Origin of the sequence: Acetobacter tropicalis, assembly GCF_030644465.1 — a bacterium.
Classification (GTDB): domain Bacteria; phylum Pseudomonadota; class Alphaproteobacteria; order Acetobacterales; family Acetobacteraceae; genus Acetobacter; species Acetobacter tropicalis.
Window position 1 is genome coordinate 1,665,290 of record NZ_JAUYUW010000001.1, and the last position, 56,372, is coordinate 1,721,661.

The window sequence follows — 56,372 nt, forward strand, 5'->3', positions numbered from 1 at the left end:
GTAACCAGCGCATAGCCTCGCGCAAGAACCGCCTTGGGGGAGACTGCTTCCAACTGCCCGCCTGAGCCTGCCAGCGCCACCCGCCGCTCCCGCACCAGTGCGGCAAGCGGAGCAGGGGAAAGCCGCACCCGGCCCAGCCGCGCTTCCTTACCCTGCAGACCGTGCCGCAACCCATTGAGAAGACCATTTCCCAACAGGGCCAATTGGGTCCGCCGGGCAGACAGCAATGTCTCTACCGAAGGCATATGTCGCTCAATCGCTACAAGCGCGGCCCGCTGTTTCTGCACAAACCCCGGCAACGCGACATCCAGCCTGCGCCCCCGATCATCAAGCTGCATGCGGGCTGTTTGCAGCAGGGCTGGGAGGTCGGGCAGCGCTGCCGCCGCACGGTCCAACCGCAACCGCGCCGTCTGCATTTGCCGAGAAAGAGCCCCCAACGCACGCGCACCACGGTGTTCAAGGTCTGCCAGTAGTTCGGTACGAACGGGCACAGCCATTTCGGCAGCGGCAGTGGGGGTGGGGGCCCGCCGGTCCGCCGCAAAATCAATCAGGGTGGTGTCCGTCTCATGCCCCACGGCGGAGATAAGTGGAATGGTGCAGGCCGCTGCCGCGCGCACCACGCCTTCATCATTGAAGGCCATCAGGTCTTCCAGCGAGCCACCACCACGCGCCACAATCAACACATCCGGGCGCGGCACCGGACCTGTACCATCCAACTGAGAAAAACCGTTTATGGCGGCTGTCACCTGCGCAGCGGCACCTTCACCCTGCACAGCCACCGGCCACACCAGCAACTGGCGCGGAAAACGGCGGGCCAATGTGGTCCGGATATCATGCAGCACCGCTCCCTGCGCGGAGGTCACAACCCCGATCACCTGCGGCAGAAGCGGAAAACGACGTTTGCGCTCAGCATCAAACAGCCCTTCTTCCGCCAGTTTCAGGCGCAGGCGTTCAATACGGGCCAGCAACGCGCCTTCACCCGCATATTCCATGCGTTCCACAACAAGCTGGTAGCTTGAGCGTTCGCCATAGGCGGAAATCTTGCCGGTTGCGATAATTTCCAGCCCGTTTTCCGGCACCAGCCCAAGGCGGGAGACAGACCCTCGCCAGACCACACCCGCAATCTTGCCGCGTTCATCCTTGAGAGAGAAATAGACATGGCCGGAGGGATAACGTTTGAACTCCGTTATCTCCCCACGTACCCGCACGCGGCCGAATGTGCCCTCAAGCGTGCGCCTGATGGCCCCCGAAATTTCTGAAACGGTATATTCCGGCACATTCCCTGCGGGTGCGCCTGCTGCAAAGCCTTCGTCCATAAGCGCAATCTATGCTACAGACGCTCGCCCTGAAAGAGCAGACCTTACATGCGGGAGAAAACAATGCGGGTATTACTGGTTGGATCAGGCGGACGGGAACATGCACTGGCCGCAACACTTGCCCGCTCACCGCACCTGACAGCCCTGTTCATTGCGCCCGGTAATCCCGGCACAGCCAAACATGGCGTGAATGTTGCCATTGGGGCAGAAAACGTGCCGGCGCTGATCACCTTTGCCAAGGAACAGGCCATTGACCTGATTGTGCCTGGCCCGGAAGCCCCGCTTGTGGCCGGTCTGGCAGATGCCTGCGCCAAGGCCGAAATCGCCTGCGCCGGTCCCACCCGCGCCGCTGCCCGACTGGAAGGCAGCAAAAGCTTCACCAAGGAAATCTGCTACGCTGCGGGTATTCCCACCGCACAGGGCGAACGCTTTACCAGCGTGGATGCCGCACTGACCTACATACAGGAGCGCGGTGCGCCCATCGTTGTCAAAGCGGATGGTCTGGCAGCAGGCAAGGGCGTTGTTGTGGCCCAGACACTTGCCGAAGCGGAAGACGCCGTGCGCGAGATGATGACACAGGGCAGCATGGGCGATGCCGGACGCAGCGTGGTGATTGAAGACTGCCTGGTGGGAGAAGAAGTCTCGCTGTTCGCGTTCTGCTCGGGAGAAACCGCAACCCTCATTGGCGCGGCGCAGGACCATAAGCGTATTGGCGATGGAGATACCGGCCCCAATACGGGCGGCATGGGGGCCGTTTCCCCTCCGCGTGGGTTTGACCGGGCGGCGCAGGAACAGGCGCTGGATGTCATGGTCCGCCCCATGCTGAAGGAAATGGTACGCCGGGGCACCCCTTTCCGGGGTGTGATTTTTGCCGGGCTGATGCTGACAGATGCAGGCCCGCAACTGATCGAATATAACGTGCGTTTTGGAGACCCCGAAGCTCAGGCCCTGTTGCTCCGCCTGACCTCCGATCTTCTGCCTGCCCTGAAAGCTCTGGCAGATGGCCAGCTTGATGCCACGCCCATCACTTTTTCCGATCAGGCGTCCATCAGCGTTGTAATGGCAGCGCAAGGCTATCCCGGCAAAGCCCTTACCGGGGCCGTTATCTCTGGCATCGCGGATGCCAATGCCCTGAAAGATGTAACGGTTTTTCAGGCTGGCACAGCAAAAAATGCGGCAGGAGAACTGGTTGTTGCCGGTGGGCGCGTTTTGTCCGTCTGTGCTGTCGGCAACACGGTGCAGGAAGCACGAGACAAAGCCTATGCAGGTGTCAAAGCCATTTCATGGGACGGCGCACAATGGCGCACAGATATTGGCGCTCGCGCACTCTGACCCCTTTTGACCGGCGCACAAAAGTTGCGCCGGGTTTTACAAAACTGACCCAGTTGCTCCCAGACCGGGATAACTGGTGTCTGCATGCATAAAGCTGAATCCGTCTTTCTGATCAGAGGTCATACTTGAGCCGCTTTACCGGCAAGCAATCATGAACAACGGCTCAGAAGAGACAACAGACCAATAACGATGACAAGACGCGTCCTCCTCTTTGTTGAAAAGAGAAGAGGCCGCATACACAACAGAAGTTCTGATCATCATGACACCGGGCACGATGCCGTCGTCACCATACGATCGAAAGAGCCTGCCCGGCGCAGGCTTCTTTGCATGCGCATCAAAACACGATTTCGATCTGCTCGGAATCTATCCCGGTGCTTCAGTCATCTAGGCGTTTAGACAGCACCAGCGCATCCGATCCGTCCGGATAATAAGACCGGCGCAGCCCTGCTTTTGCAAAACCCGCATTTTCGTACAATGTTTTTGCGCCTGCATTCAGAACCGAGACTTCCAGAAACATCTGCTCAACCTGATCTGTCTGCGCTGTCAACATAGCCCACGCCAGCAAGGCCTGTGCAACGCCCTGCCGCCGGAAGAAAGGCACCACGCACAGGGTCAGAATTTCAGCTTCTCCCGCAACACACCGGATCATGATGAAGCCAGCAGGTGTGCCATCCTTCACCCCGACTGCCGCAGCCACGCTGGACGAAGACAGCAGGCTCTGCATGGCATCTTCATCCCACTGATCAGCCGGAGGAAAACTGGCGGCATGCAGGGCCGCCAAAAGCCCGCCATGGGGTGCTGAAACCGGCAGGATCTCCAAAGAGGTTCCGTTGGCCGCGCTCGCGCCGACGCCGGGCATCAGACCGGAGCCGAGCGTAAACCCGCAGCAGGCAATTTAGCCTCCGGAGGGTCCACATAGAGGGGTAACGCCTCCCGAGGGCCAAGTTCCCCTTTCTGACGAGCCAACGTGGCAGCGGCAATCTGCTCTGCTGTGGGAGTTGCACTCTCGGACATTACCGTGCCTGCTGGCATAGGGAGGGACGTCGCTGCATCACCAGCCACCAGCCAGCGGCCTTCAGGCGGTTGCCAATCCGCCAACACCACGGCCTGCACGCCTGCCACAGTTTCCACAAACACGCGGCCTTTACGCGCAGCCGTTACCAGTAGCCAGCCTTGCAGGCCGTCAGCCTTCTTTACTTCCGTATCAAGAACAGACCGGAGAGCTTCGCCCCGCGTAACGCCAACAACAGGCACGCCAAGCCCCAACGCATATCCCGCCGCTGTGGCACAGGAAGCCCGCAACCCCGTAAAAGACCCGGGACCAACCACGACCGCTACCAGTTGTGGCTGCAAGGGTGCGCCAGCCTGCCAGCCTGCCTGTGCAAGAGCCTGCCCAGCCAGTAGCCCGATACCTTCCGCCGCCTGTTTGCCTGCCGCTTTCTGCTGGGCAATCAGGGCATACGCGCCCTCGCTCTCTACCGAGACACACGCTGCAAGACCGCATGCAGCATCCCCCGCCGCACTGCCATCCAGAACCAGAATACGTGAAATCATGCTCACAGCAGACGACAGGCTTCTTCAAACGCCAGACGTGGCGCGCGGGGGGGCAGGTTTTCCGTGTCCCCATACCCAAGACACAACAGGAAGTTAGCGCGCCATCCGGTATCCGCCAGAAAGGCGTCCTCCACCAAAGAGGCATCAAAACCGGAAACCGGCAGTACATCCAGCCCCAGCGCACGAGCCGCCATAATCATGTAGCCACCTTGCAAGGTGCCATTCCGGAAGGCTGTTTCTTCCGCCAGCCCCACATCCGCAGCAAACCAGGAGCGCAGTTCCTCGCTGGGACAAAGACGGGGAAGTTGATCAAAAAACAGGGGATCGTGCGCCACAATGGTAATCACGGGCGCACCCATGACGCGATTGACATTCCCGGAGGAAAGCGCGGGCCGCAGCTTTTCCCGTCCGTCAGACCCGGTAATGAACACAAAGCGGGCCGGACTACAGTTGCCGGATGTTGGCCCCAGACTGACCAGATCATAAAGGCGGCGCAGAACATCCGTCTCGACCGGCCGGGCCATCCACCGCCGAGGCGTACGCGCCTTTTGGAAAAGAATATCCAGCCCGCTTTCATCCAGCATCTCTGTTCCGTCTCCACATCCCTACCGATGCAGGGGTTTCAGTTTCTGCTCTCTTTTAGGTCAGAGGCGTGCAGACGGAAAGATGGAAGCGCTTTTCAGCCCTCCACCTGCTCTACGCCGACAACTTCCGGCACATAATGGCGCAGCATGTTTTCCACGCCGTGCTTCAATGTTGCACGAGAAGACGGACACCCGGAACAGGCCCCCTGCATGGTCAGACGCACCACGCCATCCCGGTATCCACGGAAGACAATATCACCACCATCTCCCGCCACAGCCGGGCGCACGCGCGTATCAAGCAGTTCCTTGATCTGTTCGACAATTTCCTTGTCTTCCGGGGCAATGGGTTCTTCCGTAATGCCCACGCCTTCCGCCACAACAGGGAAACCAGCTACAAAATGGTCCACCAGTGCTGCCAGCACCTTGGCACGCACATCAGACCAGTCCTCACTATCGGCCTTGGTGATGGACACAAAATCATTGCCCAGAAACACACGGGAGACGCCGGGGATAGCGAACAATGCATCCGCCAGAGGAGAGCGCCCGGCCACAGAGTCGGCATCAATGAAATCAATGGTGCCTGCATCGCCCATCACGGGGCGGCCTGGAAGAAATTTGAGCGTCGCGGGATTAGGAGTGTCTTCAGTTTCAATAAACATGGGAAGGGGTCCTGATTTCTCTGCTGAGTCCGTTTCTTCTCATCAGTTGGCACCAGAATGGGGACAGGACAAGTCCTGTATAAAAGAAAAAACCGCGTTCTGGCGTACCGTGTCACACTGCGGGGCCTTCACATGCCCCAAAAGCACCAGAAGAGCCTTCGCTAAAGACTGGACGCAGCCATGCACCCTCACCAAAGGCTCACCCCTCAGGCACCGAACTTTTTGTAGCACGGGAGGAAGCGTAGTCCCGTTCGGCCTGAATTTCCATCAGTTTGCGCCGCAGTGCGGGGTCATGCGCATAAATATATAGCCCATGCACGGCACGCGTCATAAGCACATTCATGGCATTAAGCATGATCCGTTCCTTCACGCTCTCCGGATCAGTCAGACCGTCCCGCCCCGCAAAAGCAGCCCCATCTTCATACTTGCTGATGTCAATACGGATGCCATCTGTGGCGGCATCATACAGAACGGACGGACCCAGAATGAGACCGACATAATTCAGATCAAACCCCTGAACCGTATAAACCGACCCCACTTCATCTATCGTGTCGGGCCGTTCAGCCCAGGGAAGTTTTTCATCCGGTTTGGAACGATCCCATCGAAGATAAAACCGACCTTCCTGAATAAAGTGATCCTGCCCATCCAGCCGGTAGGGGTAATCATATGTTGCGAGCATACGAGAAAGCCCATACTCCGCGTTCCTGCTGCACAGAAAATCGTACAGACTCTGGGCATCATCAAAAAACCTGAAATCGAAAGTCTGTTTCGCAGGCATAGGCTGAATGATTTTATGGCAGAAGGCGCTTATCCAGTCCTGAACGTCCGCATGTGCCTGCACCCGGAACTGCTGCGTCAGGTGGTAAGTCTGCACAGGGTAAGAACCAACCAGTTTTTGCAGTAGCTCACGGTTCCAACAACTTTTAAATTTCAGAACCTGTTTTTCATCAAAAACAATAACCGTAATACGGGAAAGCTGGATAAGTTCTTCCAGATGGTTATCCTGCTCAAAATGATTGTATTTATCACTCCGGGTCAACAGCAGATGAGCTTCATCAATAAACAGGATATCCGCGGTCTTTCCTGCCTTCCGCATTCTATTGATAAAAGTTGTTGGCCGCTCAAAATCTTTTTTCTTCAAATATGAAAACTGTTCAGATATATTCTTATAAAGTTTCATCATTTCAGGATGATTGACCACAAGATAATTCTGCATTCCGTAAAAAGGGCTCTTTTTTTCCTTCTGCCGGGATAGCAACTGAATTTCATTAAAAATAGAATTCAAAACAATACTTTTCCCAGTTCCTGCATCACCTTCTATTAAAAACATAGCATGCTCATCTTGCCGATGCGCGAGGCAGAAGGCTCGAATGGCCTGTTTCAGGTCATTCTGCTGGGGAGAGAGCACCTTGGTAGGGGAGAGCTTATCGATCGCCTCATTTTTCACGCTGTGAAATCCCTGTTCCATGGTGTGCTCTCCTTCAGTGTCTGAAGGGATACTGATATAACACATACCACTATCCCTTATTTTTTTATTCCTTATGGTCTGTTACGGATATTTTTCCACTCAAAGGGGAAAGAATAGCCCCAAGACCATCCATTTTTCCCTCCAGATGCGGATAGCGCAACCCACCATGATAGGTGATGGAAACGGTATGGAAGCTATCCCCATCCCGCAACAGCAGAGTAATGGGTGCGGCACTCTTGGCCTTGGCGGCTGTGATCGCGTCCTTCAGATCATCCGCATCATAGACCTCACCATTCACGGCAACAAGTTCCTGATCCCGGGTTATCCCGGCTTGCCAGGCAGGACTACCCCACAGAACCTCTGAGATGACTCCTTTCTTACCGACAGCAAAGCCCAGAGAGAACAGAAAATCCGTTACATGACGTAGTGTGGAATAAGATTCGATATAGTCCGACGGCTTTTCCGTAAATGTCAGACGTGCGCCCGTGCGGGAAAAACCATCGAGCGGCGCATGATCACGAATATCCTGCACACGCTGATGCAGGAACGTTGCCCAGTCATACGGTTGAACGGCATTGAGGGCTTTCACCACATCATCAAACTGATAGGTGCTGGTGACGAAACTTCCGTTATTAGTTGCAAAAAAAGTATCCGCAAAATCATTCAAAGATTTTTTATTGTCAGACAACTTGCGAATGAGCGTATCTGCATCCAACCAGATCAACTGCCCTTCAGAATAATAATCTTCACTGCGTGACCAGCTTCTCCAGGATTGCGGGGCACGCTGGGCAATAACCGGATCATTGGTGGTATCAATCAGCGGGCGCCACATGCGGCCCTGTCTGCCATCATACACGGCGGCAACCTCGGCCAGAGCATCCTCCACTTGTGGGGCCGTCATCAATCCGGCGCGCGCTGCCAGCACATATCCCCAATACTGGGTTTGCCCTTCATAAACCCAAAGTCCGCTTCCCCGCTGAGGGGTATTGAAATTGGCGGCCCATAAATCTGCCGGGCGGCGATATTTGCCGTTCCAGGAATGAGTAAATTCATGAGCTAGCAGATCACGCGCGGCAAATGTTTTATCCCACTTGGTAAAATACCCTCTGGGACCACTATTTTCACTGGATTGATGATGCTCCAACCCAATACCACCCAACTTGTCTGTCAGCGCCAGAAGGAAATCATAATGGTCATAATGATGCGAGCCAAACAGCAGATTGGCCTGATGCACCAATTCCCTGTGCGCCTTGATCTGGTCATCCGTTGCTGCCAGATCCTCCGGACGATCTGCCATGACATTTAATGTCACCGGCACTTTATCATCCTGTGTCAGATCAAATTTCTTGAAATATTTACCTGAAAAAATAGGAGAATCGACAAGAGTATTAAAGGAAACTGTTTTGAACGTAACAGTATGTCCGCTTTGGGCACCATCCGATCGTAGCGCCGTGCCATAAGACCAGCCAGCCGGAAACACCACTTGCGGTTTGAACTGGATCTGGCGCGTGAAGTAACCTGCCGGGTATAGAGAGACCGCAGACCATTGCACATTCACCATAGCGTCCGTCATCACCACGCGGCCCTCCTTGGGAGAAACCGGCGTCAACAACTGATAGGAGACATCAAGCTGGTGCGTGCCCTTGGGAACCTGAACATGAAATGCGCTAACGGTTACCGTATCGCGCACCCACGGAATCTGCTTCCCTCCAGCACTTATTTTCAACCCTGCAAGCTGGTCTAGCGTACCTGTGGGAGAATGGTCTCCGGGCAACCACATCGGATAAAGCAATATAAAATCACCACCTTTTTCCGACACATCAGGAGGAAGAGGTATGGTTTCCTGCATGGTCAGAATATGACGTTGCAGGTCCGTTGCATTCACATTCAGGGTAATTGTGCCACCATAAGACACATCCCGTGCTGTCGGCAGGGCTGGAGGGAGGGGCAGAGGTTGGGGCTGACCCGAAACCTCTGCCGCATGGGCTTTGGCTTGTAGAGGCCCAGAAGCGCCGATTATCCCTGCTGCCCCCATGAGTATGGCAGATGAAAGAAAATAAGATCTTAAAGACATGGAAAAACGTGTCTCCTTCTGATGCGGCCTTCTTGCGTTGGCCCAACAACAAAACGGCCGCATGTTTAACGTAAGAGTGTTGAAGCACTCACAGTGTCATCTGTCGAGATATCTCGGAGCCAAAACAAACACCCCTTTCAAGAAAATGTGCATTGGCAGTTTTCCTTGAACCGGTACGCTATTCACCTGCCTGCGTTTCTTGCTCTGATCTGGTTTTACACCGTCTGTTCCAGCCCTCTCTTTCAGGACACTCTCTCATGCCAACATCCAGTACACCAACACTCTTTCCGCTTTCTGTCCCCACACTCCCCATCCAAGGAGAAAACGCCCGTTTTCCCGTTCGGCGTATCTGGTGTGTCGGGCAAAACTACGCGGAACACAGCCGAGAAATGGGTAGCAACCCGGACCGTGATCCTCCTTTTTTCTTCTCAAAACCAGCTGATGCCGTGACACAGAATTCTGTCCTTCCGTTCCCGCCTCAAACCGATAACCTGCACCCTGAGGTGGAGCTTGTTGTGGCTATCGGCAGCGGGGGGACAGATATCTCTCCTGATACCGCACTCAGTCACATCTACGGATATGCCGTGGGGCTGGACATGACACGGCGTGATCTTCAAGCCACAGCCAAGAAAACAGGAAGACCCTGGAGCCTTGCTAAAGGATTTGATGCATCCTGTCCTGTTTCTGCAATCAAACCAGCCTCTCACACTCCCGCTCTGACCCATAGCGCAATCACCCTGACAGTGAATGGTGAGATCAGACAGTCTGGAAAAATTGACGATATGATATGGTCTATTCCAGAAATAATTTCCGCCCTTTCAAGGTCAGTACGGCTGGAATCTGGAGATCTGATCATGACGGGCACACCAGCGGGTGTAAGCCGTATTGTGAAAGGAGACAGACTTGACGCCAAATGTGAAAATATAGGAGAGTTATCCCTTACTTACATTTAATTATTTCTAATTATTGTGCGCTTTTTTTAAGCTGATCATTCTGATTCTAGATGGCTTTCTGGCATTTATCTTCCTCATAGTAGAGAAGGCGTCTCAGTTTTCTCTCATGTAGTCCAGAAAAGCCTGAATAATGTTATTTTTAGCGTGCTTTCTCCAGACAAAGTAAACATCTGTCGGCCCAATACCGTCCATTCTAAGAATATTCAGTTTTCTGCCATGCGTACGAAACTGAGCCACAACACTCTCTGGCATGCACGCCAACCCAATGCCTACATCCAGACAGGAAAGAATCAGATCATAGGATTCCATGGTCAGAACCGAGCGGGGTTGATATCCTTTCTGGTCCATCCATAATTCTGCACACCGTCTATAAAAACAATCCCTATTAAATAGGTAAATATCTGAACTTCTCATAATCTCCGGTGTTATTTTCTTGATATGCTGCGGCATAACCAAATACAGAGATTGATGGAACGCAAAGGATCCTTCCAGCAGTGTATTCTCAACAGGTCCATCCGTAATCGCGAGGTCAATTTCCTCCTCACTCAGCATTCTTTCCAAAACAAAGCTTGAATGCTGTAAAACGTTCAGTTCCACATCAGGATGATCCATTATAAACTGCGGTACATGTTTGGGAAGACACGTCAGAAACGCAACATCTAACGCGCCGACTTTCAGAATACCGCGTGATTTTGGCTTGGACCAAAGAGATGGCAACCGCTCAGCCCGACTGACAATTTCCCGCGCTTCCCGATAAAAAAGGCGGCCTGCTGGCGTAATAAGCAATTTTTTACGATCTCTTACAAAAAGATCCTGCCCAATATCCATTTCCAATTCTTGCAGGCGCATCGTAATATTAGAGGGAACACAGTTCATCTTGCGAGCGGCAGCTGCAATAGTGCCGCCTTCTACAATAGCACAAAAAAAACGGAGTTGAGACAGTTTGGGAACGTACATTCTCATCCTCACTTAAAATGATGTTTTTGCTCTTTTTAAATCACTTTCTTTTATACATGCCCTGTGAAAGCATGTCACTCAAGCGAGACATGAGTCCTCATAAAATCATGTCAGGAAAAATGATTTGAAAATCAAGGAACTGTTTGAAAACAAGAAAGATAGATAGCGGTATTTTATTCTGGATTGAGGCAGCACTTTACACCATAAGCCCTATTCCAGCCATACAGGCGGCACGTGCGCCGATGGTGAGATATCCAGCATCACGAATAAAAAGTACCATGCGCTCTATCTGACTAATTTTTTAAGCGTTTCTTAATCCTTTTCAAATCTTTTAAGAAGGATATTTAAATGACCAACACAGATCACAAAACGCACTATGGTTTGTTCATTAACGGCAAGTGGACAAAAGCATCTGGTGATAAGTTTACGGAAATCAAAAGTCCTGCCACTGGAAATGTGCTCGCACAGGTTTCTAATGGCAGTAAGAAGGACGTTGAACAGGCCGTAAATGCTGCCAACGCTGCTTTTTCTGCATGGAGCCGTAAAACGGCTGAAGAACGTGCGGATGTACTTTATGCATTCAAGGCCCTGCTTGAACGGGATGCTGACCGTTTGGCTCGCATTATTTCCAGTGAAATGGGCAAACCGCTGAAAGAAGCAAAGGTGGAAGTCGGTTTTGCCGCAGGCCTTTTGCGCTTTGCTGCCGAAAATACCCGACGCTTGGAAGGTGATATTGTTCCCGGCAGCCGCCCGGGTGAGAAAATTCTTCTGGAAAAAATACCACATGGGGTAGTTGGTGGAATTTCTGCATGGAACTTCCCTTTGGCCCTTTTCACCCGCAAGGTTGCTCCTGCACTGGCGGCAGGCAATACCATTGTGATCAAACCTCATGAACTGGCCCCGCTGGCAGCGCTGGAAGCAACACAGTTAGCTGAGGAAGCAGGCATCCCTGCCGGTGTGCTGAATGTGGTAACGGGTGATGGTAAAGATGTTGGTACACCCTTGGTAGAACATCCCGGGGTTAAACTGATTACCATGACCGGCAGCACCGCCACTGGCAAAAAGATCATGGCCGCTGCTGCCAACACTCTTAAAGAAGTGCGACTGGAACTGGGTGGCAAAGCACCTTTTATCGTCATGGAAGATGCTGATCTGGAAAAAGCAGCGGAAGCGGCTGTTCTTGCCCGTTTCACCAATGCGGGGCAGGTTTGTACCAGTAATGAACGCACCTACGTCCATTCTGCCATTTATGATAAATTTTCCGTATTGGTAAGAAAGAAAATTGATTCTCTGAAAGTCGGGAATCCGCTGGATCCATCCACAGACATGGGACCGAAAGTCAGCTTGCTGGAGCTGGAGAAAGTCCATGCCATGGTTGAAAAAGCCATATCACAAGGTGCGAAACTGGAAACCGGTGGCCAGCGCCTGAAAGGTGGGGTGTATGATCAAGGCTTCTTCTATGCTCCTACGCTGCTGACAGATGTGCGTGAAGACATGGATATTGTTAAAGATGAAGTATTCGGTCCGGTCATGCTGCTGACAAAAGTTTCAGATTATGATGATGCTTTACGCCAGGCAAATGATTGCCGTTATGGCCTATCAGCTTATGTATTCACCAATGACCTGAAACGTATCATGCGGATCAGTTCTGATCTTCACTTTGGGGAAGTATATGTGAACCGAGAAGGCGGGGAAGCACCACAAGGTTTCCATCATGGTTACAAGGATAGCGGCCTTGGTGGTGAAGACGGAAAATACGGCCTTGAAGCCTATGTGCAGACCAAGACCATTTATCTGAACGCCTGACAAGACAGACGGGAAAGGTGCTTTAAAAAGACTTTCTCCGAATTATCCATAAAAAACCCTTCCTGAATAAGGAAGGGTTTTTCCCATTCTCGCGAAACGTCTTGCCTAATTACCGAAGAATACCAGTATGCCCCACAGAGTAGCGACCTGGCTGCGGCCATACAGTCAAACCGTGAGGTTCAGCCCCCACGGGAATTTTCTGCATGGAACCATCTTCTGTGTTAATTTTATAAACAACATCATCAAAACGTCCTGACAGCCAAAGTGTTTTTCCATCTGCGCTGACATTCCCCATATCTGGGCTACCACCACCGGGAATTGGCCAGTTTGCAACAATTTTGTTGGTTGCAAAATCAATCACCGTCACGCCACCCGCCTTACTGCGCGGTTTGCCATGGATTTTATGAGACCCACGGTTAGCAACATACATTTTAGTGCCATCCCGGCTTGGGTAAAGTCCGTGCGTTCCAATTCCAGTTGGAATAAACCCGATCTCACGGAAAGTGTCGCCATCCACCAAGAACACACCATCTGCCATCATGTCAGCAATATAGAATGTCTTGCCATTAGGAGAGACAAGAATATCCTGAGGCATCCCCCCGCTTGAAAGCTTCAGGTATCCAAGAACCTTCCTGTTTACGGTATCAACTTTCACCAGATGACCGCCAAATTCACAGGTGAAAATAGCATAGCGCCCATCAATAGAGAAATCTGCATGGTTCACGCCTTTACAGTCCGGCGTTTCAACAGACTGCTGAAGCTCCATGGTATGCGGATCACGAAAATCCAGCCGTTTACGCGCCTCAGCCACCACAATGGCGGATTTGCCATCGGGTGTGAAATACATGTTGTAAGGGTCATCCACCGCTACATTGGGGCCGGGTTTGCCCGTATGCGCATCAATAGGTGTCAGGCTGCCATTGGTGGTGCCTTCTGCATTGTTTGTAACCCACAGGGTGCGCAGATCCCATGAGGGCACAACATGCTGCGGGCTTTTACCAACGGGAAAGCGGTCAACCACTTTGGATGTGGCAGGGTCAATCACATACACATCATTGGAGCGCAGATTGGGCACATAGACCCGGGCCGGATCCTGTGCAATTTGCGGAGCGATATGGCCTGCACCTGTTTCACTATACAGATTGTTCGGGTTGATAACGGGGGGCATGCCGGGAATGGTCTGCACAGCCGGAGCTGTAGCACCTGAAATAACAGGCTCACCCGCAGAGGAAGAAGAAGCCGGAACAGATACCGGTTGTGCAGAAGGAGGTGCCGCAGGAACGGGCTGCGACGGAATGGTAGCAGACGGGGGAGTCTGCACAGGGGACTGAGCGGCTTCCTGCGCCATGGCAACGCCGTATCCCGTGCCCAAAGCAACAAGAACAGCCGTTGCGGCTGCCAGATGTCTTTTTACTACCATAATATTACAGACCGTACCTTTTTTGTACTATTTTAGTGAACAACGTACTATTTAGCACATGCTTTTTTTTGCGTCTATTTCCACCTAAATCTGTAAAAACTTTCTTAAAGCCTATTTAAAACATCGTGCGTCAAGGACGTGTTAACCTTTTTTGAATCTGAAAAAAACCAATGACCACACGAAAGAGAACTACCTAAAAAACACATCATCTGGCTCCTAAAAACGAAACCAACCAAACAGGTTTTTCAAACAGCCTCTCCTTTACTGTGCGCTACCTCCCACGGGCCTGTTCAATAGCCTGCACGGCTGCATTCACTTGCATGGCAAGTCCAGCCTGACCCAATGCGGCCGATGCACGGCGTGGGTCTCCACCATATATACCTTCAGCCGTAGAGGGCACTCCGGAAGCCCGCAGAGCCTGCTCTCTTACCATCGAGGGATCAACTGCCAGCATGAGCGAGGTATCACTGATGTCTGCATGCATACCAACATCCTTGCCATATCCCTTCTGCTTCAGCCAATCTGAATATTGATGCGCCACGACGGTGTAATAGCCAGCAGCATACACTGCTTTTGCACCTGTTCCCTGCCATTTTCGCGTGAGTGTTTCTGCTGCTTTTTGCAGATCTTTCTGGTAGCCACCATGATCTCCAAGAAACACGATCAGTTTGAATCCCTGCACCTGAAAACTTTCTCCTGCGGAGATAAGAAGTTTTTCAAAAACATCAGGAGAAACTGTAATGGTGCCCGGAAAACGCATATGAGATGTTCGGGGGGAGGTGCTTCCTTCCGGAACATAAGCCACAACCGGCGCTACAAGAGTATGTCCCGATTTTTGTGCTATCTGCTGTGCAAGATACAGCGCCCGCGTATTATGTTTACCTACCGCAATATAGGGGCCACTTTGCTCCGTGCCCCCTACAGGTATGATTATTGTGGTAGTACCTGCTGCAATATCAGCCTGAATTTCTTTCCAGGTTTGCTGCTCAAACAGAACGGAAGAAGATGCCGCGCAGACCGGGAGCGTGCTCCCGATAATGCCCGCACTGCACAGCAAACACGCAGCCATGTGCCGCCACGTGTTTTTTCCAAATAAACGCCGCATTCTCATTTTTTCTTCTTAGTTGTTTTTTTAGCAGGTTTTTTAAGAAGTAAAGGAGCCAGAAACCGGCCTGTATGGCTTTCAGGACAGGCGGCTATCTCTTCAGGCGTGCCTTCAGCCACAACCTGACCACCACCATCCCCTCCTTCGGGGCCAACATCCACAATCCAGTCTGCGGTCTTGATCACTTCCAGATTATGTTCGATCACGACAACCGTGTTGCCTTGGTCAACCAGCGCATGCAGTACTTCCAGCAGTTTCCGCACATCTTCCGTATGCAGTCCTGTGGTTGGTTCATCCAGAATATAAAGCGTGCGGCCTGTCGCCCGACGAGCTAGTTCCTTGGAAAGTTTAACACGTTGGGCTTCACCACCCGAAAGAGTTGTGGCCTGTTGACCCAAGGCTACATACCCCAACCCCACTTTTTGCAGAATGCTTAACCGGTCCCGAATACGGGTCTGGGCGGAGAAGTAGGGTACGGCTTCATCAACACTCATGGCCAGAACATCCGCAATGGATTTTCCGCGGAACTTAATATCCAGCGTTTCCCGATTATACCGCTTTCCCTTGCAGGTATCGCATGTGACAAACACGTCAGGCAGGAAGTGCATCTCGATCTTGAGCACACCATCGCCCTGGCAGGCTTCACAACGACCGCCCTTGACGTTGAAGGAGAAACGGCCCGGCTTGTAGCCCCGCGCCTTACTTTCAGGCAGTTCGGCAAACCAGTCACGAATAGGGGTGAAAAGATCCGTATAGGTTGCCGGGTTGGAGCGCGGTGTACGCCCGATGGGCGACTGGTCGATATCAATAATTTTATCGAGCAGTTCTATCCCTTTTATCGCCTTGCAGGGTTCCGGTGTAGTTGAAGACCCCATCAGTTCCCGTGAGAGGGTTTTGTAAAGAGTATCAATCACCAGCGTGGATTTTCCGCTGCCAGATACACCAGTCACGCAGGTAAATGTTCCCAATGGAAAGCGTGCAGTTACGTTTTTAAGATTATGCCCGCTTGCACCTTCAACTGTCAGAATCCGTTTTTTATCAATCGGGCGCCTTGTTTCCGGAACAGGAATTTTCTTGCGGCCAGACAGATACGCACCAGTGAGGCTTTCCGGTGACTTTGCAACCTGTTCAGGCGTACCCGCAGCCACAACTGTACCGCCATTGACGCCCGCACCGGGCCCCATGTCAATCAGCCAGTCGGCACTGCGAATGGCGTCCTCATCATGTTCAACAACAATCAGAGTATTCCCCAGTTTTTTCAAACGGTCCAATGTACCAAGCAGGCGTTCATTATCACGCTGGTGCAAACCAATGGAGGGTTCATCCAGCACATACAGAACTCCGGTCAACCCGGACCCGATCTGGCTGGCGAGCCTGATACGCTGGCTTTCTCCACCAGAAAGGGTGGCAGAACTACGGGAGAGAGTCAGATATTCCAGCCCCACATCATCGAGAAATTTCAAACGTTCCAGAATTTCACGCAAGATACGACGAGCAATTTCTGCTCTTTGTGGTGTCAGGGTAGGGAGCACCGTATCAAACCAGTCCAACGCCTTGCCAATTGGCAGATCACTGGCTTCCGCAATGGTTTTCTGGGCCACCTTCACGCACAGCGCTTCCGGCCGCAACCGTGCGCCATTGCAGACATGGCAGGGCTTTTCAGACTGATAGCGTGAAAGTTCTTCACGCACCCACATACTATCCGTATTGGCCAATCGCCTGGAAAGACTGCCGAGCACCCCTTCAAACGGCTTGGTTACGCTATAGCTTTTCTTGCCGTCCTTATACGTGAACGTCACATCTTCCAGACTACCATCCAGAATACTGTTCTGCACACTTTCCGGCAGATCTTTCCACGGGGTTTCCATACTGGCGCCAAAATGCTCGGCCAGGCTTTGCAATGTCTGGTCCAGCAGAGGCGATTTTGCATCTTTCCAAGGCGCAATGGCGCCTTTTTTCAGGGAAAGAGACGGATTGGGCACAACCAGCGCAGGGTTGAAAAAGGTTTCCGTGCCAATCCCATCACAGGATGGACAGGCCCCCTGCGGCGCGTTGAAGGAAAACAGCCGGGGTTCAATTTCTTCCAGCGTGAACCCACTTTCGGGGCAGGAAAAACGGGAGGAAAATACCAGCCGTTCTGGCGTGGCATCACTGTCACGCAGCACTTCTTCCGTGTAGGCAATGCCATCTGACAGTTCCAGCGCGGCTTCAAAACTGTCCGCCAGCCGCGTTTCAAGACCGGGTTTGACCACAATACGGTCAATCACCACTTCCACCGTATGCCGCAACTTGCGGTTCAGGGAAGGAACATCACCAATTTCATACAGCGTGCCGTCCACCTTCACGCGGGTAAAACCCTTGCGTTGCAGTTCGGCCAGTTCCTTTCTGTATTCTCCTTTACGGTCCCGAATAACAGGCGAAAGCAGAAGCAGACGCGTGCCTTCCGGCAGAGCCATCACCCGGTCAACCATCTGGCTGACGGTCTGCGCCTCAATGGGCAGACCCGTCGCTGGGGAATACGGTACTCCGGCACGCGCCCACAGCAGACGCATGTAATCATAAATTTCTGTCACCGTGCCTACGGTAGAGCGCGGGTTCTTGGAGGTGGTTTTCTGTTCGATGGAAATGGCCGGAGAAAGCCCTTCAATCGAATCTACATCCGGCTTGCCCATCAGTTCCAGAAACTGGCGGGCATAGGCGGAGAGACTTTCCACATACCGGCGCTGGCCCTCGGCATAGATGGTGTCAAACGCCAGAGAAGATTTGCCGGAGCCAGAAAGGCCCGTCATCACGGTCAGGCTGTCCCGCGGGATATCAATATCCACATTCTTGAGGTTATGCACCCGCGCGCCACGAACGCGAATGGCCTGATGACCGGGCAGAGGGGTATTTTCCATCTTGGGTTCGCCGCCGTTCCTGTTTTGTCCTGTTGCTGTTGTAGCCCTTACCCATGCTGTATGGGAATGCTGCCCAACACACTTAATCTGCCCATATGGGCATGGATTGCCTGAATTCCCATTGCACCGGGACGATTGATTGACCATCTAGAACGATAAGCGCGGCGCATGCCGCAAAATGTGGAGCGCTTTTTGCATGCCTCCACCGCAGTTTTGAGCAAGGATAACACCAGATGGACCATATTATCGGCCAGTCCCGTCCCGGCGCGCAGAATGAAGGCGTGGGCGCTCAGGCTTCTGCCCCGCTTGTTTCTGATGGCTCTCAGGCCACCTTCATGCAGGATGTGATTGAAGCAAGCCGCACCGTGCCTGTGCTGGTGGATTTCTGGGCAGACTGGTGTGGCCCGTGCAAACAGCTTGCTCCTGTGCTGGAAAAAGTGGTGACGGCAGCCAAAGGCCGTTTGCGTCTGGTCAAAATTGATATTGAAGCCAATCGGGCGCTGACCGCCCAGCTGGCGCAGGTTGGTCTGCCGCTTCAGTCCATCCCACTGGTTGCCACCTTCTGGAAAGGGCAGATTCTGGATCTGTTCCAGGGGGCCCTGCCGGAAAGCGAGATCAAGAAATTTGTGGAAAACGTGCTGAAAGCCGCTGGTGGTGGCACGATGCCCGCAACCGAACTGCTTGAGCAGGCCAATGTGGCGCTGGAAACCAGCCGCCCTGAGCACGCTGCCGAGCTCTATTCCGCCGTAATTGGGGAAGAGCCTGAAAACCCCAAGGCATGGAGTGGCCTGATCCGCGCCATGCTGGCGCTTGATGATGAAGAAGCAGCCGCAGCCGCCTTGGCGGATGTGCCCGCCAAAATTGCGGAAGCCCCGGAAGTTGTAGGGGCCCGCGCGGCCCTTGAACTGAAAAAGGAAGGCCGCAAGGCCGCCGAGGAAATGGAAGAAGTGCGGGCACGTCTGGCCGCTAACCCCAACGATTATGATGCGCGCTGTGAACTGGCCACCGGGCTGAACGCCGCTGGCAAGCGGGAAGAAGCCGCAGATGAACTTCTGGCCGTGATCCGCGCTGACCGGAACTGGAAAGAAGGGGCTGCCCGCCTGCAACTGCTGCGCTTCTTTGAAGCCTGGGGACATGATGACCCTGCCACCCTTGCGGCCCGCCGCAAGCTCTCCTCCCTCCTTTTTTCCTGATATCCGGACCGTTGGCTTCTTATTTCCCTGATGACGAGGACATCGCGCGGGCCATTCCGCGGGTGTCTGACCTGACACTGGCTGATATTCCGGCCGAGATCGGGCTTTTTCCGCTCAGCGGTGTCTTGCTGCTGCCACGGGGAAAGCTGCCTCTGAACGTATTTGAGCCGCGCTATATTGCGCTGGTGGAAGATGCGCTGGCCTCCCACAGGCTGATTGGGTTGATTCAACCCGTCTGGAAGGAAGAAGATGCAGAAACAGATGACGCTCCGCCGCTTTACCATATTGGAAGCATTGGCCGGATAACCTCCTTTACGGAACGCTCTGATGGCACATACGCCATCACGCTGAGTGGCATTGCCCGGTTCCGGCTTCTGCGGGAGACCGGGCTGCATCGCGGTTACCGGCAGGCCCGGATTGATGCGTCTTCCTTTGCATCTGACCTCAGCGAACTTCCCTCCGCGCCTTTTGATCGTCAGAAACTGCTGGATTCCATGCGCCGGTATTTCCAGCAACGGGGGCTGGGCGCACGCTGGTCCGCCATTGAACAGATGGGAGATGATGTTCTGCTGGTCACCCTGCCCATGATCTGTCCTTTCCCTCCGGCTGAAAAACAGGCATTGCTTGATGCTGGCACGCTGACAGACCGTGTGCGTGTGCTACAGATGCTGCTTGATCTGGCTGGCCCGGAAGATGAGGGGCCGCCTTCATGATGATTTTGTATGGATGATACCTGATGTCTGGTGCTGAAACCCACGCCCCACTTGATCCGCGCCTGCTTTCCCTGCTGGTCTGCCCCGTTACCAAGGGGCCGCTGACCTATAACGCTGAAACCAACGAACTGGTCAGTCAGAAAGCCCATCTGGCTTTTCCCATCCGTGATGGCATTCCCGTCATGCTGCCTGAGGAAGCGCGTCACCTGGAAGGCTAACCTGCGGCAGGACACCATTCTTCCGTGATACATCGTTTTTCTCTGGCTCGGCCCAACCGGACAACCGGCATGCGGCCCCATTCTTCCGGTTTTCTGGTGGGGATAGGCCTTACACTCCTTTCCCTCCCGTTTCTGGGGGGCTGTCACAGAGAAATTGAAGGTGACAATATTGATCTTCCTTACGAGCGCCCCGGCCGTTTCATGCCTGAAGCGGCCCCAGCGGAAGCACGCCGTGCCAAGGAACAGGAAGAACGCGAAGACATAGCCCGCGCCAACGGCCAGTTGCCAGAAGAAAAGCCCCAGAAGCCTGAAGACCGGTATGAGGCCCTTACCCCTTCCAACGCGGCCAACGGACCGCTGGATCAGGGCGATGGCCATTCCGTTATTCCGGAAACAGAAGCGATCTACGGCAAGCCGCCACAGCAGACGCAGCAACCCCGTTAAAGGCAGTCAGAGGCCGGAAAAACGACTTAGCCTTTTCCAGCCTGAAGCACTCTCAGCGGTGTCTCTTTTGCCAACAGGGCAGCATGCTTCATACAAACAAAAAACAGGCTTCCGCAGCGTTACGGAAGCCTGTTCTGTTTGCAGTTTTTAATGCGCTGCGCGTTACCGCGGCACAAGTGGGCCATCCGCCCGCACGCCGCCGCGCCACACGGCGCTGATCTGATCAACCGCCGCGATATTCTGGACAGGGTCAGCTTCCAGCACCACAAAATCCGCCCGCTTGCCGGGGGCAATGACCCCACGGTCAGACAGATTGAGCAAAGCCGCAGCCTGACTGGTTGCCAGCCGGAGGGCCTGCAACGGTGTCAGTCCAGCCTCAACCAGCAGCCTGAGTTCCCGATGTTCGGCAAAGCCCGGAATACGGACAGGCGCAGCTCCGGAATCCGTGCCAAACCCGATTTTGACTCCCGCTTTATACAGGGCCAGCAAGTTCTGCTCATTCATGGCGACAGCTTTATGAGACGCCGCATCCAACGGTGACTTCACAATTTTGTCCCGCCATGCTGCATCGGAGAACTGGCGGGTCAGGTCTTCACTCAAGCCCGCCTTCAGAACGGGATCATTCAGCAGGGCCGGCTGTTCGGCAAACAGATAGGTTGCTTCATCCAAGCTGATTGTTGGCACATACCATACGTTATGGCTTTTCATCAGGGAGATGAGTTCATCATCCACGGGTTCATCACGCACACCATGGGCAATAATATCCGCGCCCGCAGAAACCAGCTTTTTGGCATAAGCCAGATCATGAATATGGACAGCCACCCGCACATTTTTGGCATGCGCTTCCGCCATCACGGCCTGCCAGACCTCCGGCTTCATGACGGGCAGGGGCTTGGCTGATTTTACACCGTTACGGAAATCATCCACCCACAGCTTCACCAGATCCGTGCCTTCGCTGACCATGGTATCCACAGCCTGGCGGGCTTCTTCCGCCGTTGATGGGCGAAAAATCTGGTCTTTTCCAACCTTGACCATCCCCTCCGGCGGCATGCCGCCCGGCACACCAATGCCCTGATCCACCCCGAACAGATCAGCGCCATCCGTGTTGGCATGCTGGGCTTTGCGAAGATCATCAAACAGAGGCGATTTGGTCAGGCCAAGTGCTGTTACGGTCGTCACGCCATAGCGCTCATACTGATCAAGTGCGGCCTTGATCACAGGAACTGTAAAGTTCTCCGCCCCCACTTTTGTTCCAGAGACCACCCCCACATGACTATGGTTGGTAATCAGCCCCGGAATAAGCGTTTTACCGGACAGATCGATCCGCTTGGTCCCTTTTGGCGCCTTGACCGTGCCACTATGGCCGACTGCCGCGATGGACTGCCCTTTCACCAGAACAGCCATATCCTCCTGCTCAGGAGAATCTGTGCCATCAAACAGCCTGACATGGTCAAGCAAAACGGGGGTCGTTGCAGTAGCTGCCTCGGCTGGCAGACCTGACATCATAAAAGAGCTGGCCCCCGCAAGCAGCAGGGCTGAGAAACAAGAGCAAAGCCTGCGTTGTTTCTTCTGGCTGGGCAAATGTGTCTGCTCGATCGCCTGCTGTTTCATGCCTCTTCCTTTTCAAGACACAATCAGGAAACCCTAGTCATCCTCCGTCCCGATGGCCGGAGCGCGACGGCGCATAAGATCAGCCGCCGCCATACCAAGGATTCCTGTCATCATGCCAATTGCTGTTGGTATAGCGCTACCGCCCGGCAGCATTCCCACCAATACACTACTCAGTGAACCGATACTGAACTGCATGGTTCCAAGCATGGCCGAGGCACTGCCCGCATGATGCCCATGATGATAAAAGGACATTACTGTGGCATTGGGTCCAATAAAGCCCAGAGCCCCTGTAATACTGGTAATAAGCGCACACGTAAGAATGGGATGATGTTCCCCGGCAATACCGGCAAGTGCTAGTACAACAAACAGCACACCGACCCCAAGCGCCCATAGAAGAGCTGCTTCCAGCAGGAAGGGCATGGCAAATTTATGCACCAGCCGACCATTTATCTGTGTCCCCAGAATAAAGGCAGCAGCATTGACGCCAAAGAACAGGCCGAATTGCCCAGCGGAGAAATGCAGCACCTGTTCAAAAAGCACTGGTGCACTGCCCAGGTAGGCAAACATGACAAAGGTGGAAAACGTGGCCAGCAACGCATTGGAGAAAAAAACGGGCTCTTTGAGGATCAGAATATAGCGGCTTGCAATTCTGACCGGCGAAAACGCAATCCGCCGTTCAGGGGCCAGCGTATCGGGCAGGGAGAGCAAAATACCAACAATGCCAGCAACCCCATAAAGCGCGCCAACCCAGAATATCCACCGCCAGTTGCCAAACTTGAGCACAATACTGCCAAGGCTGGGAGCAAGAACCGGCATGACGCCAAACACCAGCGTCAATTGCGACATGATGCGGGCGCCCTTTTTGCCTGTTGCCACATCCCGCACAATGGCACGGGGAATCACAGCACTGGCTGAACCGCCCACGGCCCCAAGAAAGCGACAAAGACAGAAGAGGTGATAATTCTGCACCATGGCGCAACCCGCAGACGCCACGGCAAAAATTGCCAGACCAATCACCAGCGGTGCGCGCCTGCCAAAGCGATCAGAAAGAGGCCCTTGGGAGAACTGACCTATCGCCAGCCCGAAGAACCACGCGCCCAGTGTAAACTGTGCGGACCCCGGACCACCGCCCAGATCACGCTCCACTTCCGGAAAAGCCGGAAGATACATATCTGTTGCAAGCGGACCAATGGCCGTTACCAACCCCAACAACACGATCAGCCAAGGGGTAAAACTACCGCTAGGCAATGTTTTTGGGGGAGAGAAGCGTGTCATGTATGAAATCAGACCCGAAAAAAGGAAGAAATTGTTCTTTTGTCTCTCAGTCCTGTTTTGTCCAGCCAGATCAGAACAAAGAGAGGCGCAGACCAGAACAGCAAAAAGCAGTTCCCTTAGCACACACCACTCTCCTCCCGCTGAACACCCCTAGACTGAAGAGATACGCTGCCCGCCAAGACTTCTGTGCGGTTCCTCTCTAAAGAACGACCGGAGGCCTCGTTTGCTTCTTTTATGAAGACATTTTTAACGGACAGAGGCGTTCTAAGTCTGAGGCGATGCTTCAAAAACAGCGCAAGATCATCTCAGGCGGCAGAAGAGCAGCTTCATTTATCAGACGCACATATTTTTGTGGCCAACAAGCAAAACAATTTTGCCTAAGATCACAGTCAACAAAAAATTTATTGGGAGGGAGAGAACTGGTGGAGCCAATCGGGATCGAACCGACGACCTCTTGAATGCCATTCAAGCGCTCTCCCAACTGAGCTATGGCCCCACACTGTTCCAAGCATACCATTTGGGGGTGGTATGTGTGTGCATGCCTAATACAAGGCGTTTTTCTGGGTGGCAAGCCCCTTTTTTCAGGAAATTATGACACCCATCTCACGCAGCGCACAGAGAAGCGGCAAAAGAGGCAGACCCAGAATAGCAGTGTGATCTCCCTCTATTCTATCAAACAGATGCAACCCAGGTCCTTCAACCCTATACCCCCCGACAGAGGCCAGACACCGCTCTCCTTCCTCTTCCAGATAGGTTTGCAAAAACGCATCAGAGAATAACCGCATGGTCAGGTGCGGTTCAGACACATGCTGCCACAGCACACGGCCATTACGGCACACCACAACTGCTGTATGCAGCGTATGTGTCTGCCCACGCAGGGACAGAAGCTGATCTTGGGCGACCTGTCTGTCCTCTGGTTTATCATAGAGAGCTCCCCGGCAAGACAGCATCTGATCTGCCCCGATGATAAAGGCATCTGGCATATCCACCGCCAGAGCTTTTGCTTCCGCCAGCCGGAGGGCCACCGTTGCGGGAGACCAGCCCTCCCGCAGCCCTGCTTCCTTCAATTCCGTTTCATCAACAGAGGAGGGTCTGATGGAAAAAGCCAATCCTGCATTGGCCAGTACTATTCGTCTGATAGCAGACGTACTGGCTAGTACTAGTTCGTGGCGTTTGTCCTGTAATGGAGTCGGCTTAAGTACTAAATCTGTCACGTGAGCGAGTCTCTTTCAGGTACTGAGCAAAAAATAGGGGTATGAGTACTATCCTGAGTACCGGGGTACATGTGGATTGTACGGCGATCATGACAAGCCCGTACCGAGTACCGTGCACAACCTGCAAGAGTCATGAACCGGTGAGTTGTACACAGCCTCATTGGGGTATTTTCTGGATAACTCGAAAAACCCCTGTTTTTCCAAGACTCTGTAATCTGTACACACTGTGGGGAAGATGGGGTACATTTTTGGAATAGTGGGTACCCCGTCATCCACAGTACCTCTTAACCCCTACAATCAATTCTATCTTCTTTTTTTATAGTTAAGAGGGCGTGGACAGGCTGGAAAAAGACGTGCAGGACTTCTGAGCATGAGCAGCAAGACAGAAATCCCCCCCTCCAAGCGCCTTCTCAAAACCCTGAATGGTGAGGCCATGTGGCCACCACCGCTTTGGATGATGAGACAGGCAGGACGCTTTCTTCCTGAATTCAGGGCTATGCGTGCGCAGGCTGATTTTCTGACGCGATGCATGACGCCAGATATCGCCACGGAACTGACATTGCAGCCCATCCGCCGTTTTGGAATGGATGGTGCCATCCTGTTTTCCGATATTCTGATCCTGCCTTGGGCATTGGGTCAGTCTTTAGAGTTTGTTGAAGGAAAAGGCCCTGTTCTGGGCGCTATCCGCAGCGAACAGGATTTTGCCAGACTGGACCGTAACCGCATTGCGGAGATTACCGCACCTGTTCTTGAAACATTAAGCCGCCTGCGCAAAGTTCTTGATGGTCCGGACGATATTGGTGTGGCGAAGGGCGGAGCAACAACCCTGATGGGGTTCACTGGAGCTCCCTTTACTGTGGCCTGTTACATGGTTGAAGGGGGTGGTTCGCGTGAATTTGCCATTACCCGGCAGATGGCGTTTGCCGAACCCGCGCTGTTTGATCGTATCATGGCTCTGCTGACAGAAACGACGGCAGATTACCTATGTGCCCAGATTGAAGCTGGGGCGGAAGCCGTCATGCTGTTTGATTCCTGGGCTGGTCTGCTTCCGCCCTCCGAATTCCGTAAGCACGTTATTGCGCCTACCCGGCAGATTGTTCAGGCTGTGAAAGCAAAACATCCTTCTGTGAAAATCATCGGTTTCCCGCGTCTGGGCGGCATGATGGTGCCGGAATATGCACGGGAAACAGGTGTAGATGTTGTGGCACTTGATACCAGTGCGGATCTGGCGCTGATGCGTACACAGGTGCCGGAGTCCATTGGTCTTCAGGGCAATCTGGACCCGATTGCCGTTCTGGCAGGTGGAGAGGCCATGCGACGGGAAGCGCTCGCAGTCAGAAATGCGGGTAAAGGCCGGGCTCATGTGTTCAACCTTGGTCATGGCGTGTTGCCGCAAACGCCTGTGGAACATGTTGCTGATCTGGTTAAAACAGTCAGGGAGACAGCATGATGGCTTCTCCTCTTGCTCTTTCCGCTGATGGCAGCCTGAAACTTGTCATTTTCGATTGTGACGGGGTTCTGGTGGACAGTGAGGAAACATGCTGCCGTATCAGTGCTCAGGAAGCGCGAGCAGCAGGTATGGACGTGCCAGATGATCTGGCCGTTGATACGTTTTCCGGCATGGCGCTGCCCAGTATTCAGGATGTTATTGAGCAGAAAACCGGAAAATCTCTTGGTGAGGATTGGGCTGCCAGAACGCAGGCTCGTTTTGTAGCCGCCATGAAGCAGGGCGTGGAGCCGATAGACGGTGTCTATGCCATGCTTGAAGATGTTACAAAACTTGGTCTGTCTGTCAGGGTTGGTTCCAATTCTTCTGTTGAGGAAATGGATGCCAAGTTCATTGCCACCAATCTGACACCGTATTTTGAAGGACGCATTCATTCTGCACGGGATATGGGAATACCCAAACCGCGGCCGGATGTTTACCTGCATGCGGCAAAGGAAGAACAGGTTGCTCCTGCAAACTGTGTTGTTCTGGAAGACAGTAACACAGGAGCACGGGCGGCAATTGATGCCGGGATGATGTGCGTTCTACTGCGCAAGGCAGGTGAAGAGGTGCCTGACTGGCCAAATCTGGTTGTTATTCATCATCTTTGTGAATTTGCACCCCTTCTGAAAGAAGCCTTGAAGGCGCAGGGACGTCTGGCATGACAATTGAAGCCTTCCTGCCCTGGACACGCTGGTTTCTGGCGTTTCACGTCATGTCTGTCATGGCGTGGATGGCGGGGATGTTCTATTTGCCTCGGTTGTTTGTGTATCATTGCCAGGTGCAGATTGGATCGGAAGAAAGTGCGCGGTTCAAGATCATGGAACGTAGACTTCTGCGGGCTATTATCAATCCTGCCATGATTTCAAGCCTGTTTTTTGGTGTTCTTCTTGTTCTGACTCCCGGAGCTGTCGATTGGCATGCTGGCTGGTGGCATTGCAAAATGGCTGCTTTATTAGGAATGTTTGCGTTTCACGGTTTTTGTGCGCGGTGGCGTAAGGATTTTGAAAAAGATCAGAACCAGCATCCTGAACGGTATTATCGCATTGCCAATGAAGTACCGACAGTGCTCATGATGATTATCGTAATCATGGTTATCGTCAGGCCGTTCTGAAACTCTGTTTTATGATAATATTTTTTCAATAAAAATTTTGTATCTTCCAGGTCATTATCCGATCTGGAAGATGTCTTTTAAAAACCACTTATATCAATTGAAGATCAAATAAGATTCTGAGCCCGAAGCATGCCGAAGGCGGCAAGGCTGACCATGCAAGTAATCTGGTTTTTACGGATCATTTCTTCAACCTCTTCCAGTAGAAGGGTGTGACATGTCATGTCCTGTTCCGTATCCTCCCTGTTTGTTGGGCCGGGTGTCAGATCCGTGGCTAGATAGACGTGCCCTTTCTGTGTGGAATATCCTGCGCCCTGATACACTTCTCCGGCGTGATGCATGGTGCGGGCAATCAGGCCTGTTTCTTCGCGTAGTTCTCCTGCGGCAACATCTGCGGGGGAGGCATCCGGGCGGGATTCCCACATCCCCATGGGGAGTTCCCACATTCGTTTGCCAATAGGGTAACGATACTGGTTAACCAGCGTAATTGTTGGTTTGCCATCGTCTGTGCGGCCCAACGGCAGGATCACAACAAATTGACCCCGTTCAACCACGCCATATAGCCCGTCTTTTCCATTGGGGCGGCGGATAATGTCTTCCCTTACGCGGGTCCATGGGTTTTCATAAGCAATGCGGGATGAGAGGACGAGGTATCCGCCTGCATCGGGGGATGACGTGGTCATGACGCGTAGTTCCATCTTCCGGTATCGGGAAGATCATATTTAACAGAATTCTTTCTCAAAAAGCACTTCTCCGCGTTCTGGCATAAGCCGGGGGAGTGTGTGAAGAGACAGCAAAAGCGGATTGTTCAAGGGTTTTATCATGTCTGTTACGCCAGTACGTTCGCCCTCCGTCCTGATGACTATTTTGGCGGTCGTGCTTTTTACGCTGCTTTGTTACACCGTTATTGGCCTGCAAATGGCTGTTGTGCCGTTGTTTGTGCGGGAGAAACTGGGTTTCAGTTCTGCCATGGCGGGTTTTGCTGTTTCTGTGCAGTATCTGGCCACGTTTGCCACACGCGCAGGAGCTGGCCGCAGGATTGATACCATTGGGCCCAAGAAAGTGGTGCAGGTTGGGCTTGCGGCGGGCGTAGTCTCAGGGGTGATGCTGGCCATATCAGGGGTTTTGACCTCTCTTCCGGCCCTGGCTCTGCTTCTTGTAATTGTAGGCCGTATCATTCTGGGGTTTGCGGAAAGCTGGGTGGCTACAGCGGCCATTGTCTGGAATATTCGGCGCGTGGGTGTGGCGCGCACAGCTCAGGTCATTTCCTGGAACGGCATCTGCTCCTATGGCGGCATTGCGTTAGGAGCACCGGTTGCGACCCTTCTTTATCATGCTCCTTCCTTATCCGTTTTTGGAGGATTTTGCGGGGTAGGGCTGCTTTCAGCAGCATTGATGGGGATAGGCTTACCGTTGGCGCATCGTCAGCCTGCCGTCACACCTTTGCCAGCAACCAAGCCGCATTCCTTTTTCCATATTCTCTCGCGTGTGATGCCCTATGGTCTGGCGCTTGCATCTGGGTCAATCGGCTTTGGTGCGATCTCCGCCTTGCTGGCACTTTATTTTGCAGATCAGAACTGGAGCGGAGCGGCAATAGGCCTCTCTCTGTTCGGTTCAGTTTTTGTGTTGACCCGTTTTGTCTTTACATCCCAGATTGCAAAGCGCGGTGGCATGGCTGTGGCTTTTGTCTCTCTGTTAGTGGAGGCGCTGGGGCTTTCCGTTCTGGCGTGGGGCAATTCCCCCCTCTGGGCCAATGTGGGTGCGGCTCTTTCCGGGGCCGGGTTCTCGCTTCTGTTTCCTGCGTTGGGAGTTGGGGCGGTCGAACAGATCGGGCCTGAAAACAGAGGGGCTGCCATTGGTGCATTTTCTGTTTTTCTGGATATTGCCATTGGCATTTCCGGCCCTCTTCTGGGGCTGATTATACCGCTATGGGGGTATGGTGTGCTGTTTCAGATAACTGCCCTTTGCTGCCTGTTGGGAATGATGCTGTGTGTGGTGGTGAAAGGCCGCCAGCAGCATCATACGGCTGGCGTTTCCTGAACAGGCGTGAGACAGTAACGCATCATCTTGCAAGAGGAGAAAAAGCCGATGCCTGTAATGCTGAGTGCTGTTGCCGTGTTTTGTGGATCCCGGTTTGGAAATAATCCGCTTTATCGGCAGGCAGCTCAGGAGGCCGGGCAGGTGTTGGCGGAGCAGGGCGTCAGGCTGATATATGGCGGTGGCGCACATGGCCTGATGGGCGTGGTGGCAGACGCAGCGCTGACAGCCGGGGGCACTGTAACAGGTGTTATTCCGGATTTTCTGGAAACCCGTGAAAAAATGCATGAGGGCGTGGCAGAACTGATTGTGGTGGACTCCATGCATGCGCGCAAACAGATCATGTTCTCGCGTGCGGATGCCTTCTGGATCCTGCCGGGTGGATTTGGCACCTTTGATGAGATGATGGAAATTCTGACATGGAAGCAGCTTGGCCAGCATGCAAAGCCGATTATTCTGGTGAATGTGGCGCATTGGGCTGATCATGTCATTGCCATGCTGGATGCTGCGGTGGCGCAGGGATTTGCCGAGCCGGTTTCCCGTGCCATGATTCAGACTGTGCCGGATATTGAGACCGCACTGGCTTTTTCTCAGCCGCAAGCAGCACAGCAGAAAGTACCCGCCGGGCAACTGTAAGACGCGATAAAGGGAGCAGAAATGCGTTTCCCTGCGTTTCTGCTCTTGCTAAAGTGGCACGAGAGCGGTATAGCCCCGTGCAGGTCATCGGAGTGTAGCTCAGCCTGGTAGAGCACTGTGTTCGGGACGCAGGGGCCGGAGGTTCGAATCCTCTCACTCCGACCAGACTTTTTCCCTGAAAAATAATAAATGCCGGTGCAGTCATTTGTAGGGGCATAGGCCGCAATAGTTTCGACATATTGCATGTCCATAGAATGCATTTGGATGTTCTGTGGGTTTTTTGTCAGCGGCTGTTTCGAGTGTCAGCGGTATTGAGAACTGATAGTCCTTTTTAATCCCGAATGCCTTTGCCGCCTTTGTCTTCTTACGTTTTAACGGCGTTTAAAAGGCAGGATCTTTGTGCTCCCAGAACACTGTAGCGTGATGGTAAGACCGCTTTTTCAGTCCTAAAATCTTTTGGCTTCCATCGGCTTCCAGTCATTTGAAAGAGCATTCAAAACGCTACCAGATCAGTCTGGTGAAGGGTTTGGCGGCTGGCTGAAGGTAGCTTTGTCATGCTGGTTCTGTATCGGTTTTCCCCCTGTCTTTGTGGCTTAAACCTCATGTTTTGGGCTGTTTCTTTCATGTTCTTATCTTTATACGCCATCAGATTGCCGTATAGCCGTAGGTAAGATGAACGTTTACTGCGGATAGCGTTATTATTCCATGCTGTAAGACTGGATGGGGATGGAAACGCAGCGTCAAAAGCCCCATCTTTTTATAAGGAACCACTGGCTCGGTTGGACAAACTGACGTCAGGTGGAATTGGATATCGACCCTGCGGGGGGAGGATCATGAAAAAACAAGCATCATTCAAATATAGCTTGGCGGTTTGCCTCTCTCTGGCAATCGGACTGGCTCCTGTGGCGCAGGCTCTGGCGCATCCGGGTGGTGGGCCGGGAGGCGGCGGTTTTCATGGTGGCGGCCCCGGCGGGGGTGGATTCCGCGGCGGCGGGGGAGGCTTTCGTGGTGGTGGTATGGGGCCAGGCGGTGGCTTTAGAGGCGGCGGGTTTGGCGGTGGCGGCTTTCGCCCCGGTGGTCCCGGCTTTGGCGGGCCGGGGGGGAGAGGCTTTAGGCCTGGAGGCCCGGGTTTTGGAGGCCCCGGAGGAAGAGGATTCTACCGGGGTGGTATGGGGTGGCGTGGTGGCCGCGGTGGCTGGGGCGGCGGTTGGGGCAGAGGTCCTGGCTGGGGTTACGGCGGATGGGGATATCCCTATTACAGTTGGGGGTGGGGTGGATATCCAGGTTGGGGCTGGGGAGCTGGCCCCTATGGCGGCTGGGGATGGGGTTGGGGCGCTCCGTTCGTCTTCGGTTCCGTTCTTGGCTTGGCTGTAGGAAGTGCCGTAGCGTCTTCTTATGATGGATACGAAAACCAGAATATCTACGCCCCTCAAAGCTATTACTATGGAGGCGCGTCTTCTCAGCCGGTGGGAGATCCAGCGTATTCATCCTATCAGCAGCCTGTTTATTCCGGTGCTGCGCCCCAGACTGTCTCTCAGCCTTCTGATGTCGTGCGTTGTAGTGCTGGGCGTTTCTTTAATTCCCTGACGGAAAGCTGCGATAAACGCTGACTTCTTCATCAGGTTTCTGGTTTCAAGATATTACAGCAGCAAGGAAGGAGGAAAGGGGCAGCCCTTTTCTCCTTTCTGTATTTATGGGCTGTAAAAAACTGGGTTAGGGTTAGGGCTTGATAAGAAAAAGCTGATTTTCAGAAAGGGGATAAGTGTGGCGGTGTTCAGGTTTTTACGGGATTATCTGGCCTCCTGTGGCGGTATTGGATACCAGCGGCTCAGCCTTTCAAGCGGCCTTCTGGCTGTCGCCCTTCCCATTGGGGCCGCTCACGCAGCGGAACCGGATGCTCGTGAGATCTTCGCACCTTTGGCCTACCCACAGCCCGTAAACGTCTATCATTCCAGCAGCGGTACGCCAGGACCTCAAGCCTGGAAAAACCGCGCTGATTACGACATTCATGTCCAGATTGATCCTGCCACACATGTGCTCTCTGGCAGTGAAACACTCACCTATACCAATAACAGTCCGGATGCGTTGTCCTCTCTGTGGGTGCAACTTGACCAGAATTTGTATGCTCTGGGGGCACGGGCCTCCTTTGCCACGCCACGGTGGCTGCGTCAGCATACAGATGGGGTGGTGATTGATACGGTGGTTGTGCAGGATAATGGGCAGGAAACTCCGGTTTCACCCCTTGTCTCTGATACCCGTATGCAGGTGCCTCTGGCACGGGATCTCACTGCAAATGGGGGGAAACTCACCCTTAAAATTTCGTGGCATTATCCTATCCCTGCTGAATGGGGTGGCCGTACGGCGTACAGTCAGGACCGGGACGGGGAGGTTTACGAGATTGCCCAGTTCTATCCCCGGATGGCTGTTTATGATGATGTCAGAGGTTGGGATACGGCCCCTTATCTGGGGCAGGAATTCTATCTGGAGTACGGTGATATTGATTACAGTGTTACCGTGCCCAAGGGGTTTCTGGTGGTTGGCAGCGGTGCCCTGACAAATCCGGAGGATGTACTGACAGCACAGGAACGCAGCCGTCTGGCTGATGCCGCCAAAAGTGAAACACGTGTGTTGATCCGCACGGAAGCGGATGTAAAGGCACTGGTTGAGCAGGTGCAGCAGGGGACGCAAACATGGCGCTTCCACATGGGCAACACACGGGACGTGGCGTTTGTGGCCTCTCCAGCCCTCTTATGGGATGCCGCAAAGCTGGATCTACCACCGTTGGAAGGGGCTGATACCAAGAACTCGCTTCCACGTTTGGCAATGTCCGTCTATCCGGCAGAAGCCGCTGGAGAGAAGAAGTGGGATCGGTCCACAGACTACGTCAAACACGCGATCGAGTATTTTTCAGGAAAGTGGTACCCTTATCCATGGCCTAATGCTGTGAATGTGGGTGGGCATGGTGCGGCCATGGAATATCCCGGCATTGTCTTTGATGGAAAAGAGGATGCAGGCGCACAACTGTTCTGGGTGACCACCCATGAACTCGGGCATGGGTGGTTTCCCATGATTGTGGGCTCCAATGAACGTCGTCACGCCTTTATGGATGAAGGATTCAACACGTTTATTGATATGTATGCGTCAGAACATTTTAATCATGGGGAGTTTGCCCCCAAACATGATGTGGAATTTGCCCCACAGACTGGCCAGCCGGCGGACGATATCGTCCCAGTGCTGAAAGATGAAGGTGCGCCGGCACTGATGACTGCGGCAGACCTTGTGCCAGAAAAATATAGGCATCCGGTAACATATTTTAAGGGTGCTTACGGACTGCAATTGTTGAGAGAAGAAATATTAGGGCCCCAGCGTTTTGACCGCGCTTTCAGGCGTTACATTGCTCTCTGGGCGTTCAGACATCCCACACCGTCAGATTTTTTCCGGATGATGGAAAGTGAAGGAGGAGAAGACCTCTCCTGGTTCTGGCGCGGATGGTATTTTAAAAACTGGGGGCCTGATTATGCACTGCGGTCGGTGTCTTATGTGAATGGTAACCCCTCTCAAGGGGCATTGGTGCATGTAAAAAACAAGGGATGGCTACCTCTGCCCGTCGTGCTTGCTGTTACCTGGATGGATGGAAGCTCAGCGCGAGTGCTGATTCCAACGGAAACATGGTACCAGAAGAACGATGTTACGCTGCAAATTCCCGGCAAGCAGGCAATCCGTTCAGCCGTGCTAGACCCTGACCATAAAATTCCCGATCTCGATCGGGGTGATAATGCGTTTGTTGTCAAAACAGATGTTTTTCACAAAGATACAGCATCCAATACGACTACGCGTATAACATCACCCTAAGGTGCAGCACTGAGGCTTGTATTTCGGTAAAAGAAGGCCGCAGCGCTGTTTTCGGGCGCTCCGGCCTTTTTTGTTTGGGGACTGCGTTAAAGGGCTTCTTCCAAGTTTAGAAGCCAGCGTTTGTCATCCAGTCCCCCATCTCCAGAATAACCACCCAGCCCCCGTTGGGCGACAACACGATGGCATGGGATCAGGATGGGAATAGGGTTACGCCCTACAGCCTGACCAACGGAGCGCGGGCTACCGCCCACCTGTTTAGCCAGAGCCTGATAAGTAGTGACCTTACCCACGGGAATAGCGCACAAGGCAGCCCATATTTTCTTTTGATAAGGGGTACCAAAAGGATCTAGTGGGAAGGGGAAAGTTCCCATGGTTTTGGGTTCATCAAACCATTTGTCCAGCCAGTCTCGCGCTTCACATAGTAAAGGCGTTTCTGTTTGGTCCCGACCCCAGCCCCAGTCCAGGGAGATAATTTTTCCGTCTTCTTCTGAAAGAGTAAGCGGACCAAGCGGAGAGTGCAGAGAAAGCTGAGGCATAAAAGGAACCTTCATAGGGTAGGGCTTCAGAACAGAATGAACTCATTATACAGACACATGACGGTGTGGTCTTTAAAAGTACATATCCTCTTGAAGCGGCTTTATGCCGGTAGATTTTCTTAGATACCTACCCCTTTGAATGACCCAAGAAGCTCCTGAATAAGGAGGATTTTCTCATATGAGAGCATCGGGCGCATTTGCTAAAGGGGCTTTTCTGTTTTCTCCATTCTTTTTCCGTTTTTGGGGCGTCTTTGCAGGACATGGGTTTTTGAGGCTTCTCTTTGGGATATGAGAGCCTCATGTTTTAGGGGTGGTTTTCTATTTGGGGCTACGCGGGAACAGGAAACTGTTTTAGAAAGCCTCAACCAACAAACAGATACACGTTTTTTCTTCATTAGAGCACAAAGGAGACGTTCTGTTTGGTGTCGGCTCATTGCCTTCTATCATGAGCCGGAAAGAGACGCTTCAGAGAGTATGGAACAAGAAAAGGAGCAGGCCGCCGTGGGCTATCAGAATGAAGAGACTATTTTTGCGCTCTCAACTGGTCTGGGGCGAGCAGCCATTGCGGTTATGCGTGTAAGTGGCCCAGAGAGTGCGGGGTTGCTAGGCCGCTTGTGCGGCACGCTCCCGCCGTCGCGTAAGGCCGTTTTGCGGCGCCTATGGCATGATGCCAGCCTGCGGGATAATCTATTAGACGAAGCGCTGGTGCTCTGGTTTCCCGGTCCTAACAGCTATACCGGTGAAGACGGCTTTGAACTGCATTTGCATGCTGGACCGGCCGTTATCAAAGCAGTTGCGCAGGCGCTGGTGGCCGGTGGTGCACGCCCGGCGGAACCGGGTGAATTTACCCGGAGAGCCTTCACAAATGGCCGTATGGACCTGGTGGAAGCAGAGGGGGTTGCTGACCTTGTGGATGCAGAGACAGAAAGCCAAAGGAAGTTGGCGCTGGCTCAATCTGATGGCGCTCTCAGCCGATTGTATGGAGAGTGGGCGGAGCGCCTTAAACGCATTCTGGCCCATCAGGAAGCCCTGATTGATTTTCCGGATGAAGATCTACCGGAAGAGGTTGAACAGGGCCTGCTGAACGAAATTCATGCGCTTATTGCCGCCATGCAGCAGCACATTCAGGACGGAAAGCGAGGGGAACGAATTCGGCGTGGTGTGGTGTTTGCCATTGCCGGGCCACCTAATGCAGGTAAATCGAGCCTGCTGAACTGGCTTGCTGATCGTGACGCTGCCATCGTTTCTCCTGTGGCAGGTACCACGCGAGATGCCATAGAAGTTAATGGCAGTCTGGCCGGGGTTCGGGTGACGTTTGTTGATACGGCAGGCATGCGGGAAACTGAGGATGCCATTGAAGCCGAGGGTGTCAAACGGGCACTGTTTCACGTGAAACAGGCGGATTGTGTGCTGCAAATGTTCGCGGGTGATATGTTGCCCGATAACGTCTTTCCTGGCGCTTTGCTGATAGGCAACAAAACAGACCTTGGGCCTGTGCCCGCGAAGGTGTTAGATGTGCCTGTACTTCCTGTCAGCTTGCAGACGGGTGAGGGGCTAAATGAGCTTCGCGCGGTGCTGGAGCAGAAGGTGGAAACGTTGACGGCGCAAGCGGCTTCTGGCGCGCCGTTATTGACCCGCGCACGGCATGAAGCGGGTGTAAAGGAAGCATGTGCGTGCCTGCAGCAGGCATTGGAACAGGAATGGCCCGAAATGCGGGGTGAGGAATTGCGTCTGGCAATGCGGGCATTGGGCCGTTTGACAGGCCATGTGGGCGTGGAAGATCTGCTGGATGCTGTGTTCGGGCAGTTCTGTATTGGGAAATAGGTTTGCAAAAGGCGGCGGAATAATGGACCGTTTTTACGATGTGATTGTTGTTGGAGGCGGGCATGCAGGGTGTGAAGCCGCTGCTGCCGCTGCGCGCTGCGGTGCCCGAACACTCTTGTTGACGCATCACAAAAATACGGTGGGGGCTATGTCCTGCAATCCGGCTATCGGCGGGATTGGCAAAGGGCATCTGGTGCGTGAGATTGACGCACTGGACGGTATTATGGGCCGGGCTGCCGATCGTGCTGGAATTCACTTCAAACTCCTTAATCGGTCTAAAGGGCCAGCGGTGCAGGGGCCGCGCGCGCAGGCTGACCGGATGCTTTACAGGCAGGCCGTTCAGGAACTGCTGGCTGAAACGCCTCTTTTGGACTGTGCCGAGGGGGCTGCCGGTGATCTTCTCTGTTCGGAAGATGGCAGCGTGCAGGGAGTCGTGTGCGAGGACGGGACGACCTATCGGGCAGGTGCTGTGGTTTTGACCACAGGAACTTTCCTGGATGGAATTATTCACATTGGGCATAAATCAAAACCAGCCGGGCGCGTGGGAGAACAACCTGCGGTTGCATTAGCCAAGCGCTTGAGAAATCTGGGTTTGACCATGGGGCGTTTGAAAACAGGCACCCCAGCACGACTTATGAAGGAGAGTATTGATTGGTCTTCTTTGGCGGAAGATAAAGGGGATGCACAGCCTGAACCCTTCAGCCGCTTGACCCAGACTATTACCAACCCACAACTGGTTTGCGGCATAACGGCAACAAACCAGAAAACACATGATATTATAAAGAAGTATATTCATCTATCTGCTGTTTACGGAGGCGCTATTTCAGGCCGTGGACCGCGTTACTGTCCCTCGATAGAAGACAAGGTGGTGCGGTTTGCAGAGAAAGCCAGCCACCAGATTTTTCTTGAGCCAGAAGCACTCCCTGAGCATGAAGGGGGGCATCTTATCTATCCTAACGGCATTTCAACCAGCCTTCCGGCAGAGGTGCAGGAAGAGATGATTCACTCCATTCCGGGGCTGGAGCGCGCTGTTATCGCGCAGCCAGGTTATGCGGTTGAATATGATTATGTTGACCCACGAGAACTGACGTCCTCTCTGGAACTCAAAAAGTGTCCTAATCTTTTTTTGGCAGGCCAGATCAACGGGACGACAGGGTATGAAGAAGCTGGCGCCCAGGGGTTGCTGGCAGGCGTTAATGCAGCGCGACGGGCAGGAGGGCAAGAGGCTGTCAGCCTGGATAGAGGCAAGGCCTATATTGGCGTTATGGTGGATGATCTGACAACACAGGGAGTTAGTGAGCCGTATCGCATGTTTACATCCCGTGCGGAGTATCGCCTTACCTTGCGGGCGGATAATGCGGATATGCGCCTTACCCAACTCGGTATTGACTGGGGCTGTGTCGGCGCGGAACGAAAATCTGTTTTTGAAAAAGATTGCAAAGAAATAAAGCAGGTTTCAGAAAAAGCGGAGCAGGAAAGTTGGGCTCCTAACGCGCTGGTTCAGGCCGGTGTTAAAGTGGCCCTTGATGGTCGGCGCAGAACACTGTTGGAAATTCTAGGGTATGGCATAACAGAGGAGGCTATTGCCACGCTGGCTCCGTGGTATCTTTCTGCCTCTGAAAGAGCTCGCCATTTTGTAACAACGGAAGCCCGCTATAAAGGCTACCTTGTGCGGCAGAAGCGGGAGATCAAGCAACTGGAAGCGGAAAGTGAAATCCGGTTTCCCGCCAGTATCAATTTCAGCGAAATTGGCGGATTAAGTGCTGAAATGAAGGAAAGGCTGGAACGCTCCCGACCAGAAAACTTTAGCGCAGCACAGAAAATTCCAGGTATTACGCCTTCTGCTCTGGTGGCCATTCTTGCGCATGTGCGGCAGAGGGTGGCCTGATGACCCTTGTTGTCCCCGGAATGAGTGTTTCACGTGAAACGCAGGAGCGGCTGGATGCCTTTGTGGCTCTGCTGGGAAAGTGGAACCCGCGCATCAATCTGGTTTCCAGCCGGGATATGGCGTTTGTATGGGAACGTCATGTCCGTGATAGCCTGCAAATTGCCCCACTGGTGCAAGGGGCTTCCAGCTTTATTGATCTGGGGTCAGGCGGTGGGTTTCCGGGTGTGATTACTGCTATTGCGGCTAACGTGCCCGGAACCCTGATTGAATCAGATCAGCGGAAAGCCGCATTCCTGCGTGAGGCTGCGCGTGTTACGTTAGCACCCATAAAGGTGCTGGCTCAACGGATTGAACAGGCTGAACCTGAGCCGGCGCCCGTTGTAACGGCCCGTGCGTTAGCCGCCTTGCCCCGGTTGTTGGAGTGGACAGCCCCATTTCTGGCAAAAGGGGGAAAGGCCGTGTTTTTGAAAGGCCAGCAGGCCGAAGATGAGTTGACCGAGGCGAGACGAAGCTGGCACATGGATGTGTGTATCCACCCCAGTGTGACAAGCCATGATGGTGTGATTCTTGAAGTGAGCAATCTTGAACGTGTCTAAGACCGATAAAAAAGCAAAGAAATGTTTCATTCTGGCGGTAGCAAACCAGAAGGGCGGCGTAGGAAAAACAACTACAGCCATTAATGTTGCCTCAGCCCTGGCGGAAGATGGTGCTCGCGTAGTTCTGCTGGATATGGACCCTCAGGGTAACGCCTCAACAGGGCTTGGTGTTGGGTATGATGCGCGGCAGGGTGGGGCTTATGCCTTGCTGATGCAGGAAAAACCTGCCGAGGAACTGCTCCAGCCCACAGAGATTGAAGGTCTTTCCGTTATTGCGGCGAACACAGAGCTTGTCGGGGCGGAAATAGAACTGGTTGATGAAGAGGGGCGTGAAGATCGGTTACGCACGGCTCTGGCTCCTCTGACCAAAACCGTTGATTATGTGATAATTGATTGCCCCCCCAGTTTGAGCCTTCTTACGCTGAATGCGCTGGTTGCTGCGGATGGCGTATTGGCGCCGTTGCAGTGCGAATTTTTTGCGCTTGAAGGGCTGGGCCATCTGGTGAAGACCATTGAGCGTGTTCGCAAGAAACTGAACCCGCGGCTGAAGATAACGGGCATTGCGCTGACCATGTATGATCGGCGGAACAATCTTTCAGAACTGGTTGCGGCAGATGCCCGCAGTTTCTTTGGTGATGATGTTCTGGAAACTCTGATACCCCGCAATATCCGTATTTCTGAGGCTCAGAGCCATGGTCAGCCAGTTATGGTGTATGACCCCAAGGCCAGTGGTGCTGCGTCCTACCGAGCGCTGGCTGAGGAAATCAAGAGGAGAACATCGTAAGCATGGCTCGTAAACCTGCTGCTCGCCCCAAACTGGGCCGTGGTCTTGCCGCGCTACTGGGAGATACGGCTCCCGTAACGGCAGAGAAGGCTTCTTCCTCATCAGGTAAAGGGGAGCAGGCGGTCGCGCCAGCAAGCACGCTGCCTGTTGAGGCTCTTGTTCCTGGCCCTTTCCAGCCCCGGCAGGACATGGAACCTGCGGCACTGCAGGAACTGGCGGATTCCATTCGGGCGCGGGGTATCCTGCAACCCATTCTTGTGCGGCCTGACCCGGATAAAAAAGACCAGTATCAGATTATTGCCGGGGAGCGGCGCTGGCGTGCGGCGCAACTGGCGCAGTGTCATACCGTGCCGGTTCTGGTGCGTGATCTGGATGAAGTAGACGCCATGGCGGCGGCCCTGGTGGAAAACCTCCAGCGTGCGGATCTGAACCCGATAGAAGAAGCTGAAGGGTTCAGCAGGCTGATGGAAGATTACAGCCTGACGCAGGATGAACTAGCCAAAGCCATTGGCAAATCCCGCCCGCATGTTGCCAATACCCTGCGCCTTTTACGTCTGCCTGATTCCGTGCGGAAAGCGGTAGGGAGCGGCGCATTATCCGCCGGACATGCAAGAGCCCTGCTTGCGCACCCAGACCCCATTGCTGCTGCTCATGATGTGCTGACCAAAGGTCTTTCTGTCAGGCAGACGGAAGCTTTGGTGCAGGCGGCGATTGAAAACAAGACCAAACCCCAGAAGCCAGAGCAGACCAAAAAGGCACGTGATCCTGAGATTGCAGCGCTGGAACGGGATCTTGCAACGCGTCTTGGTTTGCGCGTGAAGGTGAATTTTGATGGCCGCAAAGGTGGCTCTCTCGAAATTCATTACAACAGCCTGGACCAACTGGATGACGTTCTCTCTCGTCTGAAATCTTGAAATTCAGACTTGTGCTTTGAAGGGGAGGGTGATACAAAGCCCTCACTTCAGTCCACAAGACTGTAAGGGCGCATAGCTCAGTTGGTAGAGCAGCTGACTCTTAATCAGCGGGTCCAAGGTTCGAGCCCTTGTGCGCCCACCAATCTTTCCAAAGACTTAGGTGGTTTTTAGGCTTAGGGGTGCTTCACCCCGCCAGTCTTCCGGAGTCAATCCGGAGTCATTTGAAACGCCGGTTTTGCTGGCAGGGCAGGGGTTTTTCCCGGCTTATTCTGAACAGGCAGCCGTTTTGCCTGCTCGCCCTCCGCCCTCACTCCACTCCGGTAACTTTTCTCCTCAATTTCGCGGGTATGAAAATTTGCCCTTGGCGCGGTCCCGGCGCTCATGGTCGCTAGAGATTTTAGGCCGCCCCCACCCTATCCATGTGTTTTGGCCGGTTTTCGGTGGTTTTTCGGCCTTTTTGCCTGTTGCTCCGCTCAATCTGGCCCGCCAATTTGAAAAACTTGATTGTTTTCAAAAATCACCAAGAAAATCTGCGCGTGAGCCTGACGCGGTTGGAGTGCCCATGCCGGTCTAAAGATTGAACCCGCCCCCCTTAGGTATCCATTTCCAAGCTATGCGCAAAGCGCATGAGCCTGCGGGCATTGGCCTCTAGGCTCTTACCCTGCCCCTTACCAAAACGAGGTGTATAAGGTGTATTGGGTGTATAGAGGCGATTAACAATATGATTTATATACAGAAATCATGAACGCCCGTGTTGATACACCTTCTGCAAAAAGGTGTATGAGGTGTATAGGCTACAAAAACGAAACGGCTGTTTTCTGCTCTTTTTCAGCCTATTCCACGTTTTAAAGGTGTTTTTTCTTTGTTTTTAGACATGAAAAATGGGCCGTTGGGGGCCTGTTCAGTCATGAAGTGACTGCATAACTCAAAGTAATTTTATTTCGTTTTACCCTGAAAAGCCAAAAATCGCGGGAAAGAAACCCGCGCGCTGCCCGCGCACACCACCGCCCACGACAAAACCAGACTCAGGGAGCCACAGCATCCGCCAAGCAGCGATAAACAGAGGTGCGGCCCATGCCCAGACGCTTGGCTATCTCCGTGGCACTCACACCCTCAGCAGCCAGAGCCTGCACCTGCTCTGCCTGACTACGGGCTGTAGGCTTACGCCCTTTGTAGCGGCCCTCTGCTTTGGCCTTGGCTATGCCCTCACGTTGACGCTCTTTCATGATGTCACGCTCAAACTCGGCGACGGCAGCCAGCATGGTCAGCATCATCTTGCTGGTGGGGCTGGTGGTATCCAGCGTCATGCCGTTCATACTGAGCACAATAAGGCCGCACCCTTTTGCCTTGACCTCTTCCACTAGCCGCAGCAGATCAGCCGTTGACCGCGCCAACCGATCGGGCTTGGTCACTACCAGCACATCACCGGCCCGCATGTGATCGAACGCCGCACTCAACTGAGGCCGGTCTGTGCTGCTACCGCTCACCTGTTCACGGAAGATACGTTCACACCCATTGGCTGACAGGTCACGGGCTTGCGCTTCAAGTCCTGCCACCTGATCGGTGGTGCTGGTTCGTGCGTATCCGATTTTCATCTGAAAGGTGTCCCCAAAACTGTTCCAAAAGGTCTAGACCCTAGACCTATATCGTCCCAAAATACGAAAAACAATCCTATTGGAACAGAAAACAGGGGCAAAAGTGTTCCATACCATTTGTTCCAATAGGGCATGGTCTATTGGAACACGGCAAGCCATGTACAAAACGCATAGCGACGAAAATAGGACCCGAAGAGAGAAGTAATATCCCTCCGGTGTGTCCTATCTCACTTGTCCCCCGTAGCTACAGAAAAGATATGTGCAGAAATGACGTAAACGCGGGTATTCTTTGCGTATCCCGGTGGTGCCATTAAATCCGAGTTTTTCCCGCCTTTGCCCGGAATAAGCAGACCACGTTCCACCAGAATTTTCTTGGCTTCTATCTGGTTCAGGCCCGTAAGAGCTTCTCGCATCCCCGCAGGGTTGAGGATAGGGCACCATATGTAGCGGCCATCTGGCCCTTTTGCCCAACGCCGCCAACCTGCCTGCTTCTGCGTGCGGTAGCGTTCTGGTGGCGGCTTACCTTCTCCCCATTCTACCGGCATTTCATCTGCATCCTTGTCTATCCATGGTTCCAAGCGGGCGGAAAGGTTTTGTGTGATGAAATCCCGCAACTGCTGTATGGCCTGCTCATCTTCTCTGCGGCCTGAGGTGCCACGAGCACGAAGCCAATCGCCAAAGCACATGCCGACCAGAACGTCAGGCGTATCATGGTCCCAGCCGGTTAAGCCGAACTCGGTAGCCAGTTCGCCAGCAAGAGCAATCATGGCAAAACGCCGAGAGACAGAGCGCACTTGTCCGGATGCATTAGGCCAGTGCGAGAGGTAGCCTGTGGAGATTGCTTCCATTCGTGCCAGCAGGCTCTCACGGAATATTCTGATGCCTTCCGCCTCCATACGCTGGGTGAGGGTGTCCAAGAAGGCTCGGAGGGGTGCGCCGTAATACTGCCCGCAGGCATTACCCAGATAATCCGAAAACTCTCCGGGGCTATCGCAATGGTGTATGTTTTCAAACATGCCCATGTTGTGCCCAGCATCGGCAGGCACATCACAGAAACGCACTTCCTGACCTGCTTTGGTGGGACGCCCCGCCAATTTGTTCATATCGTCGAGAGTGTTTTCTCCCGTACTAAGAAACAAAGAGCGCCAACGAGCCGTAGCACGAGCGCCACCTGTTCGGCTGGCTCTTACCTTGCCTTGTCCGTTTGCCAGCATGTAGGCCACGTCACCAATTTCTTTGGGGTCTAGCTGTCCTACTTCATCCATTGGGAGAAGGGCGTCACACGAACTCAGAGCAACGCTTTCCATGCCGTTAGAGGTTGAGCGCCAAGACCGGGCATAACCCTTGGCTCCGGACTCCGGTGTGCCTCCGCATACGCTACATGCCAACAGGAGGGCTGTAGATTTACCAGCGCGGGATGGACCAACAAACGAAACGCCGCCTCCTTCTAGGCCCAAGACACCCAAGAGAGGGGCTGCAAAGCCTGTGCAAACGGCCATGACAAGGCGGGAGTTACCTTTGCAGAACTGGCCTATATGTTGCTTCCAGTCTTCTACCGTGCCGGAGACGCCAAAAAGGTTTGGCTCTTGCTCGGTTGTTTGCAGCACTACCCGCTCTTTTAGGTTGCCGTAGGTAGTATCTGGCAGCACATACACCATCCCTCCGCTGAGGGTGTGCCAGCCTATGCGGTTGACTGAAAGCGCCCTGTCAGTGCTGGAAATTGAAGAGAGCCAGTCAGCAAAGGCCGCTTTGGCTGCTGGACCAGATTGAAGAGTAAGGCCACCATCCGCCAACTGGCTCCGCAGTTCGGCACAGTCGCCGGCAAACATCGCACGTGGAAACGCCTGTTCATGTTGCTGTCCGTCTCGGTCAGTCCAAGCCAGTAATATGCCCCAGCCTTTCCCATCTGCTCCGCGCGTTTCTGCGACTATCCAGATAGGGCCAGAGAGCTTCATATCTGTCTTATTGCTGTCTGCTGCCTTACGGAACAGCCCGTGTGCGTCACAGAAAAACCGCCCGCACGGAGACTCTATGCGCTGGCTTACGCTTTTCTTTTTACTTTGTGTGCCAGGCATCGGTACCACCTTGGCGGAGGTCAGACCGGCCCGCACAGTATTACGACCGTTCTGGCCCTTTGAGTCCGTCATGTTCTGTCAGGACGTTATTCCAGTCCTGCCCCTGTATCTCTGGCATGGCGAGCCGAACTGTGCGGCCCTGCTGTGCGAATTGTGAGAGAGCAGCATCCAGCGCCTTCCGTGCGGAAGCATTGCCGGTATCATTATCTGCTGCGACAATAATTTCTGTGATGGTGTCAGGCAGTTTCATGGCGGCCATGTTGCTGAGGCTAACAGCAGCCAGCACACGGTATTCCGGGCAGGCAATAGCGCAGGAGAGGGCGGTTTCTATGCCCTCCGCAACAATCGCCACGTCACCTTCCGGCGCTATACCAAGGGCAAGCGCAGAGGCACCACGCCAAAGGCGGATGCACCCGCCAGCAAAACCACCAAGCACCTTCTTTGGATTTTTGAGGTCAGCTTTACACCATATACCGGAGGGAGATTGCGCCAGCCATGTACGATGCACGGCCACCAACTTGCCACTAGGCGAACAGATAGCGGCCAGCATAGCAGGTAGGGAACGGCGGACTTCCTGACACCAGACCGCAGGCGCAAAGCGCAATGCACCCGGAGCACGACCCAATGCTCGCAAGTCTATGCCCCGCCCTTGTAGATATGACTCAACTGGCGTGCCTGCTATCCCTGCGGGCGTGTCATGCCACAAACGCCGGGCCTTGGCTCTCCGTTGCTGGGCTTCTTTGTCCAATTCCTGAGAAGTATTCAGTTTTTCTTGAATAGGGCGTCGCTGCAAGGGGGCGGAGGTGCCTGTGTTGCTTAGGCAAAGCCAGTTTTCTGACCATTGCATGGCGTCCTTACGGCTTCCACCAAACAGGACGGCAGCCACAAGGTCCAGCGCATCGCCACGCTCCCCGGAACTGAAATCCGCCCACACGCCCCGCCGTGCGCCAGATAGACGCACAGCAAGGGACTGGCCCGGCTCCCCGGCCAGACTACCCACACGCCATTCTACACCGTCCTTTTGGCCATGTGGCAGCAGTTCAGGTGCAAGGCGCGTGATGTGCTCCGCCAGAAGCCGGGCCAGTTCGGAGGCACTATGCCGCCGCATGACTGGACCAATTTGATGGAAGCACGGCAATGCCGCCCTCCGCCCCACAAAAGGCACGGCCTGCTATCAGTTCACGGGCTGCATGATCCCGCTGATCCGCAAGGGCAAGTAAATCATCCCAGCCAATACGACCCAACCAATACCATAACCCCAAGGCGCGCGGTTCTTTGTGTATCGCCCGCCGCAACAATTCCAGCGTTGCCCGCATAGACAGAAACTTTAGAGCAGCATCAAGCGGCCTGTTCTCATCATCCATCAAGGCACAAAAAGAGCTTTCCGCTTCTAGGATGTTTGTAATGCTCCCCCACATAACAGCCAGTCCAACAATGGCTTCTTGAGAAGGGACGTGATCAAAGTCCGTCCGTCCATAATGGCGTAAGACTTCATTCATTTCCGGGCGAAAGAGGCTTTCTTTCAAGTATTCGTCCATGCCGCAGCAGAGGGTTATGAAACGATTGAGCAGGTTAGGGCCCTTGTGCGTGTAGTCGTTCCAAAGCCACTGACAGGGTGCCATCTCGTAACGGGCTGAGGCGGCTCTCATTTGAGCAGGAGACAGCATGGAAAGGCCAGTAATGTAGGGCATATGCGTATTCATGCTGCACCCCCTTCAAGCATGGCGCTTTCAAAACGTGTCAGCACAACCCTCAGTTTGGCTATACCGCGGTCAGTCACAACAACCTGAGAGCGTTCTTTCAGGTGTCCATCACTGTCTCTGGTTTCATGATACTTATGCGTTAGGAAACCAGCTTTTATCTTGTCCGCTTTGCCTTGCCAGCGGCCAGAACCACCGGGGCGGTATATCCAGCCAACGGCTTCCAGCGTGCTGAGAAAACGATTACGGGGCATCTCGCACAACTTTGCCGCATCTGTCAGAGTGTGCAGGCCGTCCATGCAGGACAACTGATGATAGGCTTGCGCTTTAGGGGTGAGAACCTTCACCGCGTTCTGGCTGGCATGGATAGCGGCCTCTGCTACGCTTAACACACGGCCAAAATCTGGTGATGCACCAACGCTGTATGTGCCTGTGCGCCGGAGAGTTGGCAACACCTCCGCCGTAATCCATTTCTTGAACCGTTTGGCAGCAGCCTTACGGCTGGTTAGGATCAGGGAATACAGGCCGGATTCATTGATGATAGTGCGTTCTGCGTTGAGAGTTCCACTATCATTAATAATGATAGTGGCCTTTTCATCTTCATCAAGTCGGGTAGCAGCCTGCGGGGCATTGGCAATCCCGAGCACCTTGCACACATCCGTCATGACCCACCATGTAGCCCCGTCATGATTAATGGTGCGGACTGCATGGCCTTCAAAATCAAAGGCCAAAGGCATTACAGCGGTATTCATGCTGCACCTTCCATTTTCACAGAGGCTTCTGCCGTGCTCTTGACTGACTGCGCTGCAACCCATGCTCGGAGGGCTTCCAAGCTGTAACCAATGCGCCTCCGGGTAAGCTGCACAAAGGCTGGGCCCGTGCCATCTAGCCGCTTTGCCTGCAAGGTGCGCGGGGCAAGATTTACCAGTGCGGCGGCCTTGGCTTCTGACAGAACCAGAGGTGCTATAGTTTCCTTGTGTTCAGGTGCCGGAAAATGAGCAATGCCGCCCATCAGACCTGACGTGTTATTCTGAGTTGGTGCCATAGAAGGCATGTAAAATTCTCCCTGTTTCACAAGCACCAGACTGCATATTTGTGCAGGTTCAGTGCCGTGAGGGCATGGAAGCAAAGACCCAAATAGGAGGGGAATAGTGGGCAAATAGGAGGAATGAAGTTGGCCCCCTATTATTTGATAAACCTTTGTTTTATATGGCCTTGCCCACGTAAATGGACATTTTCCCGCTTCGCCCTCTCTCTTATTTGGGGCATGAGTTTGGTTCTCAAATGGTTTTCAGACAGCTTGGGTCGGTATTTCTGTAGGAAAAGCAGGCGTTCCCTCATATCAAGCAAATCTTCCCCGTTTTCCGCGCGCCTTTTGTCTTCATCCACAGCGAACTGAATAAGGCTGTCATCCGACGCCTGAAAAACGGGCTTGCCAGATGGTTCAAGGGCAGGGGCAGGTAAAGCCGGTTTTTGTGATGGTGCGGATACGGGCCGCCATTCCAGAAGGTCTGGGTGCTTACGAACGGCCAGCGGAGACAACACACGAAACTCCTGCCATGTACCATCCGCATCACGGATGGCTGATGCCTCCATATTTACTTGCGGGCTTTTCCACGCTCCGGCTTCTATCGGATGCTGGCCTTGTGCAGTGATTGCCCGAAGATGACCTTCATGAAGAAGGGCGAAGATATCCTGCTGTAAGGTGAGGAGGGCTTCATCAAAACGTAATTGGTATTTTTCCTTTTCTTTCCCACGCATAAAAATACGCGATAACCCGAGGTAGTTTCTTACCTGCTGCTGTTGCCCATAGGCGAGCATGGCACAATGTATGGGTAGCCCAGAATGGCTTGCTATGCGGACGTCATAAAAAGGGAGTTTACCAATCGTAAGGCGGCGTTCACGAAATTTAATTTCCGAGCCGGGTCCGAATAACGAGAGCTCGATTATAGAAAAGGGGCCATCCGCAGTCTTTTTGCGCCCACAAGCTTCAAGTTCTCCTAAAGAAAGAAGGTCTAGAATTTCCTTCCGCATCCAGTGCCACGGTCCACAAAACTCTCTAAAAATATAACAAAGTTTTTCGTTTTCGTCCGAGATATTAGAAAATCGCGTATTCATGGCCTTGTAGATTTTAGGCCACCATTTTTCTGGATTATCTATCCAGTCACTGGGCACATGCTTTTCATAACACAAATGGAATTTTTCGGAAAAAGTATCGTCGTACCCGGATAACGTTCGGTTAAATCGTCCGAAAACGTCGATAGCAGCAGAAAGCTGGATACCATATTTCAGTCTGTCAGCCACAAATGGCGAGAGAAGAAAAGACACTAAAGCCACCGCCCCATATCGGTTAGCCCCATGAACCTTGGAAGGGAGCGCGGCGGGCCTGTCATGGGGTTCAGGCGTTCGGTGGCCATACCTAGCCGCGCTTGGTCCCATAATTGAGAACAAAACAGGAATAGGCAATAGAGAACCTGCGGAGGGCGGTTGCATGGTAATCATGCCGCACCTCCGGCCACATCACGCGCCAGACTGAGTGCTAATCGGATTTCCGGGTCATCCAGTCCGGCATCAGAAAAGTGCAGCCGAGGAGGCAGGCAACGCTCAAGAATTGTGGCCTTGGCTTGCCAGCCCTCCGTAGTTACGGCGCGAATACCGGACAACTGGACGATGGCCCGATCACGGTCTGCTATCCGGGCGTCAAACTGCGCTTCCCATGCCGGATACTCCGGGGCCGTTACGGGTGGCTCCGTCCTGGCCTCCATCGCCAGAATGGCGCGTTCAGCCTGCCAATAGCGGCGCAGCACATCCAGCAAGGCGGTATCCTGCCCTCCGACTGGGCTGGACGAAGCGACAACAGGCACGGCAGCAGCCGTAGCGGCTAAAGATACGCTCAATATGCCACGGCGGGAAACGGCGGGCTTGTTCATAGCTTAGCCTCGCCAGCTACATCTTGCAGGAGGCTCATGACCAACTGAATTTCGTTACTCTCAAATGTCAGATCGAAAGCATCAAAGGCGGAAGGCAGAATAGCGAGCAGGATAGAAGCCTTTGCCTGCTGGCTACGTTGTGACGCAGCCGGTGTATCGACTAGCTGCTCCATAGCCTCCCATTCACGGCGGCATGCTTCTTCCAATGCGGCTTCATGTCGCTTCTGGTGTGGTGAGCCAAAGGTATATGCCGGAGCCTCATCAAGAGTTTTGATATGGTTTTGCAACTGCCAGAACTCCGCACAGAGCGCCAGCAGGGTAGCATCCTCACTGGAGGGGGTAGCAGCAGAGGCCATGACGGGCAGAGCGGCGGCTGTAGCGGCCAGCACGGAGGCGAGAGCACCACGGCGTGACAGGCCGGGGCTGTGTGATAGGGCGTGGCTCATCGCGCAACCTCCGCACCATGGGTCACAGAAGCCACCAGCACTGCATGAGGGCTGTTATGGTGGCGTATATGGCCTGCCATCCCTCCGGATGGGCTGTGTAGGTGTTCTGGGTGCAGGAAGCCAGCCAGAGCCAGCAGAGAAAGGCCAGCCGTAGCAAAGGCGGCCAGAGCATCGCCATGAAGGCGAACAAGAGTGAGCACTGCCCAGCATGTGCCGGGCATGGTATAGGCGCGGTCAGCCATTACCGTCTCCTAGTGCGAGCGGTTGTGGTTAGGCAGGACATAGAGGGTGGTAGCTCTATGTTTTGCCGCCTTGGCTTTATGCCCCAAGGTCGCTACACTGTCACCATGAATGGCGGAAACGTCAAGCAAAAAGTCGATACAGTGTAGCGAAGTTATATGACGCCAGAACAATGCAAAATGGCCCGTGCTGGACTAGGCCTAGGTGTGAGAGAACTTGCTGCTCTGGCAGAAGTATCCACAAATACCATTACCCGCCTTGAGCGCGGAGAAACTTTATACCCGCGTACAGTGGAAGCCATCCGCTCCGCCCTAGAAACCGCAGGCGTCCAGTTCATCCCAGAAAACGGCGGAGGAGCTGGGGTAAGGCTGCTCACTATTCCCCAGAATTCCAAAAAAGAATTTTAGAGAGGACTTTAAAAATGGCAAAGCCACGAGTTTTTGTGAGTTCTACTTACTACGATCTTAAATTTTTACGATCCTCCCTAGATGTATTTATTAATTCTTTAGGATTCGAAACAGTATTATCTGAAAAAGGTGATATTCCTTATTCTCCTTTCATACCGCTCGATGAATCATGTTACGATGAAGCACTGAGTTGTGACATCTTCGTTCTCATTATTGGAGGAAGGTATGGCTCAAAAACAAGCGACACCAAAGAAAACCAGATTTACGAATCATACAAAAGCATAACAAAAAAAGAATTTGAAACAGCAAATTCAAAAGGAATCCCTTGCTTTATACTGATAGAAAATGGAGTTTATTCAGAATTTCAAACTTACAGAAAGAATAAAGAGTTAAAAATTAATTATGCTCATGTTGATTCTATAAATGTTTTTAAATTTATTGATGAAATATTTCAACTCAAGAAAAATAATCCTGTGTTTCCCTTTAGTGGTCCACAAGAAGTTTATGCATGGTTACGCGATCAATGGAGCGGAATCTTTCGAGATCTACTACAGAAAAAAGTTAAAAACTCAGAAATGATTGAACTGCAATACGAGGTTGAAAATTTAAGAACTATAACAGACTCTTTAAAAAATTACTTAGAAGTAATAGTATCAAAAATGGAACAAGGAGACAGTATAATCCAAAAAGAAAATGAAAAAATTAAGAAAGAAAATATAATTAATTCTCTTATGAAAAATTCATTATTCAAGGTTTTAGTCGATAAGTTCTCTACAGATGACGAAAATGAAAAAAATCATAATGAAATTTTAGATGAGGTAATTGATGACATTAAAAACATACAATCAAAACAAGAATTTAGAATTTTCATGGAAGAAGTTTTTACCAATATGGATAAAGAGAAATTTAAAACACTGTTCGATTATTTTATAAACGACCTAAATGAATGCAGGAGAATTTTATCACTTCCGAATATAATTTAATTGATATGAGAGGCTATTACGCCCGCCACCACCAGACCAACATACGGGCCCGCTCTAGAATATCCGGCTGCTGGTTCCATGCCTTCATGCCGATAACCACCACCGCCCCTGTATCCCGTATGGCAGCCACTTCATGACGTCGCCTGGACATAGCCTTGTCAGCAGTTATCAGGACTACCTTGCTGATAGGATTGGCAAGAGTATGGAGCAGATCCACGTCCTTTGTGCCAGCCAGACCAAGGTGCCGCACTGAAACCGCCTCATGCCCATCCATGGCAGCAAGTGGCTCCACTACCCGCGCCAGAACAGGCGGGTGGTTTTCATCCAGGATAAACTTCAAGCCGCCAGTCGCTTGTGCATCCGGAGCTCAAACTCCGCTGCCTGTTCCACAGCTTCCGCCGGCACTTCCCACAGCGCAGCCACACGCTCCACGTTGCCGCCCTCAGCTCGGAGGGCATCCGCCAGGATCTCGGTAGGCACGCCGGTCTCATCATCAATCGGCCGACCAAACCGGCGCTGAGGATCCAGAACAACACGCGGCTGGTCAGCACTCGGCCGCCACAGATTCGCAATGCCCTCCGCCCCATCAAAGGTGACAGATTTACGGAAGCTCCGCTCAAGAACCTGAAGCATCGCTCCGTTACCGTCTGTCAGATCCACAAGCCGTCGGTCTCCGGTTGCCTCCGCCGTTTCCATCCAGATTGCCTTGCCGTCCGTATGGAAACGCCGCACCGCAAAAGGATGATCCGTATTGAGAACACGGCGAGCCGTATCTTGCATGCTCCGGATGGATTGCAGACTCACGCCTTGGCCCCGAAGCTATAACAGGAACAGGACTTCAATCAGGTTAATGAAGCTGAGCGCGTCCTGCCCATCCTCGGCCGCAAGCTCCGGTATGAGCACCGGCTCAGACCCGTTCCCATACACCCAGGAACGCAGACGTGCAGAAGGTACCTTCAGCAGCCGCGCTGCTTCAGGGACGGTATAAACGCCTCGGCCTAAAATGTTGCTTCCGTCTGGCATGGTATCCTTTGCGGAGGCCGCAGGGGAGCTCAAAAAGCCCTATCTAACCGCCTAACCAACAGTGGGTATGGGTTTGTATAGATCATGGACCGATTGGCCCTGGCAAGAAAAACGAATCCAGATTGCACGCAATTTACCGTCGCAATGGCACCACGTTACTGACAGGAGGTTCGATTCCTGCTTTTTCCGCCACCTTGAGCACGTAAGCCGCCCAACCATCCAACGCCGCCGCGCGTTCCGCTAGGTAATCATGGCGCTGATAGATGGCGGCCACGCCTTTGATGGCACCCTCTACATGGTTCAGCACCTTATCCGCTATATGGTGCCCAACGCCCAGCCGCGCCATGACGGTAGTACCCGTGCGCCCTGGATCGTGAAGGAGTATAATTTCCCTGCCAGATGCTATGACCATAATGGCGTAAGGCCTCGGCCTGATACGATTATGTGAACATAGGGGAAATAGCACCTCATGCAGTTCTGGTGGGTAAACCATAAGCAGACATATAAACAGGAGGTCGGAAACGGGTATATCTGGTCTCCCAAAACGCTTTCAAACGGTCGCAAGAACCATTTTTATGAAACCATGCGGAGGGTGCTGCCGGGCGATATCGTGTTCTCCTACGCCTCCGGCCAAATTCGCCAGGTAGGCGTTATCACCCGCCCTGCAGCAAGCAGCCCGCGGCCGGTCGAGTTTGGCACTACAGGCCAGCAATGGGATGATAATGGATGGATGGTGCCGGTTGATTGGCACACTCTGCCTACCCCTTTCGTACCCAAAGATAATCTGGCCGCGTTAACGCCACTTCTTCCAGAAAAGTACTCCCCCTTTTCGGCCGAAACTGGCCGCGGAAATCAAGGCGCTTATCTTGCTGGTGTCTCGGAGGGGCTTGGCCGGTATGTGTTCGGCAGCCAACCTGGCACGTGGGGGCAGGATTTCCTGAAATTGGCGCGGGGATCTGGTGATGATGATGGGGCCCTACGCATTTTAGACGATGCCATCAGCCAGACCATTCAGGAAGATGTGGCGCTTAGCCAGACGGAACGCCAAGCCCAGGTCCAGGCGCGACGCGGGCAAGGGAAATTCAGGACCAACGTAGAAGCAATAGAAACAGGTTGCCGGATAAGCGGGATCACAGACCCACGACACCTAACCGCCAGCCATATCAAGCCTTGGCGCGTATGCGAGACGGGCACGGAACGGATAGACGGCCACAATGGCTTCCTGCTGTGCCCCAATATCGACCACCTATTTGACCGGGGCTATATCTCCTTCAGCGATGAAGGAACCGTGTTAGTGGCAGCCCAAATAGACCGCACGCAACTTGCACTATTAGGGTGCCAGGAAGGGCAACAGGTAGATGGACGGCCGTTTACAGAGCAGCAGAAGGCATATCTAGCCTACCATCGCGCTAATGTGTTATTGCCTGATTAAACAGAACAAAAAAAGAAAGAAAAAAAATGAATTACGAAAAAATTGTTTCAAACATAGCACGGATTTCCGTATTATTTTCCTTCTCACTTTTAGTCATGGTTGCAGAGATATATCCAAATTACAATTTAGCCCAGTTTGATAGTAATCAATATAATTGTATCTTATCATCTGTTGCTCATCACTACCTTTCTCGTGCAATCCAAATTGGCATAGCTGCGGCTGCTTTAGGAGCTATTGGGTTTGTATTTGCACCTACAGATAGTAGGCCGGACCCCGTTAGTCGGTCTCGTAAACTATCCTATGGTGTAGCCATTGCTTTTGTTGTGTGTGCTGGCTTGGTAAACGCTATGGCTATCATGACAATGGCAGATTTTCTGGACCATTCCGCACAAACTTCAATTTCCAGAATGTCTGAACCGATGGACCATTATGTATGTAAATGGCCGACGAATGACAAATAGATCATATAGGGCAACAATAGCCGGCTAATCCGGAGACTAAAAACACGAGTGGGCCATAATAAGCAGGGCAATGAGGGTCTTCAGGAGACTTAATGCCAGCCAGAGCCAGCAGAGAAGGGCCAGCAAGAGTGAGCACTGCCCAGCATGTGCCGGGCATGGTATAGGCGCGCTCAGCCATTACCGTCTCTTAGTGCGAGCGGTTATGATTAGGCCAAATGTGGGAGGGTCCAAACTCCCCATTTGGCCGCAAATTGCATTGCCCTATTATCCGAACATAGTTACGATAATTCCGCAATGGAAAAATCGTATCAGGGTTCGGATTTTGTTAGCTATTCAATGTAAAATGGCCCGTGCAGCTATCGGCTGGGGAGTGCGTGATCTAGCAAAAGAGGCTGGCGTTTCACCTGATACTATCGCCCGTCTTGAAAGAGGCGAGGAACTGAAAGCCAGCACGATAAAAGCCATTCGTTCCGCCTTAGAAGCTGCTGGGGTTCAGTTTATTCCTGAAAATGGTGGTGGGGCGGGTGTTAGACTGCGAAGCAAGGAAGAAAACTATGAATAAAATCATTGAGTTTGAAACAAGAACAATTGCAGACTTTGATCGTTTGTATCTGGAATTAAATAAAATAGATAAAGATGCTTGGAATTATGCATCACCCGCAAAAAATTCAAGAGGAGATACATTAATAGATGTTGATGATAACTCCGTATATTATGATAAGTTCATAAAGTTAAAAGCTAAATTTTAATTTATGGACCTCCTCAGATGTGAGGAGGGGGCCAATCAATCGGAAAGCATCCCTCAAAAAGCTATTCAGTTTTTCTTGTTTATCAATAGAATATCTCAGGGACTTCTAGATAGTTTATCTGAAGACATTGCCAATCTATCATAGCCGATAATTTGTATCATTTTTGATGTTAAAGTAAGTGGGGGAAAAGATGTCAGATGAAGTGGAAAAATCACGCCGGTTAGCCAGTATTGCTTTTGAAGGTGAAGTTGTTGGTTTGAAAAGAAAAAAACAAGATGGCGATACAATAGAAGATTTAATGGGTGAATTTGAAGCCATTTCTCAAGTAGATGATATGGGGAATGAATATTGGTTTGCCCGTGATCTTCAGGTTGTTCTTGGTTATACAAAATGGGATAATTTTGTTACAGTTATTTCCCGTGCGAAAGATGCATGCACTCAAGCTGGTCACGGGTGGGAAGATCATTTTCCCGGCGTCGGGAAAATGATCCCGCTAGGTAAAGGGGCAGAGCGGGAAATTGAGGATATCGTTTTAAGTCGCTATGCTTGTTATCTAATTGCGCAAAATGCAGATCCCCGAAAAAAGCAGGTAGCGTTTGCTCAAACTTATTTCGCTATCCAGACACGCCGACAAGAAGTGCAGGATCAAGAGGCGCAAGAGTATCAGCCTCTATCTGAAGATGAGCGCCGCGTTCTGCTTAGGAATGAGATCAAGACTCATAATAAGCACTTAGCGAGTGCGGCTAAAAATGCAGGGGTTAAAGAGGGACTAGACTATGCAATCTTCCAGACGGAAGGTTACAAAGGTTTATATGGAGGTCTGGACGTTCCGGGTATCCGGCGTAAAAAAGGACTGACTTCCCGGCAGCCGATTCTTGACCATATGGGAAGCACAGAACTGGCGGCTAACTTGTTTAGAGCGACTCAAACAGAAGAAAAATTAAGGCGTGAAGGGGTTCGTGGTAAGAGGGCAGCGAACCAAGCCCACTATGATGTAGGCGCCAAGGTCAGGCAGACGATTAAAGACATTGGTGGTGATATGCCGGAAACTTTGCCTGCGGAAGAAGATGTAAAAAAAATTGGCCGTCGACTTCAGAAAGCAATTAAGCAATCTACAAAAGATGGCGAATAGTTCAGTCAAAGCTTTCATTAGGTTTGCTGCTCTCTAGCCGGATTGGCAGATCAGCGTCTCTAGGGGCCTCTGTAAATTTGCAGAGGCCCTTTTTCTTTACCTCCGCAGAAGCACGACATTTCCTGCCGTGGGTTCGATTCCCGCCGCGGAAGTCACACTCAGCACATGCCCGGCCCAAGCATCCAAAGCCGCAGCCCGTTCCTTCAGGAACTCATGCCGCTGATACACAGCGGCTACGCCGCTTATGGCTCCCTCTGTATGGTTCAGCACCTTATCAGCCACATGGGGGCCAATGCCTAAGCGGGCCATTGTGGTTACGCCAGTGCGCCGCAGGTCATGCAGCCGCCATCCGCTTACGGGCAGGGCGGAGGGCTTCTTTCCCGCGTTTTTTTGCTCTCTATCCCCGTTTTCTGCCCACTGCTCCTGCGCCATTAGGGCCACAAGACGTTCCTTGCCATCCGAAAAGCCGGATATGGGTGTTCTGCCCGTATTGGTGAACACAAGCGGAGATATGGCCCCGGTTTTGCTGTCTGTCTGCCGGTGCAGGGAGGCCAGAACCTGCCGGGCTGGCTCGGACAGGTGAACAATATGCTCTTTGCCGTTTTTGGTGCGGCCGGCCGGAATGGTCCATGTGGTCAGGTCAGGCGTGATTTCGTCCCATCTCATGCCAGCAACCTCACTCCGGCGCTGGAGCGTGAGAACCAGCAGCCGGAAGAATGGGCCAAAAGCGTAGGGCATCTGG

57 protein-coding genes and 3 tRNA genes (2 of these 60 running past the window's edge) are annotated in these 56,372 nt (G+C 52.9%); 28 read left to right on the forward strand and 32 right to left on the reverse strand.

What is annotated here, in order from left to right; translation table 11 throughout:
• Positions 1–1,316 carry the 5' portion of an exodeoxyribonuclease VII large subunit gene (gene xseA / locus QWU00_RS07380; protein ID WP_035378933.1) on the reverse strand. It extends 142 nt beyond the left edge of the window, so the window shows 1,316 of its 1,458 coding nt (coding positions 1–1,316); it begins with the start codon at positions 1,314–1,316; the stop codon falls past the left edge of the window.
• 48 nt (positions 1,317–1,364) lie between these two features.
• Here xseA and purD point away from each other — a divergent pair, with 48 nt between their 5' ends.
• On the forward strand, positions 1,365–2,648 hold the full coding sequence (gene purD / locus QWU00_RS07385) for a phosphoribosylamine--glycine ligase (protein ID WP_187668515.1): 1,284 nt from the start codon (positions 1,365–1,367) through the stop codon (positions 2,646–2,648).
• Between the two features lie 376 nt (positions 2,649–3,024).
• Here the strand turns inward: purD and rimI are convergent, their stop codons facing one another.
• The 6 genes from rimI to QWU00_RS07415 all read right to left on the reverse strand — a co-directional run bounded on the left by rimI (position 3,025) and on the right by QWU00_RS07415 (position 8,987).
• Entirely contained in the window at positions 3,025–3,507 is a 483-nt protein-coding gene (gene rimI, locus QWU00_RS07390) for a ribosomal protein S18-alanine N-acetyltransferase (RefSeq protein ID WP_035378934.1), read from the reverse strand.
• Positions 3,507–4,202 carry a tRNA (adenosine(37)-N6)-threonylcarbamoyltransferase complex dimerization subunit type 1 TsaB gene (tsaB, locus tag QWU00_RS07395; RefSeq protein ID WP_035378935.1) on the reverse strand — a complete coding sequence of 232 codons (696 nt, stop codon included), beginning with the start codon at positions 4,200–4,202 and terminating at the stop codon, positions 3,507–3,509. The genes rimI and tsaB overlap by 1 nt, the downstream gene beginning before the upstream one ends.
• Before the next feature lie 2 nt (positions 4,203–4,204).
• A complete protein-coding gene (locus QWU00_RS07400) occupies positions 4,205–4,786 on the reverse strand; it encodes a malonic semialdehyde reductase (protein ID WP_006557835.1) in 582 nt (193 codons plus the stop codon).
• A gap of 95 nt (positions 4,787–4,881) precedes the next feature.
• Positions 4,882–5,445: a NifU family protein gene (locus QWU00_RS07405; protein WP_006557834.1), complete on the reverse strand. Its 564-nt coding sequence runs from the start codon at positions 5,443–5,445 to the stop codon at positions 4,882–4,884.
• 199 nt (positions 5,446–5,644) lie between these two features.
• Positions 5,645–6,913, reverse strand: a complete 1,269-nt coding sequence (locus QWU00_RS07410; RefSeq protein ID WP_035378936.1) for a DUF2075 domain-containing protein — start codon at positions 6,911–6,913, stop codon at positions 5,645–5,647.
• A gap of 64 nt (positions 6,914–6,977) precedes the next feature.
• Positions 6,978–8,987: a M61 family metallopeptidase gene (locus QWU00_RS07415; protein WP_231551630.1), complete on the reverse strand. Its 2,010-nt coding sequence runs from the start codon at positions 8,985–8,987 to the stop codon at positions 6,978–6,980.
• A 257-nt stretch (positions 8,988–9,244) separates the two neighbouring features.
• On the opposite strand from QWU00_RS07415, the gene QWU00_RS07420 reads away from it, so the two are divergent.
• Complete coding sequence (locus QWU00_RS07420) at positions 9,245–9,940, forward strand: fumarylacetoacetate hydrolase family protein (RefSeq protein ID WP_035378937.1); 696 nt, start codon at positions 9,245–9,247, stop codon at positions 9,938–9,940.
• A gap of 93 nt (positions 9,941–10,033) precedes the next feature.
• On the opposite strand, the gene QWU00_RS07425 is transcribed toward QWU00_RS07420, so the two are convergent.
• Positions 10,034–10,897 carry a LysR family transcriptional regulator gene (locus QWU00_RS07425; protein WP_035378938.1) on the reverse strand — a complete coding sequence of 288 codons (864 nt, stop codon included), beginning with the start codon at positions 10,895–10,897 and terminating at the stop codon, positions 10,034–10,036.
• A gap of 348 nt (positions 10,898–11,245) precedes the next feature.
• Between QWU00_RS07425 and aldA the strand changes: the two genes are divergently transcribed.
• A complete protein-coding gene (gene aldA / locus QWU00_RS07430; RefSeq protein WP_035378939.1) occupies positions 11,246–12,703 on the forward strand; it encodes an aldehyde dehydrogenase in 1,458 nt (485 codons plus the stop codon).
• Positions 12,704–12,812: 109 nt separating this feature from the next.
• Here the strand turns inward: aldA and QWU00_RS07435 are convergent, their stop codons facing one another.
• The 3 genes from QWU00_RS07435 to uvrA all read right to left on the reverse strand — a co-directional run bounded on the left by QWU00_RS07435 (position 12,813) and on the right by uvrA (position 18,125).
• Positions 12,813–14,123: a YncE family protein gene (locus QWU00_RS07435; protein ID WP_035378941.1), complete on the reverse strand. Its 1,311-nt coding sequence runs from the start codon at positions 14,121–14,123 to the stop codon at positions 12,813–12,815.
• A 271-nt stretch (positions 14,124–14,394) separates the two neighbouring features.
• On the reverse strand, positions 14,395–15,192 hold the full coding sequence (locus QWU00_RS07440) for a creatininase family protein (protein WP_035378993.1): 798 nt from the start codon (positions 15,190–15,192) through the stop codon (positions 14,395–14,397).
• 38 nt (positions 15,193–15,230) lie between these two features.
• The gene (gene uvrA / locus QWU00_RS07445) at positions 15,231–18,125 is read right to left on the reverse strand and encodes an excinuclease ABC subunit UvrA (protein ID WP_035378943.1); all 2,895 of its coding nucleotides are present in this window, start codon (positions 18,123–18,125) and stop codon (positions 15,231–15,233) included.
• A 233-nt stretch (positions 18,126–18,358) separates the two neighbouring features.
• On the opposite strand from uvrA, the gene QWU00_RS07450 reads away from it, so the two are divergent.
• From QWU00_RS07450 to QWU00_RS07465, 4 genes are read left to right on the forward strand one after another with little or no spacing between them, the layout of a single operon-like run.
• On the forward strand, positions 18,359–19,318 hold the full coding sequence (locus QWU00_RS07450; protein WP_035378945.1) for a tetratricopeptide repeat protein: 960 nt from the start codon (positions 18,359–18,361) through the stop codon (positions 19,316–19,318).
• Positions 19,319–19,329: 11 nt separating this feature from the next.
• Positions 19,330–20,031: an LON peptidase substrate-binding domain-containing protein gene (locus QWU00_RS07455; protein WP_035378947.1), complete on the forward strand. Its 702-nt coding sequence runs from the start codon at positions 19,330–19,332 to the stop codon at positions 20,029–20,031.
• A 23-nt stretch (positions 20,032–20,054) separates the two neighbouring features.
• Positions 20,055–20,249, forward strand: coding sequence for a Trm112 family protein (locus QWU00_RS07460; protein ID WP_006557818.1), 195 nt, complete (start codon positions 20,055–20,057; stop codon positions 20,247–20,249).
• A gap of 24 nt (positions 20,250–20,273) precedes the next feature.
• Positions 20,274–20,693: a hypothetical protein gene (locus tag QWU00_RS07465; protein ID WP_006557817.1), complete on the forward strand. Its 420-nt coding sequence runs from the start codon at positions 20,274–20,276 to the stop codon at positions 20,691–20,693.
• 162 nt (positions 20,694–20,855) lie between these two features.
• Here QWU00_RS07465 and QWU00_RS07470 read toward each other — a convergent pair whose 3' ends face one another.
• From QWU00_RS07470 to QWU00_RS07485, 4 genes are all read right to left on the reverse strand, one after another.
• Positions 20,856–22,199 (reverse strand): amidohydrolase family protein, encoded by a 1,344-nt coding sequence (locus QWU00_RS07470; protein ID WP_052051250.1) that lies wholly within the window; start codon positions 22,197–22,199, stop codon positions 20,856–20,858.
• Between the two features lie 138 nt (positions 22,200–22,337).
• A complete protein-coding gene (locus QWU00_RS07475; protein ID WP_045541842.1) occupies positions 22,338–23,579 on the reverse strand; it encodes a multidrug effflux MFS transporter in 1,242 nt (413 codons plus the stop codon).
• Positions 23,580–23,999: 420 nt separating this feature from the next.
• Positions 24,000–24,075, reverse strand: a tRNA-Ala gene (locus QWU00_RS07480).
• Positions 24,076–24,160: 85 nt separating this feature from the next.
• The gene (locus QWU00_RS07485; RefSeq protein ID WP_035378949.1) at positions 24,161–24,793 is read right to left on the reverse strand and encodes a Maf family protein; all 633 of its coding nucleotides are present in this window, start codon (positions 24,791–24,793) and stop codon (positions 24,161–24,163) included.
• Between the two features lie 370 nt (positions 24,794–25,163).
• Here QWU00_RS07485 and hemE point away from each other — a divergent pair, with 370 nt between their 5' ends.
• The 3 genes from hemE to hemJ are packed head-to-tail and all read left to right on the forward strand — an operon-like array spanning position 25,164 to position 27,393.
• Positions 25,164–26,243 (forward strand): uroporphyrinogen decarboxylase, encoded by a 1,080-nt coding sequence (hemE, locus tag QWU00_RS07490; RefSeq protein WP_035378951.1) that lies wholly within the window; start codon positions 25,164–25,166, stop codon positions 26,241–26,243.
• Positions 26,243–26,944: an HAD family hydrolase gene (locus QWU00_RS07495; protein ID WP_035378999.1), complete on the forward strand. Its 702-nt coding sequence runs from the start codon at positions 26,243–26,245 to the stop codon at positions 26,942–26,944. Before hemE ends, QWU00_RS07495 begins: the two co-directional genes overlap by 1 nt.
• Positions 26,941–27,393: a protoporphyrinogen oxidase HemJ gene (hemJ, locus tag QWU00_RS07500; protein WP_035378954.1), complete on the forward strand. Its 453-nt coding sequence runs from the start codon at positions 26,941–26,943 to the stop codon at positions 27,391–27,393. Before QWU00_RS07495 ends, hemJ begins: the two co-directional genes overlap by 4 nt.
• Before the next feature lie 104 nt (positions 27,394–27,497).
• Here hemJ and QWU00_RS07505 read toward each other — a convergent pair whose 3' ends face one another.
• Entirely contained in the window at positions 27,498–28,073 is a 576-nt protein-coding gene (locus QWU00_RS07505; protein ID WP_035379001.1) for an NUDIX domain-containing protein, read from the reverse strand.
• Between the two features lie 139 nt (positions 28,074–28,212).
• Between QWU00_RS07505 and QWU00_RS07510 the strand changes: the two genes are divergently transcribed.
• The 5 genes from QWU00_RS07510 (at position 28,213) to QWU00_RS07530 (ending at position 33,915) form a co-directional block, all read left to right on the forward strand.
• Complete coding sequence (locus QWU00_RS07510) at positions 28,213–29,430, forward strand: MFS transporter (RefSeq protein WP_035378956.1); 1,218 nt, start codon at positions 28,213–28,215, stop codon at positions 29,428–29,430.
• Between the two features lie 48 nt (positions 29,431–29,478).
• Complete coding sequence (locus tag QWU00_RS07515; RefSeq protein ID WP_035378958.1) at positions 29,479–30,063, forward strand: LOG family protein; 585 nt, start codon at positions 29,479–29,481, stop codon at positions 30,061–30,063.
• Between the two features lie 88 nt (positions 30,064–30,151).
• Positions 30,152–30,228 (forward strand) — tRNA-Pro (locus tag QWU00_RS07520).
• A 668-nt stretch (positions 30,229–30,896) separates the two neighbouring features.
• The gene (locus QWU00_RS07525; protein ID WP_081938996.1) at positions 30,897–31,673 is read left to right on the forward strand and encodes a hypothetical protein; all 777 of its coding nucleotides are present in this window, start codon (positions 30,897–30,899) and stop codon (positions 31,671–31,673) included.
• A 160-nt stretch (positions 31,674–31,833) separates the two neighbouring features.
• Complete coding sequence (locus tag QWU00_RS07530; RefSeq protein ID WP_392388270.1) at positions 31,834–33,915, forward strand: M1 family metallopeptidase; 2,082 nt, start codon at positions 31,834–31,836, stop codon at positions 33,913–33,915.
• Between the two features lie 86 nt (positions 33,916–34,001).
• Here the strand turns inward: QWU00_RS07530 and QWU00_RS07535 are convergent, their stop codons facing one another.
• Positions 34,002–34,451: a methylated-DNA--[protein]-cysteine S-methyltransferase gene (locus tag QWU00_RS07535; RefSeq protein ID WP_035379007.1), complete on the reverse strand. Its 450-nt coding sequence runs from the start codon at positions 34,449–34,451 to the stop codon at positions 34,002–34,004.
• Positions 34,452–34,925: 474 nt separating this feature from the next.
• On the opposite strand from QWU00_RS07535, the gene mnmE reads away from it, so the two are divergent.
• The 6 genes from mnmE to QWU00_RS07565 all read left to right on the forward strand — a co-directional run bounded on the left by mnmE (position 34,926) and on the right by QWU00_RS07565 (position 40,599).
• Positions 34,926–36,275, forward strand: coding sequence for a tRNA uridine-5-carboxymethylaminomethyl(34) synthesis GTPase MnmE (gene mnmE, locus QWU00_RS07540; protein WP_052051244.1), 1,350 nt, complete (start codon positions 34,926–34,928; stop codon positions 36,273–36,275).
• A 22-nt stretch (positions 36,276–36,297) separates the two neighbouring features.
• A complete protein-coding gene (mnmG, locus tag QWU00_RS07545) occupies positions 36,298–38,163 on the forward strand; it encodes a tRNA uridine-5-carboxymethylaminomethyl(34) synthesis enzyme MnmG (protein ID WP_035378960.1) in 1,866 nt (621 codons plus the stop codon).
• On the forward strand, positions 38,163–38,759 hold the full coding sequence (rsmG, locus tag QWU00_RS07550) for a 16S rRNA (guanine(527)-N(7))-methyltransferase RsmG (RefSeq protein WP_035378963.1): 597 nt from the start codon (positions 38,163–38,165) through the stop codon (positions 38,757–38,759). The genes mnmG and rsmG overlap by 1 nt, the downstream gene beginning before the upstream one ends.
• Complete coding sequence (locus QWU00_RS07555; RefSeq protein WP_035378965.1) at positions 38,752–39,543, forward strand: ParA family protein; 792 nt, start codon at positions 38,752–38,754, stop codon at positions 39,541–39,543. Before rsmG ends, QWU00_RS07555 begins: the two co-directional genes overlap by 8 nt.
• Positions 39,544–39,545: 2 nt before the next feature.
• Entirely contained in the window at positions 39,546–40,457 is a 912-nt protein-coding gene (locus tag QWU00_RS07560) for a ParB/RepB/Spo0J family partition protein (protein WP_035378967.1), read from the forward strand.
• Between the two features lie 66 nt (positions 40,458–40,523).
• Positions 40,524–40,599: transfer RNA gene (locus tag QWU00_RS07565), tRNA-Lys, on the forward strand.
• Positions 40,600–41,482: 883 nt separating this feature from the next.
• Here QWU00_RS07565 and QWU00_RS07570 read toward each other — a convergent pair.
• The 10 genes from QWU00_RS07570 to QWU00_RS07615 form a co-directional block, all read right to left on the reverse strand.
• Positions 41,483–42,052 (reverse strand): recombinase family protein, encoded by a 570-nt coding sequence (locus QWU00_RS07570; protein WP_039905113.1) that lies wholly within the window; start codon positions 42,050–42,052, stop codon positions 41,483–41,485.
• 227 nt (positions 42,053–42,279) lie between these two features.
• A complete protein-coding gene (locus QWU00_RS07575; RefSeq protein ID WP_035378770.1) occupies positions 42,280–44,199 on the reverse strand; it encodes a DUF927 domain-containing protein in 1,920 nt (639 codons plus the stop codon).
• Positions 44,168–45,235 (reverse strand): DUF7146 domain-containing protein, encoded by a 1,068-nt coding sequence (locus QWU00_RS07580; protein WP_035378768.1) that lies wholly within the window; start codon positions 45,233–45,235, stop codon positions 44,168–44,170. The genes QWU00_RS07575 and QWU00_RS07580 overlap by 32 nt, the downstream gene beginning before the upstream one ends.
• Complete coding sequence (locus tag QWU00_RS07585) at positions 45,222–45,830, reverse strand: hypothetical protein (protein ID WP_052051231.1); 609 nt, start codon at positions 45,828–45,830, stop codon at positions 45,222–45,224. Before QWU00_RS07585 ends, QWU00_RS07580 begins: the two co-directional genes overlap by 14 nt.
• Positions 45,827–46,579, reverse strand: coding sequence for a phage antirepressor (locus QWU00_RS07590; protein WP_035378766.1), 753 nt, complete (start codon positions 46,577–46,579; stop codon positions 45,827–45,829). Before QWU00_RS07590 ends, QWU00_RS07585 begins: the two co-directional genes overlap by 4 nt.
• Positions 46,576–46,881, reverse strand: coding sequence for a hypothetical protein (locus tag QWU00_RS07595; protein WP_035378764.1), 306 nt, complete (start codon positions 46,879–46,881; stop codon positions 46,576–46,578). The genes QWU00_RS07590 and QWU00_RS07595 overlap by 4 nt, the downstream gene beginning before the upstream one ends.
• Before the next feature lie 131 nt (positions 46,882–47,012).
• Positions 47,013–48,329 (reverse strand): hypothetical protein, encoded by a 1,317-nt coding sequence (locus QWU00_RS07600; RefSeq protein WP_035378762.1) that lies wholly within the window; start codon positions 48,327–48,329, stop codon positions 47,013–47,015.
• Positions 48,326–48,757 carry a hypothetical protein gene (locus QWU00_RS07605; RefSeq protein WP_231551623.1) on the reverse strand — a complete coding sequence of 144 codons (432 nt, stop codon included), beginning with the start codon at positions 48,755–48,757 and terminating at the stop codon, positions 48,326–48,328. Before QWU00_RS07605 ends, QWU00_RS07600 begins: the two co-directional genes overlap by 4 nt.
• Positions 48,754–49,203: a hypothetical protein gene (locus QWU00_RS07610; RefSeq protein WP_052051230.1), complete on the reverse strand. Its 450-nt coding sequence runs from the start codon at positions 49,201–49,203 to the stop codon at positions 48,754–48,756. The genes QWU00_RS07605 and QWU00_RS07610 overlap by 4 nt, the downstream gene beginning before the upstream one ends.
• The gene (locus tag QWU00_RS07615) at positions 49,200–49,445 is read right to left on the reverse strand and encodes an uL30 family ribosomal protein (RefSeq protein WP_035378760.1); all 246 of its coding nucleotides are present in this window, start codon (positions 49,443–49,445) and stop codon (positions 49,200–49,202) included. Before QWU00_RS07615 ends, QWU00_RS07610 begins: the two co-directional genes overlap by 4 nt.
• Positions 49,446–49,622: 177 nt before the next feature.
• Here QWU00_RS07615 and QWU00_RS07620 point away from each other — a divergent pair, with 177 nt between their 5' ends.
• Both QWU00_RS07620 and QWU00_RS07625 read left to right on the forward strand, forming a co-directional pair.
• The gene (locus QWU00_RS07620; RefSeq protein WP_197056309.1) at positions 49,623–49,850 is read left to right on the forward strand and encodes a helix-turn-helix domain-containing protein; all 228 of its coding nucleotides are present in this window, start codon (positions 49,623–49,625) and stop codon (positions 49,848–49,850) included.
• Between the two features lie 14 nt (positions 49,851–49,864).
• Positions 49,865–50,833, forward strand: a complete 969-nt coding sequence (locus QWU00_RS07625) for a DUF4062 domain-containing protein (protein ID WP_052051228.1) — start codon at positions 49,865–49,867, stop codon at positions 50,831–50,833.
• 16 nt (positions 50,834–50,849) lie between these two features.
• Here QWU00_RS07625 and QWU00_RS07630 read toward each other — a convergent pair whose 3' ends face one another.
• The 4 genes from QWU00_RS07630 to QWU00_RS07645 all read right to left on the reverse strand — a co-directional run bounded on the left by QWU00_RS07630 (position 50,850) and on the right by QWU00_RS07645 (position 52,202).
• A complete protein-coding gene (locus QWU00_RS07630; protein WP_035378772.1) occupies positions 50,850–51,173 on the reverse strand; it encodes a DUF5615 family PIN-like protein in 324 nt (107 codons plus the stop codon).
• The gene (locus QWU00_RS07635) at positions 51,170–51,613 is read right to left on the reverse strand and encodes a DUF433 domain-containing protein (RefSeq protein ID WP_231551639.1); all 444 of its coding nucleotides are present in this window, start codon (positions 51,611–51,613) and stop codon (positions 51,170–51,172) included. The genes QWU00_RS07630 and QWU00_RS07635 overlap by 4 nt, the downstream gene beginning before the upstream one ends.
• 39 nt (positions 51,614–51,652) lie before the next feature.
• On the reverse strand, positions 51,653–51,856 hold the full coding sequence (locus QWU00_RS07640) for a hypothetical protein (protein WP_231551638.1): 204 nt from the start codon (positions 51,854–51,856) through the stop codon (positions 51,653–51,655).
• Between the two features lie 133 nt (positions 51,857–51,989).
• Positions 51,990–52,202 (reverse strand): site-specific integrase, encoded by a 213-nt coding sequence (locus QWU00_RS07645; RefSeq protein WP_392388309.1) that lies wholly within the window; start codon positions 52,200–52,202, stop codon positions 51,990–51,992.
• A 123-nt stretch (positions 52,203–52,325) separates the two neighbouring features.
• On the opposite strand from QWU00_RS07645, the gene QWU00_RS07650 reads away from it, so the two are divergent.
• The 5 genes from QWU00_RS07650 (at position 52,326) to dinD (ending at position 55,630) form a co-directional block, all read left to right on the forward strand.
• Complete coding sequence (locus QWU00_RS07650; protein ID WP_035379110.1) at positions 52,326–53,288, forward strand: HNH endonuclease; 963 nt, start codon at positions 52,326–52,328, stop codon at positions 53,286–53,288.
• 26 nt (positions 53,289–53,314) lie between these two features.
• Entirely contained in the window at positions 53,315–53,749 is a 435-nt protein-coding gene (locus tag QWU00_RS07655) for a hypothetical protein (RefSeq protein WP_150395711.1), read from the forward strand.
• Between the two features lie 322 nt (positions 53,750–54,071).
• Positions 54,072–54,311: a helix-turn-helix domain-containing protein gene (locus tag QWU00_RS07660; RefSeq protein ID WP_369424758.1), complete on the forward strand. Its 240-nt coding sequence runs from the start codon at positions 54,072–54,074 to the stop codon at positions 54,309–54,311.
• Complete coding sequence (locus QWU00_RS07665) at positions 54,304–54,498, forward strand: hypothetical protein (protein WP_035381517.1); 195 nt, start codon at positions 54,304–54,306, stop codon at positions 54,496–54,498. The genes QWU00_RS07660 and QWU00_RS07665 overlap by 8 nt, the downstream gene beginning before the upstream one ends.
• A 190-nt stretch (positions 54,499–54,688) precedes the next feature.
• A complete protein-coding gene (dinD, locus tag QWU00_RS07670; protein ID WP_202980526.1) occupies positions 54,689–55,630 on the forward strand; it encodes a DNA damage-inducible protein D in 942 nt (313 codons plus the stop codon).
• 96 nt (positions 55,631–55,726) lie between these two features.
• On the opposite strand, the gene QWU00_RS07675 is transcribed toward dinD, so the two are convergent.
• A protein-coding gene (locus QWU00_RS07675) for a tyrosine-type recombinase/integrase (protein WP_035381519.1) crosses the window boundary here: on the reverse strand, positions 55,727–56,372 show its 3' end. It continues 689 nt past the right edge of the window; only the last 646 of its 1,335 coding nucleotides appear in the window; its start codon lies off the right edge, out of view — the gene reads right to left on this strand; the stop codon is at positions 55,727–55,729.

Excerpts from the sequence above, each read along its gene's own strand:
- QWU00_RS07590 (WP_035378766.1), bottom strand. The coding sequence starts at position 46,579 with ATGAATACCGCTGTAATGCCTTTGGCCTTTGATTTTGAAGGCCATGCA.
- QWU00_RS07580 (WP_035378768.1), bottom strand. The coding sequence starts at position 45,235 with ATGCGGCGGCATAGTGCCTCCGAACTGGCCCGGCTTCTGGCGGAGCAC.
- QWU00_RS07595 (WP_035378764.1), bottom strand. The coding sequence starts at position 46,881 with ATGCCTTCTATGGCACCAACTCAGAATAACACGTCAGGTCTGATGGGC.
- purD (WP_187668515.1), top strand. The coding sequence starts at position 1,365 with ATGCGGGAGAAAACAATGCGGGTATTACTGGTTGGATCAGGCGGACGG.
- QWU00_RS07615 (WP_035378760.1), bottom strand. The coding sequence starts at position 49,445 with ATGGCTGACCGCGCCTATACCATGCCCGGCACATGCTGGGCAGTGCTC.
- QWU00_RS07610 (WP_052051230.1), bottom strand. The coding sequence starts at position 49,203 with ATGAGCCACGCCCTATCACACAGCCCCGGCCTGTCACGCCGTGGTGCT.
- QWU00_RS07450 (WP_035378945.1), top strand. The coding sequence starts at position 18,359 with ATGGACCATATTATCGGCCAGTCCCGTCCCGGCGCGCAGAATGAAGGC.
- QWU00_RS07645 (WP_392388309.1), bottom strand. The coding sequence starts at position 52,202 with ATGGCGCGGCTGGGCGTTGGGCACCATATAGCGGATAAGGTGCTGAAC.
- QWU00_RS07525 (WP_081938996.1), top strand. The coding sequence starts at position 30,897 with ATGAAAAAACAAGCATCATTCAAATATAGCTTGGCGGTTTGCCTCTCT.
- QWU00_RS07515 (WP_035378958.1), top strand. The coding sequence starts at position 29,479 with ATGCCTGTAATGCTGAGTGCTGTTGCCGTGTTTTGTGGATCCCGGTTT.
- QWU00_RS07600 (WP_035378762.1), bottom strand. The coding sequence starts at position 48,329 with ATGATTACCATGCAACCGCCCTCCGCAGGTTCTCTATTGCCTATTCCT.
- QWU00_RS07495 (WP_035378999.1), top strand. The coding sequence starts at position 26,243 with ATGGCTTCTCCTCTTGCTCTTTCCGCTGATGGCAGCCTGAAACTTGTC.
- QWU00_RS07570 (WP_039905113.1), bottom strand. The coding sequence starts at position 42,052 with ATGAAAATCGGATACGCACGAACCAGCACCACCGATCAGGTGGCAGGA.
- QWU00_RS07665 (WP_035381517.1), top strand. The coding sequence starts at position 54,304 with ATGAATAAAATCATTGAGTTTGAAACAAGAACAATTGCAGACTTTGAT.
- QWU00_RS07625 (WP_052051228.1), top strand. The coding sequence starts at position 49,865 with ATGGCAAAGCCACGAGTTTTTGTGAGTTCTACTTACTACGATCTTAAA.
- rsmG (WP_035378963.1), top strand. The coding sequence starts at position 38,163 with ATGACCCTTGTTGTCCCCGGAATGAGTGTTTCACGTGAAACGCAGGAG.
- QWU00_RS07535 (WP_035379007.1), bottom strand. The coding sequence starts at position 34,451 with ATGCCTCAGCTTTCTCTGCACTCTCCGCTTGGTCCGCTTACTCTTTCA.
- QWU00_RS07470 (WP_052051250.1), bottom strand. The coding sequence starts at position 22,199 with ATGATGTCAGGTCTGCCAGCCGAGGCAGCTACTGCAACGACCCCCGTT.
- QWU00_RS07415 (WP_231551630.1), bottom strand. The coding sequence starts at position 8,987 with ATGTCTTTAAGATCTTATTTTCTTTCATCTGCCATACTCATGGGGGCA.
- QWU00_RS07460 (WP_006557818.1), top strand. The coding sequence starts at position 20,055 with ATGTCTGGTGCTGAAACCCACGCCCCACTTGATCCGCGCCTGCTTTCC.
- QWU00_RS07650 (WP_035379110.1), top strand. The coding sequence starts at position 52,326 with ATGCAGTTCTGGTGGGTAAACCATAAGCAGACATATAAACAGGAGGTC.
- QWU00_RS07620 (WP_197056309.1), top strand. The coding sequence starts at position 49,623 with ATGGCCCGTGCTGGACTAGGCCTAGGTGTGAGAGAACTTGCTGCTCTG.
- QWU00_RS07425 (WP_035378938.1), bottom strand. The coding sequence starts at position 10,897 with ATGTACGTTCCCAAACTGTCTCAACTCCGTTTTTTTTGTGCTATTGTA.
- QWU00_RS07605 (WP_231551623.1), bottom strand. The coding sequence starts at position 48,757 with ATGAACAAGCCCGCCGTTTCCCGCCGTGGCATATTGAGCGTATCTTTA.
- dinD (WP_202980526.1), top strand. The coding sequence starts at position 54,689 with ATGTCAGATGAAGTGGAAAAATCACGCCGGTTAGCCAGTATTGCTTTT.
- QWU00_RS07640 (WP_231551638.1), bottom strand. The coding sequence starts at position 51,856 with ATGCCAGACGGAAGCAACATTTTAGGCCGAGGCGTTTATACCGTCCCT.
- mnmG (WP_035378960.1), top strand. The coding sequence starts at position 36,298 with ATGGACCGTTTTTACGATGTGATTGTTGTTGGAGGCGGGCATGCAGGG.
- QWU00_RS07655 (WP_150395711.1), top strand. The coding sequence starts at position 53,315 with ATGAATTACGAAAAAATTGTTTCAAACATAGCACGGATTTCCGTATTA.
- uvrA (WP_035378943.1), bottom strand. The coding sequence starts at position 18,125 with ATGGAAAATACCCCTCTGCCCGGTCATCAGGCCATTCGCGTTCGTGGC.
- QWU00_RS07475 (WP_045541842.1), bottom strand. The coding sequence starts at position 23,579 with ATGACACGCTTCTCTCCCCCAAAAACATTGCCTAGCGGTAGTTTTACC.
- aldA (WP_035378939.1), top strand. The coding sequence starts at position 11,246 with ATGACCAACACAGATCACAAAACGCACTATGGTTTGTTCATTAACGGC.
- QWU00_RS07505 (WP_035379001.1), bottom strand. The coding sequence starts at position 28,073 with ATGACCACGTCATCCCCCGATGCAGGCGGATACCTCGTCCTCTCATCC.
- tsaB (WP_035378935.1), bottom strand. The coding sequence starts at position 4,202 with ATGATTTCACGTATTCTGGTTCTGGATGGCAGTGCGGCGGGGGATGCT.
- QWU00_RS07410 (WP_035378936.1), bottom strand. The coding sequence starts at position 6,913 with ATGGAACAGGGATTTCACAGCGTGAAAAATGAGGCGATCGATAAGCTC.
- QWU00_RS07405 (WP_006557834.1), bottom strand. The coding sequence starts at position 5,445 with ATGTTTATTGAAACTGAAGACACTCCTAATCCCGCGACGCTCAAATTT.
- QWU00_RS07560 (WP_035378967.1), top strand. The coding sequence starts at position 39,546 with ATGGCTCGTAAACCTGCTGCTCGCCCCAAACTGGGCCGTGGTCTTGCC.
- rimI (WP_035378934.1), bottom strand. The coding sequence starts at position 3,507 with ATGCCCGGCGTCGGCGCGAGCGCGGCCAACGGAACCTCTTTGGAGATC.
- QWU00_RS07575 (WP_035378770.1), bottom strand. The coding sequence starts at position 44,199 with ATGACGGACTCAAAGGGCCAGAACGGTCGTAATACTGTGCGGGCCGGT.
- QWU00_RS07420 (WP_035378937.1), top strand. The coding sequence starts at position 9,245 with ATGCCAACATCCAGTACACCAACACTCTTTCCGCTTTCTGTCCCCACA.
- QWU00_RS07435 (WP_035378941.1), bottom strand. The coding sequence starts at position 14,123 with ATGGTAGTAAAAAGACATCTGGCAGCCGCAACGGCTGTTCTTGTTGCT.
- QWU00_RS07635 (WP_231551639.1), bottom strand. The coding sequence starts at position 51,613 with ATGCAAGATACGGCTCGCCGTGTTCTCAATACGGATCATCCTTTTGCG.
- QWU00_RS07400 (WP_006557835.1), bottom strand. The coding sequence starts at position 4,786 with ATGCTGGATGAAAGCGGGCTGGATATTCTTTTCCAAAAGGCGCGTACG.
- QWU00_RS07440 (WP_035378993.1), bottom strand. The coding sequence starts at position 15,192 with ATGGCTGCGTGTTTGCTGTGCAGTGCGGGCATTATCGGGAGCACGCTC.
- QWU00_RS07510 (WP_035378956.1), top strand. The coding sequence starts at position 28,213 with ATGTCTGTTACGCCAGTACGTTCGCCCTCCGTCCTGATGACTATTTTG.
- hemJ (WP_035378954.1), top strand. The coding sequence starts at position 26,941 with ATGACAATTGAAGCCTTCCTGCCCTGGACACGCTGGTTTCTGGCGTTT.
- QWU00_RS07585 (WP_052051231.1), bottom strand. The coding sequence starts at position 45,830 with ATGAATACGCATATGCCCTACATTACTGGCCTTTCCATGCTGTCTCCT.
- hemE (WP_035378951.1), top strand. The coding sequence starts at position 25,164 with ATGAGCAGCAAGACAGAAATCCCCCCCTCCAAGCGCCTTCTCAAAACC.
- mnmE (WP_052051244.1), top strand. The coding sequence starts at position 34,926 with ATGGAACAAGAAAAGGAGCAGGCCGCCGTGGGCTATCAGAATGAAGAG.